Below are 55,106 nucleotides of genomic sequence, written 5' to 3'. Positions count from 1 at the left end.
GCATCGAGCTGCGGCAGGACGGCGCCTATCCCGTCTGCAACTCCGACAGCATCCGCCGCGGAGGCGAGCCGACCCTCGCCTACGGTTCGCGCACGCAGCCCTCGGGAACGACCGCGTGCGTCAGCGAGGAGTACGGCGTCACGTGCGTCGACACCGCCACCGGGCACGGCTTCTTCCTGGCGCGCGAGACCTTCGTGACGTTCTGAGCGGCCTGCCCCGGATCGACGGTGGCCGGGGGCAGGTTCGCCTCCACGTAGGATGAGTGCCACGAGCTGAACGACGTGGACCGACCGCACACCCGACGACCGAAGGGCCGCCGTGGCGCAACTGCTGCTCCTGCACCTGATCGCCGCCGCCGCCGCGCCCTGGCTCGCCAGTGTCCTGCGCACGAGGTCCTTCCTCGTCCTCGCGCTCGCCCCCGGCGTCTCGTTCGCCTGGCTCGTGTCGGTCTCGGGCGACGTGCGGGCGGGCAACCTTCCGACACAACGGATCTCGTGGGTCCCGGGCCTGGGCCTCGACCTCGACTTCCGGCTGACGACGCTGTCGTGGGTGCTCGGGCTGCTCGTCACCGGCGTGGGCGCGCTCGTGCTGCTCTACTGCGCGTGGTACTTCACCGACCGTGACCCGACGCTGTGGCGCTTCACCTCCGTGTTCACCGCCTTCGCCGGGGCGATGCTCGGCCTCGTCCTCACCGACAACCTGCTCGTCCTCTACGTCTTCTGGGAGCTGACGACCGTCTTCTCCTACCTGCTCATCGGCCACAACCCGGCGAGCTCGACGAACCGGCGCGCGGCCATGCAGGCGCTCCTCGTCACCACGTTCGGCGGGCTCGCGATGCTCGTCGGCATCATCGCCCTCGGCGTCCACCACACGTACTCGATCTCGGCGCTGCTCGCCGACCCCCCACCGCTCGACGCCGTGACGGTCGCCGCGGTCGTGCTCCTGCTCGTCGGAGCCCTGTCGAAGTCGGCGCTCGTGCCGTTCCACTTCTGGCTGCCGGGCGCCATGGCCGCCCCGACCCCGGTCAGCGCGTACCTCCACGCCGCCGCGATGGTCAAGGCCGGCATCTACCTCGTGGCCCTGCTCGCGCCGGTGTTCGCCGGGGCCCCGGCCTGGCACGTGCTGACGGTCGGCCTCGGCGTCCTCACCATGCTCGTCGGGGGGTGGCGCGCCCTGCGCCAGCACGACATCAAGCTGCTGCTCGCCTACGGCACCGTGAGCCAGCTCGGCTTCATCGTCGCGGTGGCAGGCCTCGGCACCAAGGCGTCGGCCCTGGCGGCGCTGGCCCTCGTCATCGCCCACGCCCTCTTCAAGTCGACGCTCTTCCTCGCCGTCGGGGTCATCGACAAGTGCACCGGCACCCGGGACCTCCGACAGCTGTCCGGGGTGGGCCGCCGGCTGCTCCCCGTCGCCGTGCCCGCGACCCTGGCAGGGCTCTCGATGGCGGGCATCGTGCCGCTCGCGGGCTTCGTGTCCAAGGAGAGCGCGCTCGAGGCGCTGTGGCAGGACGTCGAGACCTCGGCCCCGCTCCCGGCGCCGTGGAGCGGGCTGGTGCTGACCGGCGTCGTCGCCGGCTCCGCCCTCACCGTCGCCTACACCGGCCGCTTCCTCTGGGGCGCCTTCGCGACCAAGCCCGGCGTCCCGCCCACTCCGGTGAAAGCGACCCACCCCGGCTTCGTCCTCTCGCCCCTGCTGCTCGGCGTGGCCGGCCTCGCGCTCGGCCTCGTGGCTCCGCTCGAGTCCCCGTGGCTCATGCCGTATGCCGCCGAGTTCCCCGTCGGTGCCCAGCCGCAGTCGCTCGCGCTGTGGCACGGCATCACGGTGCCCCTCGTGCTGTCGCTCGTGTCCGTGGCGGTCGGGCTCGTGCTCTTCGCGCAGCGCTCCCTCGTCGCCCGGGTGCAGGCCGGCGTGCCGTCGCTCCTCGACGGCGAGCGCAGCTTCGCCCGCACCCTGCGCTGGGTCGACCGCGGCGCGGTGGAGACGACCGCCGTCACGCAGCGAGGGTCGCTGCCGATCTACCTCACCGGCATCCTCCTGGTGTTCGTGGCCCTGCCCGGGCTCGCCGCGGTGACCCGCGGCACCTTCCCGTCGGTCCGCCTCTGGGACAACGCCGGCCAGGCGGTGGTCGGCGTCGTCGTGGTCGCCGCGGCGGTGCTCGTCCTCGTCACCCGTCGCCGCCTGACCGCCGTCATGCTCGTCGGCGCCACGGGATACGGCGTCTCCCTGCTCTTCATCCTCCACGGGGCTCCCGATCTCGCGATCACCCAGATGCTCGTCGAGACCGTGTCGCTCGTGGTGTTCGTGCTGGCGCTGCGGCGACTCCCCACGAAATTCACCCGGCACCCGCACTCGCCGTCGCGCACCTGGCGCATCGCGCTCGGTGCCGCCGTCGGCCTCTCCGTCGGCGCCATCGCGCTCGTCGCGTCCGGCGGCCGCCGCGCCGAGCCCGTCTCCGTCGACTTCCCCACGGAGGCGTACGCGTTCGGCCACGGCAAGAACATCGTCAACGTCACGCTCGTCGACATCCGCGCCTGGGACACCCTCGGCGAGGTGTCGGTGCTGGTCGCCGCCGCGACGGGCATCGCGAGCCTCATCTTCGTGCGCACCCGCAACACCCGGCTCTCCCGGGCCACGGCCAAGGAGCTCCCGTCGAGCGACCCGGCCCGCGGCACGTGGCTGCACGGCGGACGGACCCTTCGCACCGAGAAGCGGTCGGTCATCTTCGAGGTCGTCACCCGCCTCGTCTTCCACGTCATGCTGGCCGCCTCGCTCTTCCTGCTCTTCGCCGGCCACAACCAGCCCGGAGGCGGCTTCGCCGGTGGCCTCGTGGCGGGCCTGGCGCTCGTCGTGCGCTACCTGGCCGGTGGGCGCTACGAGCTCGACGAGGCAGCCCCCTTCGACGCGGGCCTGCTCGTCGGCCTGGGGCTGCTCGTCGCGGTCGCCTCCGCGCTGGCGCCGCTGGCCCTCGGCGGGACCGTCCTCGAGACGACGGCCGTGGACCTCACCATCCCCCCGTGGGGCGAGGTGCACCTCGTGACCTCGCTCTTCTTCGACATCGGCGTCTACCTCATCGTCGTCGGGATGATGCTCGACATCGTGCGCAGCCTCGGCACCGGCATCGACCGCCAGATCGCCGAAGAGGAGGCGGCCGACGCGACGGACGCGGATGCGGACGCGGATGCGGACGCGGATGCGGATGCGGATGCGGATGCGGACGGTGTCACGGCCGGGGGGACGGGCGACGAGGCCGGCGGCCCCCGCTCCGACCCAGGCCGGGAGGTGGTCACGCCGTGACGGCTCTCGCCCCCACCCTCATCGAGGCCACCCTCGAGCCGAACATCACCCTCGTGCTGGTCACCGTCGCGCTCGTCGCGACCGGCACGGCGTTGGCGCTCGACCGCAGCCTCGTGCGCGTCCTGCTCGGGATGGTGCTCATCGGCAACGGCGTCGCCGTCCTCTACCTCGTGATCAGCGGCCGGGCCGGCCGGGCGCCCTTCGTCGGCGAGGACCCGGCCGCCATCAGCGACCCGCTGCCGCAGGCGATGGTGCTGACGGCCATCGTCATCTCGCTCGCGACGATCGGCTTCCTGCTGGCGCTGTCCTACCGGCTGTGGCAGATCTCCGGCACCGACGACGTGCCGGACGACACCGAGGACGCCCACATCCAGCGCCTCGCCCTCGAGGACCAGACCTCGTCCACCTACGACCCGTCCGAGGTGTCCACGACGACCTCGGACGAGCTGGCCGACGAGGACCCCAGCCCCGACCGGAGCCCGCAACGGAGCCCCGACCGGCAGCGCGACGGGAGCCCCGCCCCATGACCGGCGTCACCGTGCCCGACCTCGTGCCGCTGCCCGTCCTGCTGCCCCTGCTCGGGGCGGCGCTCACCCTCGCCTTCCGCCGGTCGCCGAGGCTCCAGCGCGGCGTCAGCATCTCCGTGCTGGCGGCCGTCGTCGCCGTCGCCGGCGTCCTCGTGTGGCAGACCGACGTGAACGGCCCGCAGGTGCTGTGGCTCGGCGCCTGGCAGGAGCCGCTCGGCATCTCGCTCGTCGCCGACCGCCTCAGCTCCCTCATGCTGCTCGTCTCGGGCATCGTGACCCTGCTCGTGCTGGTCTTCGCGATCGGGCAGGGCCAGGCCGAGAGCGAGGAGGAGGGCGAGAGCCAGACCCCGCTGACGATCTTCCACCCGACCTACCTCGTCCTGGCTGCGGGAGTGTCCAACGCGTTCCTCGCCGGGGACCTGTTCAACCTCTTCGTCGGCTTCGAGATCCTGCTCTTCAGCTCCTACGTCCTGCTCACCCTCGGCGGTTCGGCCGCCCGCATCCACGCCGGCACGACGTACGTCGTCGTGAGCCTCCTCAGCTCCGCGCTCTTCCTCGTCGGCATCGCCGCCGTCTACGCCGCCACCGGCACCGTCAACCTCGCGCAGCTCGCCATCCGCATCGGTGACCTCTCCCCCGCGGTGGCGCTGGTCCTGCAGCTCTCGCTGCTCACCGCATTCGGGATCAAGGCGGCGATCTTCCCGATGTCGGCGTGGCTGCCCGACAGCTACCCGACGGCCCCTGCCCCGGTCACCGCCGTCTTCGCCGGCCTGCTGACGAAGGTCGGCGTCTACGCGATCATCCGCGTCCAGACCCTGCTCTTCCCCGAGTCGCCCCTGCAGGGCCTGCTGATGTGGGCCGCCCTGCTCACGATGGTCGTCGGGATCCTCGGCGCCGTCTCGCAGTCGGGGCTCAAGAGGATCCTGTCGTTCACCCTGGTGAGCCACATCGGCTACATGGTCTTCGGCATCGCCCTGGCCACGGAGGCCGGCACCGCCGGGGCGATCTTCTACGTGGCGCACCACATCACCATCCAGACCGCGCTCTTCCTCATCACCGGGCTCGTCGAGCGCCTCGCCGGCACCACCTCGCTCGACCGGCTCGGGGGCCTGGCGGTGGCCTCACCCGTGCTGGCGACCCTCTTCTTCGTCTCGGCGATGAACCTCTCGGGCATCCCGCCGCTGTCCGGCTTCCTGGCCAAGGTCGGCCTGCTCGACGCCGGCATCGCGGTCGGCACGCCGCTCGCGTGGCTGCTCGTGGTCGGCGGCATCGTGACGAGCCTGCTGACCCTCTACGCCCTGGCCAAGGTGTGGAGCCAGGCCTTCTGGCGCAGCCCCGCCGACGCGCCCAGAGCCGGGGAGCCGCTCGCCGGCGTCGTCGCGCACCGCGCCGGCAGCGTCCTCGTCGCTGCTCCCCCGCGTACCCTGCCCCGCACGATGCTCGCCGCCACCGCGACCATGACGGCCGTCGGGCTGATGATCACCGTCGTCGCGGGCCCGCTGTACGCATTCACCCAGCGCGCCGCGGCCGACCTCACCTCGCGCGACCCCTACGTCACGAGCGTCCTCCCCGAGGGGGTTCGCCGATGAGCGACTCGTCCACCCGTGCGGGGAGCACGACGGCGTCCGACGTGCCTCGCCGGCCGCCGCGCCGTCGGCGGGTCCTCCAGCCGCGGGCGGTCGCCACCATCGCCCTGGCCTGGGTGCTGATGTGGGACCGCCTGAGCTGGGGCAACGTCGTCAACGGCATCCTCGTCGGCCTCCTCGTCACGTACGCGTTCCCGCTGCCCTCGATCGAGTACCACGGGCGGCTGCGGCCGCACCGGGTCGCGCTGCTCGTCGGGCGCTTCCTCGTCGACCTCGTCGAGTCCTCGTGGCAGGTGATGCGCCTGGCCCTCGGCCGCCGCCGACCCCGCAACGCCGTCATCGAGGTGCAGCTGCGCTCGCGCTCCGACCTCTACCTCACGCTCACGGCCGAGCTCGTCGCGCTCGTGCCCGGGTCGGTCGTCGTCGAGGCGAGGCGGTCGACCTCGGTGCTCTACCTGCACCTGCTCGACGTCGAGCACGAGGGCCGCATCGAGGCCCAGCGCGCCCACGCCCTCGCCGTGGAGCGGCGGGTCGTGCGGGCCCTCGGCTCACGCGAGGAGATCGCCGCCCTCGAGACGGGCACGCCGTGGCCGTCTCCCCGACGCGACCGGGACGCGGCGGACGAGAAGGAGGAGCCATGACCATCGTGCTGGCAGTCGCGCTGGCCATGCTGGGCGCAGCGGCGGCCCTCGTCCTCGTCCGGCTGTTCGCCGGACCGAGCAACCTCGACCGGATCGTGGCCGCCGAGGTCCTGCTCGTCGTCGTCATCGCGGGCGTCGCCCTCGAGTCGGCGAGACAGCGGACGACGACCTACCTGCCGTTGCTGATGATCCTCGGGCTCGTCGGCTTCGTCGGCGGGGTGGCCGTGACTCGGTTCATGTCGCGCGACTCCGACGACTCCGACGGCTCGGACGGCTCCGACGGGCCGGCGGAGCGGACCGAGGGACGTAAGCGCCCATGACGTGGTCGACCCTGCTCGACGGCGCCGGCGCGGTGTGCCTGCTGCTCGGAGCGTTCCTCTGCCTCGCCGGGGCGGTCGGGCTCGTCCGGTTCCCCGACACGCTCTCGCGCCTGCACGCCGCGACCAAGCCGCAGACCCTCGGCCTGATCCTCATCCTCGCCGGGCTGGCGCTGACCCTGCGCACGTGGGCTGCAGTGACGACGCTCGTCCTGCTCGGCGCGACGCAGTTCTTCACCTCGCCGGTCTCGGCCCACCTCGTCGGCCGCGCGGCCTACCGCAACCGGCGCGTCGACGCCGACACCCTCGAGGTGGACGAGCTCTCCGAGGCCCTGCAGCGTTCCCGCACCTACCCGCCCTCCTGAACGGGCATCGCGGCAGAAAACCACGTGAGACGCCCGTGCCGCCGAACCTAAACTGCGGCAAGTGATCTCGCTGCCCCACGCCGACCCAGGCACGCCCGACCTGACGAGCCCGACGGCATACCTGAAGTGGGTCGGCAAGGGCCAGTGGCGCACCCTGGTGGTGGCGATCGCGTTCGGCATCGTCTGGCTCGTGAGCCAGGCGCTCTTCCCCGCCGCCATGGGCAAGGCCATCGACGAGGGCATCATCGGCGGCGACGCCGCATCGCTCGTGCAGTGGTGCCTGATCCTCATCGGGCTGGTCGTGCTGAGCGCTGCCTCCGGCGCGATGCGCCACAAGTACGCCGTCATGAACTGGATGCAGGGCGCCTTCCGCTCCGCACAGCTCATCGGGCACCAGGCCGCCGACACCGGCGAGGCGCTGACCCGCACCGTGCCGACCGGCGACGTCGTCGCGACGGTCAGCTCGGACGCGATGCGCATCGGGGGGCTCTACGACGTCTCAGCCCGGTTCGCCGGGGCCGTCGTCTCCTACGTCGTCGTCGCGCTCATCCTGCTCGGCGCCTCCACGCCCCTCGGGCTCGTGGTCCTCATCGGCGTCCCGGTCCTCGTCGCGTGCCTGACCTTCATCGTCCGTCCGCTGCAGGCCCGCCAGCTCGCCCAGCGCGAGGAGTCCGGCACGCTCATCGGCCTCGGCGCCGACACCGTCGCGGGGCTGCGGGTGCTGCGCGGCATCGGCGGCGAGCAGACCTTCCTCAAGAGGTATGCCGTCCAGTCCCAGTCCGTGCGGCAGGTCGGCAACCGGGTGGCCGGCTACCAGGCAGCCCTGGACGCCGCGCAGGTGCTGCTGCCCGGCATCTTCGTGCTCGTCGTCGTGTGGCTCGGTGCCCGGTTCGCGATCGAGGGCGAGATCACGGCGGGACAGCTCGTCGCGTTCTACGGCTACACCGCCTTCCTCGTCATCCCGTTGCGCACCGCCACCGAGATGGTCGACCGGGCCACGCGCGCGCACATCGGCGCCGGCAAGCTGACGCGGATCCTGCGGGTCCGGCCCGACCAGACCGAGGCGACCGAGCCGCGGCCGCTGCCGCAGGGCCCGGCCCCGCTGCACGACCCCGACAGCGGGGTCACCATCGAGCCCGGCCGCTTCACCGTGGTCGTCTCGGCGCGGCCGGAGCTGTCGGCGGCCCTGGCCGACCGGCTCGGCCGGTTCGGGCCCGGCGAGACCGACGTGCGCCTCGACGGCACTCGTCTGGCCGACGCCTCCCTGGCCGACGTGCGGCGCCGGATCGTCGTGTCGGAGAGCGACCCGCGCCTCTTCACCGGCACCCTGCGCGAGGAGCTCGACCCGTGGGCTGAGCACGACGACGCCGAGATCCTGCGGGCCCTCGCGGTCGCCAGCGGCGACGACGTGCTCGAGGCCCTGCCCGCCGGCCTCGACAACGAGGTCGAGGAGCGCGGCCGGGCCTTCTCCGGCGGTCAGCGCCAGCGCCTGGCCCTGACCCGGGCGCTGCTCACGGGGGCCGAGACCCTCGTCCTCGTCGAGCCCACGAGCGCCGTCGACGCGCACACCGAGTCCCGCATCGCCGGCCGGCTCACCGCCGCCCGCGCGGGGCGCACGACCGTCGTGATGTCGGCCAGCCCGCTGCTGCTCGACCGGGCCGACCACGTCGTGTTCCTGCGCGACGGCCGGGTCGCCGCGGAGGGCACGCACGCCCGGCTGATGAACACGGTCCCGGACTACCGACGCACGGTCGTCCGAGGGGAGGACGACTGATGACGCAGGCAGCAGCGCCGGCCACGCCGGCCCCTTCCTCGGCACGCGCTCTCCCCGTGGCCGACATGGCCTCGGTCAAGGCGCACACCCGCGGCCTCGCCCAACGGCACCGGCGCAGCATCCTCGGGGTCGTGGGGCTGCACGCCGTGGCCGCCGTCGCCGCGCTCGTCGCACCGCGCGTCATCGGCCTGCTCGTCGACGAGATCAGCCACGGCCGGTCGCTCGCGGTGGTGAACCGGCTGGCCCTCTGGATCGCGGCAGCCGTCGTCGTGCAGACCGTGGCGACGTGGTTCGCCCGCCGGGCCTCGTTCGTCCTCGGCGAGACGATCTTCGCCGAGCTGCGCGAGCAGTTCATGGAGCGGGTCGTCGAGCTGCCGCTGTCCACGGTCGAGCGGGCCGGCACCGGCGACCTCGTCTCCCGCACGACCAACGACGTCGAGGCGCTCTCCCGGGTGATCCGTTTCGGCATCCCCGCGATCTTCGTCGGGTCCGTGACGACAGCCATCACCGTCGTGGCCGCCTTCGTCACCGGGTGGCTGGTCGCGGTCGGGGTCCTCGTCGGCGTACCCGTCCTGGTCCTCTCGACCCGCCGCTACCTGCGCCACGCCCCGGACGGCTACCTGCGCGAGCGCGCGACGTATGCCGCGCTCAACGGCGTCGTCACCGAGTCCGCCGACGGCGGGCGCACCATCGACGCCCTCGGGCTGCGTACCCGGCGCCGGCAGCGCATGGACGACGCCCTGCGCGACTGCTACCACGCCGAGCTCTACACGCTGGGGCTGCGCCTGCGGTGGTTCCCGTCGGTCGAGTTCGCCTTCTTCGCCCCGGTGGCGGTCACCCTGCTGTGGGGCGGCTTCCTCATCTCGCAGGACCTCGCGACGGCCGGCACCGTCACCGCGGTCGCCCTCTACGTGCAGCAGATGGCCGGTCCCCTCGACGAGCTGATCTCCTGGCTCGACGAGATCCAGATCGGCGCCACGTCGCTCGCCCGGGTCATCGGCATCGCCGACGTGCCGGCCGACCGCGCCGCGACGGGCGAGGAGCCGCGCGACGACCGGCTCGAGGCCTCCGACGTGCACTACTCCTACCGCGCAGGCCGCGACGTGCTGCGTGGCGTCTCCCTCGACCTGCGACCCGGCGAGCGCCTCGCGATCGTCGGACCGTCGGGTGCCGGGAAGTCGACGCTGGGCCGCCTGATGGCCGGGATCGACGGTCCGCGCGAAGGCCGGGTCGAGGTCGGGGGCGTACGCCTCGTCGACCTCGAGCTCGCCCAGCTGCGCGGGCAGGTCGCGCTCGTGACGCAGGAGCACCATGTCTTCGTCGGCTCGCTCGAGGACAACCTGCGCCTCGCGCGACCGGACGCCTCGCGCGAGGAGCTGCTCGAGGCTCTCGCCGCGGTCGACGCGCGCGACTGGGCGCATCGCCTGCCCCAGGGTCTCGACACCCGTGTGGGATCCGGCGGCCACCGGCTCACCGAGCCGCAGGCCCAGCAGCTCGCCCTCGCCCGGCTGGTCCTCGCCGACCCCCACACCCTGGTCCTCGACGAGGCGACCTCGCTGCTCGACCCCCGCGCCGCCCGGCACCTCGAGCGGTCACTCGCCGCGGTCGTCGAGGGCCGGACGGTGGTCGCCATCGCGCACCGGCTCATGACCGCGCACGACGCCGACCGCGTCTGCGTCGTCGAGGACGGCCGGATCAGCGAGATCGGCTCCCACGAGGAGCTGCTGCGGGCCGACGGGGCGTATGCCGCCCTCTGGCGCTCCTGGCGTGACGAGCCCCAGCCCGCCCGCTGACGCCTCGCGCCCGCCCTCCCCGCCGGCGCGGAGGTATTTCGCAAAGAATCGACAGGGGCCGTAACCCCTTCCCTCCTGCCTCGTTTCCAGCGCGGTGCCGGCTGTTTCTCGACCGGTTGTGGCCCGCACCGTCGGGTGGGGCCGTCTCTGAGGGGTGACGGCCTCACCCTCTTTCGTCCAAGGGCTCGGGGGGACGCCCGCGGTGCGCTCGCGCACCCGCGCCGTGCGCCGCCTCAGGCGTCGACGAGGCGGTAGGCCTCCCCCTGAGCCGGACGCCGGTCGGGTTCACCACGGGTCGGCCACAGCGACACGGCCCGCTCGGCCTGGGCGGTGATCGTCAGGCTGGGGTTGACCCCGAGGTTGGCCGAGACCGCGGAGCCGTCGAGCACGTGCAGGCCGGGGTAGCCCCACACGCGGTGGTAGGGGTCGATGACCCCGGTCTCCGGCGAGTCCGAGATGACCGCACCACCGAGGAAGTGCGCCGTCATCGGGATGTCGAGGATCTCCCCGACCGACGAGCCGGGCCAGGCGCGCTCCCCCGTGGTGCGCTCGAGCCGCTTGGCCATGGCGCGGACGGCGGTGTTGCCCTCGGGGATGTAGGTGGGGTTCGGCTCGCCGTGGCCCTGCTCCGACGTGAGCCGCCACCCGAGGAGGCCGCGCCGCCGCCCGACGGTGATCGAGTTGTCGCGGGTCTGCATGACGAGGGCGATGACGGTGCGCTCGCTCCAGCGCCGGGTCGACAGCGACCGCGCGAAGACCCACGGGTGCCGGGCCGCGCCACCGGCGAACCGCAGCCAACGAGGTACGCGTCCGCCGCCGTCGACCTGCATCACCGCGAGCGCTCCCATGAGGTTGGAGCCCTTGCCGTAGCGGCAGTTCTCGACGTGCGTCGTGTCGTCGACGTGGAAGCTCGAGGTGATGGCCACACCCCTGGTCAGGTCGACGTCCTTGGGCACCCGGGCGGTCATGGCGCCACCGAGCGCCTCGGAGTTGGTCCGGGTCAGCTCGCCCAGCCTGTCCGACAGCCTCGGCAGGCCGTGGCCCTCGGGCTCGGCCTTCATGGCCTGCAGCAGCTTCGCGGTGCCCCAGGCGCCCGCCGCGACGACGACCTGCCCCGCCGTGACGGTGCGCTCACCGGCCCAGCGCCTGCCCCACGACCCGCTGCGGACGGTCGTGACGGCATACCCCCGCTCCGGCGCAGCCGGGTCGAGCGGCCGGACCCGGGTGACGGTGCGCAGCGGCTCGACGACGACGCCGCGCCGCTCGGCGAGGGCGAGGTAGTTCTTGACGAGCGTGTTCTTGGCGCCGACGCGGCACCCGACCATGCAGTTCCCGCACTCGGTGCAGCCGGTCCGGTCGGGGCCCTCGCCGCCGAAGTAGGGGTCGGGCACCCGCTTGCCCGGCTCGCCGAAGAAGACGCCGACGGGCGTCTTGCGGAAGGAGCCGGCGACGCCGAGGTCGGCGGCAGTGTCGCGCATCAGCTGCTCGACCGGCCCCTCGCAGGGGTTGACGCGGACGCCGAGCATCCGCTGGGCCGTGGCGTAGTGCGGGGCGAGCTCGGCCTGCCAGTCGGTGATGTGCGCCCACTGGAGGTCGCGGAAGAACGGCGTCGGCGGGACGTACAGGGTGTTGGCGTAGTTGAGCGACCCGCCGCCCACGCCCGCGCCGCCGAGGATCAGGCAGTGCGGCAGCCGGTGGATGCGCTGCACGCCGAAGAGCCCGAGCTTCGGTGCCCACAGGTAGCGCCGGACGTCCCAGCTCGTCCTCGCGAAGTCGTCGTCCTCGAAGCGACGCCCCGCCTCGTAGACGTGGACGCGGTAGCCCTTCTCGGCGAGGCGCAGCGCAGCCACGGACCCGCCGAAGCCGGAACCGATGACGACGACGTCGTGGTCGAACTCCATGCGCTCACCCTAGGGAGCGGACCCGCCACAGGCTACCGGGAGTAACCCATGCCACAGCCCGCGTCGCGTCGCGGGCGTCGACTCAGTTCCCGAGGTAGGGCGAGACGACGACCTCGACCCGCTGGAACTCCTTGACGTCGGAGTAGCCGGTGGTCGCCATGGCCCGCCGCAGGGCGCCGATGACGTTCGTCGTGCCGTCGGCGTGGCGCCCCGGGCCGAAGAGGATCTCCTCGATAGAGGCCTGGGCGCCGATGGCGATCCGCTCGCCGCGCGGGAGCTGCTGGTGGTGGGCCTCGGGACCCCAGTGGTAGCCGCCGCCGGGGGCGTCGGTCGCGCGCGCCAGGGCCGCGCCGAGCATGACGGCGTCGGCACCGCACGCGACGGCCTTGACGATGTCGCCCGAGGTGCCGACACCGCCGTCGGCGATGACGTGGACGTAGCGGCCGCCCGACTCGTCGAGGTAGTCCCGACGGGCGGCCGCGACGTCGGCGACGGCCGAGGCCATCGGGGCGTGGATGCCGAGGGCGGTGCGCGTCGTGTGGGCCGCGCCGCCGCCGAAGCCGACGAGCACGCCCGCCGCGCCGGTGCGCATGAGGTGCAGGGCCGCCGTGTAGGTGGCCGCGCCGCCGACGATGACCGGCACGTCGAGCTCGTAGATGAAGCGCTTGAGGTTGAGCGGCTCGGCCCGGCCCGACACGTGCTCCGCCGAGACGGTGGTGCCGCGGATGACGAACAGGTCGACGCCCGCCTCGACGACGGTCTTCCAGTGCTGCTGGGTGCGCTGCGGCGACAGGGCGCCGGCGACCGTGACGCCGGCCTCACGCAGCTGGCGCAGCCGCTCGGTGATCAGCTCGGGCTTGATCGGCTCGGAGTAGATCTGCTGCATCCGCGCCGTGGCCGCGCCCGGCTCGATCTCGGCGATCTCACGCAGCTGGGCGGTCGGGTCCTCGTAGCGGGTCCACAGGCCCTCGAGGTCGAGCACCGGCAGCGCGCCGAGCTTGCCGAGGGTGATGGCGCTCTCGGGCGAGACGACCGAGTCCATCGGGGCGGCCATGACCGGGATGTCGAAGTGGTACGCGTCGATCTGCCACGACACCGAGACCTCCTCGGGGTCGCGCGTGCGCCGCGAGGGCACGACGGCGATGTCGTCGAAGGAGTAGGCGCGCCGTCCGCGCTTGCCTCGGCCAATCTCGATCTCGGTCACCGGCCCAGCCTATCGACCCGGCGACACGCGAACGTATGCCGTCCCGCGGGCCTCGCGGGACGGCATACGTCCTCGGGTGGTTCGGCTCGCCGGCCTCAGCCGACCGTGTAGTTGGGGGCCTCGACGATGCCCTGGACGTCGTGCGGGTGGCTCTCCTTGAGCGAGGCCGAGGTGATGCGCACGAACTGGCCCTTGTCCTGCAGCTCCGGGATGGAACGGGCGCCGACGTAGAACATCGACTGGCGCAGGCCGCCGAGCATCTGGTGGGCGACGGCCGACAGCGGCCCGCGGTAGGCGACCCGGCCCTCGATGCCCTCGGGGACGATCATGTCGTCGGACTCGACCTCGGCCTGGAAGTAGCGGTCCTTGGAGTAGGACTTCTTGCCGCGGCTGCTCATCGCTCCGAGCGAGCCCATGCCGCGGTAGGTCTTGAACTGCTTGCCGGCGACGAAGATGAGGTCACCGGGGCTCTCCTCGCAGCCGGCGAGCAGCGAGCCCACCATGACCGAGTCGGCGCCGGCGACGATGGCCTTGGCGATGTCGCCGGAGTACTGCAGGCCGCCGTCGGCGATGACCGGGACACCGGCAGGCTTGCACGCCTGCGCCGCGGCGTGGACGGCCGTGATCTGCGGGGCGCCGACACCGGTGACGATGCGCGTCGTGCAGATCGAGCCGGGACCGACCCCGACCTTGACGGCATCGGCGCCGGCATCGACGAACGCCTGCGCGCCCTCGCGGGTCGCGACGTTGCCGCCGATGACCTGGACGTGGCGGGTGGCGGGGTCGGACTTCAGGCGCTGGACCATCTCGATGAGCAGGCGCACGTGGCCGTGGGCGGTGTCGGCGACGAGGACGTCGACGCCGGCCTCGATGAGGGTGGTCGCCCGCTCCCAGGCGTCGCCGAAGTAGCCGATGGCCGCGCCGACCATGAGACGGCCGTCGGCGTCGTTGCTCGCGTCGGGGAACTGCTCGCCCTTGACGAAGTCCTTGACGGTGATCAGGCCGGCCAGGTGGCCCTCGGAGTCGACGATCGGCAGGCGCTCGCGCTTGTGCTGGCGCAGCAGCGCGGTGGCCTCCTCGCGGCTGATCCCGACCGGGCCGGTGATGAGCGGCATCGGCGTCATGACGTCGCGGACGAGGGTGGTGGCCCACTCGGCGACCGGCGTGAACCGCAGGTCGCGGTTGGTCACCATGCCGATGAGCTTCTTGTCCTCGCCGATGACCGGCAGGCCCGAGACGCGGTACTCGCCGCAGATGGCGTCGAGCTCCTCGAGGGTGCGGTCGGGGCCGATGGTGATCGGGTTGGAGATCATCCCGGTCTGCGTCCGCTTGACCAGGTCGACCTGGTACGCCTGGTCCTGGATCGAGAGGTTGCGGTGGAGCACGCCGAGGCCGCCCTGGCGGGCCATCGCGATCGCCATCCGGGCCTCGGTGACGGTGTCCATCGCCGCGGAGACGAGCGGGGAGCGGATCGACAGCTCGCGCGTCAGGCGCGTCGTGGTGTCGATGTCGCTGGGGGCGAGGTCGCTGTAGCCCGGCAGGAGCAGCACGTCGTCGTAGGTCAGGCCCATCGGGGCGAAAGCAGCGGGCACGTCAGACGATCCGAGGCTCATTGCGCGATTCTACGGGCTCGCCCGACCGCCCCCGAACGGCCCCGGACGGCCCCGGACGGGCCAGGGCTCAGCGTCTGGTGGTGAGGGTGGGCGTGGCCGCACTCGTCGGCGAGGTGCTGCCGGCACCGGGCAACGCGACGGAGCGCTGCTTGGGCGCGGACGTCGGGCCGACCACGGTCTGGGACAGGGGCGCCGTGAGGGCAACCGCAGGGTCGGAGCCGACCGTCGGCGTCAGCGTGGGCGCGACCGTAGGTGTGGAACCGGTCGTCGGTCGCTTGCCGCCCTTGCTCGCCTTGGTCGCCGCGGGACTGCCGGGGCCCTTCCCGCCGGCGGCACCGTCGGTCCCGGCGATGCCACTGCCACCGCCGGTGGCCGGCTTCTTCGTCGTGCTCCCGGGTGCCGCGGTCCCTGACGGGTCGCCGCCGGGTGCGGCGGAGGGTCGGCCCTCCCCGGCCTTGTCGCCGCCCGGCTCCTTGCCACCGTGCTCGTCGCCTGCTGACGCGATGCCGGCCGAGAGTGCGCCCGGTGCCGCCGCGGCCGCAGGCAGCGCGGCCAGGACGACTCCCGCGCCCTGCCCAGCGGTCGCCGCGGCAGGCACGAGCACGATCGCCCCGTCGCCGCGCCGGGCCAGGACGAGCCCACGGGCATCGGTGCTCGCGGTGGTGCGCGGCAGGCCGAGCCGCGAGAGCAGCGCACTCGAGGCGTCGCTGCGGGCCGCCGCGTCCATCTCCTTGACGACCCGGGCCCTCTGCCCCGGTTCGGCGGCGTGGTGCGGGATCGTGACGGCCGCGGCCACACCGGCCCCGGAGGCCGCCACGACGAGGGCTGCGAAGGGGCCGAGGTAGCGGTGCGTCCTGCTCCTCCTGCGGCGCCCCGCGCGTACGGTCAGGGGCGTGTCGGCGTGGTCGGCGAGGGCTGCGAGCAGGCCGGCGACCGGCTCGGAGCCGGCAGGCTCGCGAGCCGCCAGCCGGTCGAGCATCAGGTCGTCGGCGAGGAGATCGCTCATCGGGATGAGGCGGCTCATGCCACGTCCCCCCTCTCGGCCTGGCTGATCATGGTTCTCAGCTTGCCCAGGGCCCGGTGCTGGGCCACGCGTACGGCCCCCGTGGACATCCCCAGCGCTGCGGCGGTCTCCTCGGTCGACATGCCGACGGCGACCCGGAGCGTGAGGATCTCGCGCTGCTGCCCCGGAAGCCGCTGCATGAGGGCCAGAGCCGTGGCTGCGTCGTCGCGCATGACGGCAACGGTCTCGGGTGACGGGGCGTCGTCCGGCCCGTCGGGGACGTCGGGCACGGGCGCGGGCCCGCGCATGGCCGCCCGCTGCGCGTCGACGAGCTTGCGGGAGATGATCGTGTAGACGAAGGCCTCGAAGGGCAGGCCACGCTCCTGGTAGGTCGGCAGAGCCGCGATGACGGCCATGCACACCTCCTGCGCGACGTCCTGGGCAGTGTCCTCGGCGCCGAAGCGACCGAGCCGGACGCGGGAGTACCTCACGGCCATGTCCCTGACCTGAGCCAGGAGCAGGTCACGAGAGAGCGGATCGCGCCCCGAGAGCGCTACCAGCTCCTTCAGCGACGGAGCGTCCACCCGCTCCATCGCACCGACGGCACCCGGCGTTACGCCCGTGCGCGTCGACCACCCGAGACCCATGTGAGTCCTCGTCCCCCCGAACTTGTCGTCTGCCGGCGAGCCGTGCCTCGCCGCCCTCGCTGTCCACTCGGGCCGAAGCCGATCGGAGTGGAGCCATGCTACTGCCGGCGGAAGTGCCGGATCGCGCACATCATGCCCGAAACATCCTCGTCGGAGAGCATGCCATCGCGATGGCAATTCTTGAACAAGTCCTTAAGAATCCGCTCTTTATCCGTGATCACGAGCGCGGTTAGCGTCGGATCCGCGGCCCGCACCCCTCTTTTCTGCACCGAGCGAGCCGGTACGACACGCGGGCACCCCCGCCCCACGGAGAGACGAGTTCATGGCCGAGATCACCCGCCTTCCCGGACCAGTTGCCGACCTGTGGGACTGGCAGCTGGACGGGGCCTGCCGCGGCGTCAGCCCCGAGGTCTTCTTCCACCCGGAGGGCGAGCGCGGCCCGCGCCGCCGCAACCGTGATGCGCAGGCCAAGGCCGTCTGCGCCGCCTGCCCAGTGGTGGCCCAGTGCCGCTCCCACGCTCTCGAGGTCCGAGAGCCCTACGGCGTCTGGGGCGGTCTCACCGAGGGCGAGCGCGAGCTGCTCTACGACGGCATCCAGGAGGCCTCCTGAGCTCATGCCGCCGGCCCCGCTCCATGGGTGGCCGTCGGCGCCCGCCTGACCCGCACCGGTCGCAACACGCCGCGGCCGCGCAGGACAGGACGAACGAGGGCCGCTCCCCGGTGGGGAGCGCCCCTCGTCGTGTGTCAGGCGCGTGGCGCCCGGCGAGACCTGCCGAGTGGGTCAGTGACCGTGCCCGTGGCCGTGGCCACCGGCCTCGGCGTCCTCCTCCGGCTTGTCGACGACGAGCGTGTCGGTCGTGAGGATCATCGACGCGATCGACTCCGCGTTGCGCAGCGCGGAGCGCGTCACCTTGACGGGGTCGATGACGCCGGCGCCGATCAGGTCGCCGTACTCGCCCGTCGCGGCGTTGAGGCCCTGGCCGAGCTCGAGCTCGGCGACCTTCGAGGTCACGACGTAGCCCTGGAGGCCGGCGTTCTCGGCGATCCAGCGCAGCGGCTCGGCGACGGCCTTGCGCACGATGGACGCGCCGGTGGCCTCGTCACCCGACAGCTCGAGCGCGTCGATGGCGGTCGCGGCGTGGATGAGAGCGGTGCCGCCGCCGGCGACGATGCCCTCCTCGATCGCGGCACGCGTCGCGGAGATCGCGTCCTCGATGCGGTGCTTCTTCTCCTTGAGCTCGACCTCGGTGTGGGCACCGACCTTGATGACGCAGACGCCACCGGCGAGCTTGGCGAGGCGCTCCTGGAGCTTCTCGCGGTCCCAGTCGGAGTCGGTGCGCTCGATCTCGGCCTTGATCTGGTGCACGCGGCCGGCGACCTCGGACTCCTCGCCGGCGCCGTCGATGATCGTCGTGTTGTCCTTGGTCAGCACGACGCGGCGGGCCTGGCCGAGGACCGTCAGGTCGGCCTGGTCGAGGCTGAGCCCCACCTCGGGGGCGATGACCTGGCCACCGGTGAGGACGGCGATGTCCTGGAGCATGGCCTTGCGGCGGTCGCCGAAGCCGGGGGCCTTGACGGCGGCCACGTTGAAGGTGCCGCGGATCTTGTTGACGACGAGCGTGGAGAGGGCCTCGCCCTCGACGTCCTCGGCGATGATGAGCAGCGGCTTGCCGGACTGCACGACCTTCTCGAGGACCGGCAGCACCTCGGCGACCGAGGAGATCTTGCCCTGGTTGATCAGGACGTAGGCGTCCTCGAGGACGGTCTCCATGCGCTCGGTGTCGGTGACGAAGTAGGCCGAGAGGTAGCCCTTGTCGAACTGCATGCCCTCGGTGAACTCGAGCTCGGTGGCGGTCGTCGAGGACTCCTCGACGGTGATGACGCCGTCCTTGCCGACCTTGTCGAAGGCCTCGCCGATCAGGCCGCCGAGCGTGGCGTCCTGCGCGGACAGGGTCGCGACGGACGCGATCTCGTCCTTGCCGTCGACCTCGCGGGCGTTCTCGAGCAGGCGGTCGTTGACCGCGGTCACGGCCTTGTCCATGCCGCGCTTGAGGGCGGCGGGGGCGGCGCCGGCGGCGACGTTGCGCAGGCCCTCCTTGACCATGGCCTGCGCGAGCACGGTCGCGGTCGTCGTGCCGTCACCGGCGACGTCGTTGGTCTTGGTCGCGACCTCCTTGGCGAGCTGGGCGCCGAGGTTCTCGTAGGGGTCCTCGAGCTCGATCTCGCGGGCGATGGTGACGCCGTCGTTGGTGATCGTGGGGGCGCCCCACTTCTTGTCGATGACGACGTTGCGGCCCTTCGGGCCGAGCGTCACCTTGACGGCGTTGGCGAGCGCGTCAACGCCGCGCTCGAGCGACTTGCGGGCGGAGTCGTCGAACTCCAGCTGCTTGGCCATGGTGTTCCTTTGGCTCGGGTTGCTTTGCGGTTGCGGTGCTTGAGGGAGAACGAGACGCACCCCGGGGAGACCCCAGCGGGGCTCACCGGGGTGCGGTCACGGCATACGGCTGGGTCAGCCGACGATGGCGAGGACGTCGCGCGCGGAGAGGATCAGGAACTCCTCACCGCCGTGCTTGACCTCGGTGCCGCCGTACTTGCTGAAGATGACCTTGTCGCCGACCTTGACGTCGAGCGGGACGCGCTCGGTGCCGCTGTCGCTGAAGCGACCGGGGCCCACGGCGACGACCTCGCCCTCCTGGGGCTTCTCCTTGGCCGTGTCCGGGATGACGAGACCCGAGGCAGTGGTCTGCTCGGCCTCGAGGGACTTGACGACGATGCGGTCTTCGAGCGGCTTGATGGAAACCGACACGGTGGTGACCTTCCCTTCGGGACAGTCGGAAACTGACGACGGACTGTGGGCTCTTCGAGGCTGGCCGCCGTCGCGGGGGTCGGCCTCCCTCGAGGAGGGCGCTGGCACTTTCGGCTCGAGAGTGCCAACAAGATGAAATCTAGGTTTGCGGTTAGCACTCGGTCAAGTCGAGTGCCAACACTCGTGGCCGCGCTGGCAGGATGGGCCCATGGACGCCGCGATGGTCGACCGGCTCGCCGCGGGCGAGGGGTGGGCCCTGCTCCAGTCGCTGCCTCCCTACGACGAGGCCACCTCCCTCCAGCTGCAGGACCGGCTGCGCGAGGCGGGCTTCGACGCCGACCTCGTGGCCGCCGCGATGACGCAGTCGCGGCTGCGCGCGCGAGCGGCCCCGAAGTTCGGCGACTTCGCCGCCGGGATGCTCTTCACCCCGGACGGGCTCGAGCAGTCGACACGCCTCGCGATCGCCGCCCGGCACGCGCAGCGGTATGCCGCCGCGGACGTCCGCGAGGTCTACGACCTCGGCTGCGGGCTGGGCGCGGACGCGATGGCCTTCTGCGGGCTCGACCTCCGCGTCCAGGCCGTCGACGCCGACGACGCGACGGCACGCATCGCTGCCGTCAACCTGCGCCACTGGCCGACGGCACGCGTACGTCACGCCCTCGCCGAGGACGTACGCCTCCCGCGCGGTGAGGCGGCACGCGACGTCGGCGTGTGGCTCGACCCGGCCCGTCGGGTCAGCGGCGTGGCCGACGCCCGCGGGCGCACGAAGCGGGTCTTCTCCCTCGACGCCATCTCCCCGCCGTGGTCGCAGGTCCTGGCCTTCGCCGACGAGCTGCCGGCGACCGGCGCCAAGCTCTCCCCCGCGTTCCCCCACGGGTCGGTGCCGCGCGGCGCCGAGGCGCAGTGGACGTCCTGGCAGGGCGAGGTGCTCGAGTGCGCCGTGTGGTGGGGGCCGCTCGTCGCCACCCCCGGGCGGACGGCGGCCGTGTGCACCGGCTCCACGACGTCGGTCGTCACCGAGGACGACGCGGCGGAGGGCATGCTCGAACCGGCCCTGGGGTCGGTGGCAGACGTCGGCGAGTGGCTCTACGAGCCGGACCGGGCGGTCATCCGGGCGGGGCTCACGGGGGCCCTCGTCTCGGCGGTGGAGGGCGCCGAGCTCGCGTCCGGCGTCGGCTACGTGACGAGCGGCGTCGCCCGCGAGGTGCCGTGGGCACGCCGCTTCCGGGTGCTCGAGGCCATGCCGCTGTCCACCAAGCGCCTCGCGCGGTGGCTGCGCGACCAGGGACACGACCGGGTCACCATCAAGAAGCGCGGTGTCACCCTCGACGCCGACGTGCTGCGCCGCCAGCTGAAGATGACCGGCCGCGGGAAGGGCGGCTCGGAGGCGACCCTCGTGCTGACCCGCATCGGAGGCGGCCAGGTCGCCCTCGTGGTCACGCCCGCCTGACTTCTGTCTCCCCCGCCTCGGCCGGGCGACCGCGACGCCCGCCGACGCTCGCGGCGTGGAGCGTCGGCGGGCGGTCCCGAGCCACGTGCCGTCCCAGCGCACGCTGCCCGCCACCGATGCCGCTCGCGGCAACGGACGTCACGGTCCTCAGCATGACCGGCTCCGCTAGGCGGAGGTCCGGCTCAGCGGTCAGCGGCATACAGCTCGTGGAGAGCGCTCCAGGTGGCGTCCCAGTCGGGCAGGGGGTCACCGGCCACGTCGGCCGCGAGCCGGCGGACGTACGTGTCCCAGCCTGCGGCGTACCCGGCCGCCTGCGCCGCACCGAGTCGCTCGTGGCGCAGGACGAGCCTCGCTCCATCACCGTCGGACGAAACGTCGGCGGTGACGCGGGTCTCGACGGCGCCGATCGGCCATTCCCACACCAGCAGGTGCGGTGGTTCGCACGACACGACCCGGCACCGCGGGGTGTCCGCGTCGTCGAAGTGGACGGTGAAGGCGCCGCCCTCGCGCAGGTCGCCCGAGACGGGGGCGAACCAGCGGGCGAGGCGCTCGGGATCGGTGCAGGCCTGCCACAGGTCGTCCTGCGACGTCGAGTAGCGCCGGTCGAAGACGACGGCCACGCCCTTGCCCGCCTGCTCGATGCGTCCCAACACGTGCGTCAGCTCAGTCATCGCTGCTCCTTCGTCGGGCCCGCTGCCCGCGGGCGATCTCGGTGTCGAGGGCGTCGAGGCGCTGCCCCCAGAACGTGCGCACGTCCTGGCACCACTGCTCGATCTCGTCGAGGGCGCCGGGAGCCAGACGGTAGACGCGGCGCTGCCCCACGGCCTCGGCCGCGACGACTCCGGCCTCGCGCAGCACCCGCAGGTGCCTCGAGATCCCCGGCCGGGCGGTGTCGAACAGGGCGGCCACCTCGCCCACCGTCAGCTCCTCGCGGGCGAGGTGCTCGACGATGACGCGCCGCGTCGGGTCGGTCAGCGCCTCCCAGGTACCGGTCACCGGCCCAGCGTAACGCCCAGGTTACGTAACTGAGAAGGTACACATCGCCGCCACCCGGAGCTCGGCGGTCAGAGGGCGGCGTCGGGCTGGGCGCCCACCCAGCGGACGGCGGCGGCCCCGGCTCGGTTGGCCGCCTCGAGCGCAGCACGGTCGTCGGCCCCGTCGGCGAGCGCCGCCGCCAGCGCCCCGCAGAACGCGTCACCGGCGCCGACCGTGTCGCCGAGGTCGCGCTTCGCGACGGGTATGCCGTCGACGCCCTCCAGCCCCCAGCGCGCGCCGGCTGCCCCGAAGGTCACGAGCAACGACTGCGGGATGAGCCCGGAGTCCGCGAGGGCGCGCATCTCGGACTCGTTGACCACCACGGGGTCGGCCAGGGCGACGACGTCGGCCGGCAGGGCGGCATACGGAGCGAGGTTGAGCACGACCCGCGCTCCCGCTCGGTGGGCGGCGCGGGCGGCGTCGGCCACGGTCTCGAGGGGGACCTCGAGCGAGCACAGGAGCACGTCGCCGCGGCGCAGGCTGCTCGCGTGCTCGACGAGGGCCCGGTCGCGCTCACCGTTGGCGCCCGCCACGACGATGATCGAGTTCTCGCCCTGCTCGTCGACGGTGATGAAGGCGGTGCCGGTAGGAGCGGTGCTGCTCACGGACACGGCGTTCGTGTCGACGCCGAGCGTCACGAGGCGGTCGAGGTAGGCGCGGCCGGGTCCGTCGTCGCCCACGCGCGCGAGCACGGCCACGTCGGCGCCGGCGCGGGCCGCCGCGACCGCCTGGTTGCCGCCCTTTCCGCCGGCGAACGTGCCGCCCGCCTCGCCGAGCAGCGTCTCGCCGGGCAGGGGGTGGCGTTCCACGAGGGTGACGACGTCGACGTTGAGGGAGCCGAGCACGACGACGCGGCCCATCAGCGCTCCCCCAGGCGTCCGAGGAGCGTGTCGGCCCAGAGCCTCGCGTAGCGCGGGCCGTCGACCTCGAGGGCCACGTCGATGCGGACGGGAGCCTCGCCGTGCGGGTCGTGCGCCAGGTCGCCGCTCCAGTCGCGGCGGTCGACGATGGTGCGCCCGCGTGACCACGTGCCGGCGAGCTCGACCCGCAGCGGCAGCGTCTGCGTCTTCAGCCCCGCCCGGTCGACGACCGCGCACACGGCGCCGGCGTCACCGATGGTCGAGGCGTCCCGGCCGAAGCGCTGGTTCTGGAAGGCGAGCAGCCGGCCGCCGAGCTCGGCGGGGCCCCGGCCACCGACGGCGAGCAGCTCGTCGACGACCTCGGCGCCGACGACGGGCTCGTAGAAGACGTCGAGGCCGTACATCGTGACCGGGATGCCCAGGTCGGCCGCCGCGTCCAGGGTGACTGCCGCCGCCTCGGGGTCGTGGAAGACGTTGAACTCCGCAGAGGCGGTGGCGTTCCCGACGTTCGCCGCGCCACCCATGAAGACGATCTCCGAGATCCCCTGTGCCGCGTCGGGATAGGTGCGCAGCAGCAGCGCGATGTTCGTCAGCGGCGCGAGGGGCATGAGCGTCACGGGCCGGTCCGACTCGGCGGCCTCACGGCACACGTCCCTCAGCAGCTCCACGGCGTGCCGCCGGTCGGCGGCCATCGCGGCCGGGCCCCAGCCGAGGTCGGCCATGCCGTCCTCGCCGTGGACGTGGCGAGCGTCCACCGGCGCCTCGAGCAGCGGCCGCTCCGCGCCCCGGGCCACCGGCACGTCCGTTCGTCCGGCGGTCTCGAGGACGAGCAGCGTGTTGCGCACGACGTCGTCGACGGGAGCGTTGCCGCCGACGCACGAGACGGCCCGCAGGTCGAGTCCGGGGTGCAGGGCGGCGAGGAGCAGGGCGCACGCGTCGTCGACTCCGGTGTCGACGTCGAGCACGACCGGGATCGGTTGGGTCGTCACAGCGGCAACGTACCGGGTGGGCACGCCTGCCCGAGCGGCACCACGGGCCCGCGCACCCTGACGGGATAGGCTCGAACGATGCGCCAGAGCCCCAGCCGACGCGACCGCCTCACCCCCGTCGTGACGGCCGTCCTCGTGGCGGCCGCGACCTCGCTGGCCGCGGCCTGCACCTCCGGGCCCAACCCCCGCGCCTCCTCGACGACCGCGACGCCACGACCCTCGACGACGCAGCTGCCCACGAGCCCCCCGAGCTCCAGCACCACCTCGACGCCCTCCGCGTCGGCGTCCTCCGCCCGCTCCACACCGACCGCCGGCACGCCCGCCGCGCCGTCCTCGTGCGCGCCGGCCATCGTCTCGCGCATGAGCCCGAGCGAGCGGGCCGGACAGCTGCTCATGGTCGGGCTCGGGAGCGACACGAGCCGCACCAGCCTCGACGCCCTCGTGACCGGCCGCCACCTCGGCGGGGTCATCCTCCTGGGCGGCTGGACCGGCGGCAGCGACTCCGTGCGCACCACGACGCGCCACCTCGCCGGCCTGGCGTCCAAGGCCGACACGGCCGGCCTCGGGCTGCTCCTCGCGGCCGACCAGGAGGGAGGAGCGGTGCAACAGCTGCGCGGGCCCGGCTTCAGCCGTATGCCGTCCGCCCGCGTCCAGGACCAGGGCTCCCCCTCGAACCTGACCGCCGACGCGACGCGTTGGGGGGCCGAGCTGCGCCGGGCGGGCATCAACGTCAACCTCGCGCCCGTGGCCGACACGGTGCCCACCTCCGTCGGGCGCGCCAACGGGCCCATCGGGCAGTACGACCGGCAGTTCTCCAGCAATCCCGAGCGTGTGTCCACGATGGTCGGCGCCTTCCTCGCCGGCATGCGGGCCGGCGGCGTCGCCGCCACCGTCAAGCACTTCCCCGGGATCGGGCGGATCACCGGCAACACCGACGTCACCTCGAGCGGCATCACGGACGGCACGACGACGGTCGACGACCCCTACCTCGAGCCGTTCCGCACCGGCATCCAGGACGGTGTGGAGCTCGTCATGGTCGGCTCGGCGATCTACAGCCGCATCGACCCCGGCACCAACGCCGTCTTCTCCAGGCGCATCGTCACCGACCTGCTCCGCGACCGCCTCTCCTACGACGGCGTCGTCATCACCGACGACGTGGGCGCCGCCAGGTCCGTGGCCGCCGTGCCGGTCGGCGAGCGAGCCACCCGCTTCATCGAGGCCGGCGGCGACATCACCCTCACCGCCCGCCCCAGCACCGTCCCCGCCATGCACGACGCCATCACCACCAAGGCGAAGTCCAGCCCCGCCTTCGCCAAGCAGGTCCAGGCCGCCACCACGCGAGTCGTCGACCTCAAGCTCCGAAGGGGCCTGGCCACCTGCCCCTGAGCGACACGAGCAGCCGAAACCGCGCCACGGCGCACTTGAGTGCGTAGTCGGCCCCAGGTCGCGGCCGAAACCGCGCCAGGGCGCACTTCAGTGTGTCGCCGGCCCCAGATCGCGGCCGAAACCGCGCCACGGCGCACTTGCGTGTATCACCTGCCCCAGATCGCGGCCGAAACCGCGCCATGGCGCACATGCGCGTGTCGCCTGCCCCAGACCGCGGCCGAAACCGCGCCACGGCGCAATTTACGGGTTGCCGAGCAGCGGAGCGAGCGTGCAGGGCAGAGGAGGGCGCACGAGCGGGAGAGCGGCATCGGCAGCCGGCCCACGGCATACGCAGCCGAACAGCGCGCTGGTACGGCCGGCTGACGCTCCAGCCGCGAGGCCGTTCGGGCGCCCGACGGCCCCAGCCCAGCGGGCTCGAGACCTAAGCCTGGACCAGAGTCACCGGCATCGACGAGTCGGTGGGAAGACCGAGGTCGCTCGGCTCGCGCCCCTTCGCCACCATCTGTGCCCCCAGCGCCGCGACCATGGCCCCGTTGTCGGTGCACAGCCCGGGGCGCGGCACCCGCAGTGTCACGCCGGCCTTGTCGCACCGCTCCTGGGCGAGCGCGCGCAGGCGCGAGTTGGCGGCGACGCCGCCGCCGATCAGCAGGTGGTCGACGTCGTTCTCCCTGCAGGCGAGGAGCGCCTTGCGGGTGAGGACGTCGACGACCGCCTCCTGGAAGCTCGCGGCCACGTCGGCGACCGGGACGGTCTCGCCGGCGCGCTGCCGCGTCTCGACCCACCGTGAGACGGCCGTCTTGAGGCCTGAGAAGGAGAAGTCGAAGCGGTGTCGCTCGAGGTCGCGGCCTGTGGTGAGGCCGCGCGGGAAGTCGATGGCGACCCGGTTGCCCTCTCGCGCAGCTCGGTCCACGTGCGGGCCGCCGGGGAACGGCAGGCCGAGGACGCGGGCGACCTTGTCGAACGCCTCCCCGGCGGCGTCGTCCATCGTGGAGCCGAGCGAGCGTACGTCGTTGGTGACGTCGGGGACGAGGAGAAGGGAGGAGTGTCCCCCGGAGACGAGCATCGCCATGGTCGGCTCGGGCAGCGGGCCGTGCTCGACGATGTCGACGGCCACGTGCGAGGCCAGGTGGTTGACGCCGTAGATCGGCTTGCCGAGGGCCAGCGCCAGCGCCTTGGCAGAGGCGACCCCGACCAGGAGTGCGCCGGCGAGGCCGGGACCCGACGTGACGGAGATGGCGTCGAGGTCGCGCAGCGAGACTCCTGCCTCGCGGCAGGCGCGCTCGATCGTCGGCACCATGGCCTCGAGGTGGGCACGGCTCGCGACCTCCGGGACGACGCCACCGAAGCGGGCGTGCTCGTCGACGCTGCTGGCGACCGTGTCGACGAGCAGGGTCTGCCCGCGGACGATGCCGACGCCCGTCTCGTCGCAGGAGGTCTCGATGCCGAGGACGAGGGGCTCGTCGCTCATGCGTCTCCCTTCGTGAGGAGCAGGCGCATCACGAGCGCGTCCACGTCCCCGGGTTGGTAGTAGCGGCGGCGTACCGAGATGACCTCGAAGCCGGCACGGTCGTAGAGGCGGCGGGCAGCGTCGTTGTCGGCGCGCACCTCGAGGAGCACCGCGTCGGCGGCCCGGTCGGCCGCCCGGCGGAGCAGCTCGGTGAGCAGCACCCGGCCGACGCCGCGCCCCCGGTGGGCGGGTGCGACGGCGATGGTCATGACGTCGGCCACGTCGCCCGCGACGTCGAGACCGGCATACCCGGCGATGGTCCCGTCGGCGGCGGTGGCGACGACGTAGTCGCGACGCGGGCGGCCGGCGAGCTCGGCCCACCACGTCTGCTCGGACCACGCGTCGTGCGCGAAGAGGTGCTGCTCGAGCTCGGCGAGACTGGACAGGTCGGTCCACTCGAGGTCACGCAGCGCCACCCCGTCGGCGGTGTGCGCACGAGGCTCCACGACGGTCATCCGAGGGTCGACTTTGCCGCGGCCGGAGCGGGCGACACGTCGGGGCGGCGCAGGTAGAGCGGTTCGAGGCCGTCGAAGCCGTCACCGGGGTCGACGCGCTGCAGCGGGCCGTCCGCGGCGCCGGGCGTCTCGCGCAGGCGGCGGACCGCGAGGTCGGCGAGCGCTCCCCCGCTGACGTCGAGCGGTGGCAGCGAGTGCGGCAGCGCCTCACCGTAGAGCGAGGGACCGCGCCCCGCCGTGGGCAGGGACCGCAGCTCCTCGGGGAGGTCCGCGGCCCGGGAGACCAGCGGGTCGCCCACGCGCTCGGCCCGTTCGGCGCCGAGAACGTAGGCGGCGGCATACACCTCCTTGCGGCGGGCGTCGGTCGCGACGAGCAGGTGCCCGCGGTGGCCACCCAGCCAGGCCTCGTGCGCGATGGCGTCGAGGCTGGTGAGCCCCCGCACCGGCACTCCGAGGGCGAAGGCGAAGGTGCGGGCGCTGACGATGCCGACGCGCAGCCCGGTGAACGGCCCGGGGCCGATGCCGACGACGACGTCGGTGACGTCGGCGGGCTCGGCGCCCACGTGCGCCAGCGCCCCGCCGATGCCGGGGGCGAGGTGCTCGGCGTGCGCCCGCGCGTCGAGCGTGGTGACCTCCGCGACGACCGAGGTGCCGTCGTGCAGGCCGACGGTGATGGCGGTCGTGGAGGTGTCGATGGCGAGCAGGAGCACGACGGTCAGGCTATCCGAGCACGCGGCGGGGCCCCGAACCCGAGGGTCCAGGGGTATGCCGCGGGGCGAGAGCGGCGGATCGGCCGGCGGGCAGGTCAGCGGGCGGGTGCGACCGCGTCGAGGACGGCGTCCCACCGGTCGCCCACGCCGACGAGACGCGCGGTGCGGACGTCGTCGCCGACGATCGTCAGCTCGAGCCGCGACTCGGTCAGCTGCTCGGCGAGCCCTGCTCCCCACTCGACGACGGTGACGCTCTCGTCGAGGTCGGCGTCGAGGTCGAGGTCGTCGAGCTCGAGCGCCGAGCCGAGCCGGTACGCGTCGACGTGCACGAGCGACGGACCGTCGACGAGCGACGGGTGCACCCGCGCGATGACGAACGTCGGCGAGGTGATGGGGCCGCGCACCCCGAGGCCTTCGGCGATGCCCTGCGTGAGCGTCGTCTTGCCCGCGCCCAGGTCGCCCGTGAGCACGAGGACGTCACCGCCGCGCAGCAGGGCCCCGAGCCGACGGCCGAAGTCCTGGGTGTCGTCGGTCGTGGCCCACCGGACCTCACGCACCACCGGTCACGCTCCCTTGCGGCGGCTCGACCGCGGGCGGCCTCGCCTGCCGCGTCGCGCCCGGGCGAGCTCGGCGGCCTCCTTCTCGAGGCGCTTGAGGCGACGGTTCTTCGACACGTCGGTGACGACGCGGCGCACCCGCGGCTGCTTGGCCACGTCGACCTGCTGGGCACGGGCCCGGGCCGACTGGTCGACGAGCTGGACGAGGTGGGCGCCCAGCAGGTCGGGGTGCTCGAGCATGATCACGTGGCCGGCGTCGTTGACGACGATGTGCTCGGCGCCGGGGATGCCCTCGACGATGAGCTCGCTGTGCGCGGGCGGGGTGAGGATGTCCTCGCGGCCGTTGAAGACGAGCACGACGGCGTGCTGGAACTCCGAGAGCGCCGGCCGCTTGTCGAAGCCGTCGAAGGTGCGGAGGTAGTCGTTGACGACGTCCAGTGGGGTGCTCAGCAGGATGTCGGCGGTGTAGCGCACCACCGAGCGCGGCACCGGCGAGGCGAACGAGTTCTGCTCGACCATGAAGTGCTCGAGGTCGCGGGCGACCCGGCGGACCCTCGTGACGAGCTCGGGGCGCTGGGCGAGGGAGGCGAGGACACCGGGGCCCAGCCGCTCGAGCATCAGGCGGCCGAAGGTCGCGACCCGGCCGCCGTTGGCGAGCATGAGGCCGCCGGCGCTCGTGGCGATGAACCCTGCGCCGACGACACGGTCGACGACGAGCTGGCGGTGCTGCTCGCCCAGGGCGAGCATCGTCATGCCACCCATCGAGTGGCCGACGAGCACGATGTCGCCCTCTGGCACCAGCTGCGCGATCACCTGGTGCAGGTCCTCGCCGAGCCGCTCGATCGTGTAGCTGTCCTTCTCGCCGCGGCCGGAGCGTCCGTGGCCGCGCTGGTCCCAGCTGACGACTCGGTAGCCGGCGGCCTTGAGGGCGCGACGCTGGTAGACCCAGCAGCGCAGGCTCAGGCAGTAGCCGTGCGTCAGGACGACGGTCGGCAGCTCCTCCGCGCGGCCGTTGCGCGTGGCACCCTCGGCGGCCGCGCGCGCGGCGTCCGGCTCGGGCAGGTCGACCTCGACGTGGATGGTGACGCCGTCGTCGGTCACGACGACGTGCTCCTCGTCCGGGGTGATGTCGAGCAGCTCCGGGGTCTCGAGAGCCGCCATCGCGGCGCGGTGCTTGCCCGCGCGGTCGGCGGCGATGCCGGCAGCGACGCCGGCGGCAACGCCCAGTGAGGCAGCGGCGATGCCGAGGACCGGGTTGCGGCGCGGGCTCATGCCCCGCCCTCCGGCCCGCCGACGTAGAGCCTCGGCACCCGCGCCCCCAGCCGGGTGACGATCTCGTAGCTGATGGTGTCGGTGGCGTCGGCCCAGTCCTGCGCGGTGGGCTCGCCGGGCGCGCCGCCGAAGAGGGTCACGATGTCGCCGGCGCGGGCCCGGGACCCGGGGCCGAGGTCGAGGACGAACTGGTCCATGCAGACCCGGCCGGCGATGGTCGTGCGGCGACCCTCGGCGAGCACGGGGCCGACGTTGCTGGCGTTGCGGGGCACGCCGTCGGCGTACCCGGCGGGCACGAGGCCCACGACCGTGTCGACCGTCGGCGCGTACGCGTGGCCGTAGCTGATGCCCTGCCCCGCGGGCAGTGCCTTGACCAGGGCCAGCCGGGCCCGGAGCGTCATGGCCGGTCGCAGCCCGAAGTCGTCGTCGACCTGCGGGACCGGCGTCAGGCCGTAGATGGCGATGCCGGGCCGCACGAGGTCGGCATGGGCGGACGGGTGCACGAGCGTGGCCGCCGAGTTGGCGAGGTGGCGCACCTCGAGGCGCAGCCCGGCGCGCTCGGCCTCGGCGACGGCCTCGAAGAAGCGGTCCTGCTGGGCCAGCACGGTGGGGTGCTCGGGCGAGTCGGCGTGCGCGAAGTGCGTCCAGGCGCCGACGACGCGGACGACGCCCTCGGCCTCCAGGACACGGGCATGCTGGACGAGCACCGACCAGTCCGCGCCGTAGGCGCCGCCGCGGCCGAGCCCGGTGTCGACCTTGAGGTGCACCCGCGCGGTGCGGCCCACGGCAGCCGCGGCCGCGGCGATCTCGTCGAGGACCCACGGCGCCGAGGCGGACAGGTCGATGTCGCGGGAGACGGCACCGGCGAAGTCCGATCCGGGGACGCTGAGCCAGGTCAGCAGGCGCGTCGCGATGCCGGCGTCCCGCAGCGCGAACGCCTCGGCGAACTGTGCCGTCCCGAGCCAGGTGGCGCCGCCACGCAGCGCGGCGCGAGCCACCGGCAGCAGGCCGTGCCCGTAGGCGTCGGCCTTGACGACCGCCATGAGCTCCGACGAGGGGGCCAGCGCCCGCAGGGTGCGCACGTTGTGCTCGACCGCGGCCAGGTCGATCTCGGCCCACACGGTCAGGCCCCGGGTCTCCGGCTCGTCGCGGACCGTGGCGGGGGCGGTGGCAGGCGTGGCCGCCGGTCCGGCGTCGGGGACGTCGATCTGGCTCATGCGTGCAGTCTCGCAGTTCGTCGGGGTGGTCCGGGAACGGGGCTCGGCAGCCGAGAGGCCGCGGCCGGCTCAGCCCGGAGCGGACCGTCCCCTGGCCAGCAGGTCGCGCACCGTCGGGCGTAGGCCGTGGGCCACCGCGAGCGCCCGCAGCGGGCCCCCGCCCGAGGCGCGGTCAGCAGCGACCCCGTGCACGAGAGCCCCGAGCGACGCGGCGTCGTGCGGTGCGAGGCCCGAGGCGAGCAGCGCGCCGATCACGCCGGAGAGCACGTCGCCGGCGCCGGCGGTGGCGAGCCACGACGGGGCGTCGGCCTGCGAGCGGACGGGCTCGCCCTCGGTGACGACGAGGGTCGTGGCGCCCTTGAGCAGGACGGTGGCGCCGGTCAAGGCTGCGAGCCGGCGGGCGTGGCCCAGCGGGTCTGCCTTGACGTCGTCGGCGGTGGTTTCCGCACCGCGCGCGGGACCGGTGACGGGACGTTCGCCGCGGTCACGGTCTGCTGTGGCCCCGGAACCGCCCTGGGTCCCGTCGTCCGTCCCCGCGGACCGGCCCTCGAGGCGGGTCAGCAGCCGGGCCAGCTCGCCGGCGTGCGGGGTCAGGACCGTCGGCGCACCGCGCCGGCCCTCGACCAGCGCGAGGCCGCCGGCGTCCACGACGACCGGCAGGTCGCTGCCGAGGGCGGCACGCGCGGCGTCGAGCTGCTCGCGGGCGCGCTCGTCGTCGGCGTCGGTGTCGAGCCCGGGGCCGACGACCCAGGCCTGCACGCGACCCTCCCCCACGACCGCCTCGGGCACCGCCTGGTGGACCAGGCCCACGGGCGTCGGCGTGCCGACGTAGCGCAGCATCCCCACGCCGGCTTCGGCAGCGGCCGTCGTGCACAGCACGGCTGCGCCCGGGTAGGCCTCGCTGCCGGCGACGACGCCGAGAACGCCGCGGGAGTACTTGTCGTCGCCGCGGCCGGGCACGGGCCACAGCGTCGTGACGTCGTCCCACGTCAACCGCTCGACGGCAGCCGGGACGTCGTCGACCTCGATGCCGATGTCCACGACCGTGAGCCGGCCCGTGGCGGCCTCGCCGGCCGGCAGCAGGTGCACCGGCTTCGGGGTGCCGAAGGTGACGGTCTCGTCGGCCCAGACCGCGTCGTCCTCGCCGGACTCGCCGGCGGGGTCGAGACCGCTGGCCAGGTCGACGGCGATGACCCAGGCGTCGTCGTCGATCGCGTCGACGAGTCGGGCCGCCTCCGGGCGCAGCCCGGGTCGTCCGCCGATGCCGACGATGCCGTCGAGCACCAGGGCGGCCTCGGCAACCGCCTCCACCGCGTCCTCAGGGTCTTCCGCGGCCACGTGCACCAGCGCGCCTGCGGACTCGGCGGCGCGCAACCCGGCCGCGTGGACGCCCGAACGGCCCGCGGACGGGACGAGCACCGCCGCGGAGGCGAAGCCGGACTCGGCGAGCTGCGCGACGGCATACAGCGTGTCGCCGCCGTTGTCGCCCGCCCCGACGAGGCCGACGACCGTGGTGCCCTCCACGTCGGCGAGCCGGGCGGCGGCGACCTCGGCGAGTCCGTGCGCGGCCCGCGACATCAGCTCGCCCTCGGGGAGCCGGGCCATGGCAGCGGCCTCGGCGGCGCGTACGGCCTCGACGGAATGTGCCCGGATCATCAGCCCTCCGCGATGACGACGGCCGACGCCACACCGGCGTCGTGGGACAGGGACAGGTGCAGCGAGTCGACGCCCAGGTCGTTGGCCCGGGCCTGGACGGTCCCCCCGATCTCGAGGAAGGGCCGTCCGTCGTCGTTCGTCACGACGCGCGCATCGGTCCAGTGCAGGCCCACCGGGGCCCCGAGAGCCTTGGCGAGCGCCTCCTTGGCCGCGAACCGTGCGGCGAGCGAGGCGATACCGAGCGATCGCTCCTCGGGCGTGAAGAGTCGTTCGCGCAGCGCCGGGGTGCGCTCGAGGGTGCCCTCGAAGCGTGCGATGTCGACGACGTCGATCCCGACCCCGACGATCACGTCACTCGACCGTGACCGACTTGGCGAGGTTGCGCGGCTGGTCGACGTCGAGGCCCTTGGCCGTGGACAGCCACAGCGCGAACACCTGCAGCGGCACGACCGTGAGCAGCGGCGCGAGCAGGGGGGACGTCGCGGGCACCCGGATCACCTCGTCGGCGAACGGCTCGACCGCCTCGTCCCCCTCCTCGGCGATGACGAGCGTGCGGGCCCCGCGGGCACGGATCTCCTGGATGTTGGAGACGACCTTGCCGTGGAGGCCGTGCTCGCTCGTCGGCGACGGCACGACGACGAAGACGGGCTGCCCGGGCTCGATGAGCGCGATGGGGCCGTGCTTGAGCTCACCGGCCGCGAAGCCCTCGGCGTGGATGTAGGCGAGCTCCTTGAGCTTGAGGGCGCCCTCCATCGCGATCGGGTAGCCGACGTGCCGGCCGAGGAAGAGCACCGAGCGGGTGTCGGCCATGAACTTGGCGATCTCCTGGACGCGGCCCATCCGGCCCAGCAGCGTCTCGATCTTGGCCGGGACCTCGCTCAGCTCCTTCATGACCGACTGCGCGTCGTCGGCGAACGAGCCGCCGCGCAGCTGCGCCAGGTAGAGCCCCAGGACGTAGCAGGCGGTGATCTGGGCGAGGAAGGCCTTGGTCGAGGCGACGGCGATCTCGGGTCCGGCGTGCGTGTAGAGCACGGCGTCGGACTCGCGCGGGATCGTCGAGCCGTGGGTGTTGCACACCGACACCGTGATCGCGCCGAGCTCGCGGGCGTGCTTGACGGCCATGAGGGTGTCCATCGTCTCCCCCGACTGGCTGATCGAGACCACGAGGGTGCGCTCGTTGACGATGGGGTCGCAGTAGCGGAACTCGTGCGCCAGCGCGACCTCGACGGGGATCCGCGTCCAGTGCTCGATGGCGTACTTGGCGACCATGCCGGCGTACGCGGCCGTGCCGCAGGCGACGATCGTGATGCGGTCGACGGCCTTGAGCTGCTCCTCGGAGATGCTCATCTCGTCGAGGACGAGCCGGCCGTCGGCGTCGGTGCGGCCGAGCAGGGTGTCGGCCACCGCATGGGGCTGGTCGTGGATCTCCTTCTCCATGAAGGTCGCGTAGCCACCCTTCTCGGCTGCCGCGGCGTCCCACGTGACCTCGTACGCCTTGCCCTCGGCGGGCGTGCCGTCGAAGCCCACGACGGTGGCGCCGTCGGGCGTGATGGTGACGATCTGGTCCTGCGCGAGCTCGAGCGCGTGGCGGGTGTGGCCGATGAAGGCGGCGACGTCGGAGCCGAGGTAGTTCGCGTCGTCACCCAGGCCGACGACGAGCGGGCTGTTGCGACGCGCGCCCACGACGACGCCCGGCTGGTCGGCGTGGATGGCCAGGAGGGTGAAGGCGCCCTCGAGCTCGGCGACGACCGTGCGCATGGCGGCGGTCAGGTCGTGCTCGCGGTCGTACGCCGCGGCGACGAGGTGGGCCACGACCTCGGTGTCGGTCTCGCTGGCGAACTCGACCCCGTCGGCCAGCAGGCCCTGCTTGAGGGCGTGGAAGTTCTCGATGATGCCGTTGTGGATGAGCGCGAGCTTGCCGTCGCGACCGCCCCGGTGGGGGTGGGCGTTCTGGTCGGTGGGCCCGCCGTGCGTGGCCCAGCGGGTGTGCCCGATGCCGGTCGTCGACGGGGGCATCGGGTCGGCCTCGAGCTCCGCGACGAGGTTGGCGAGCTTGCCGGACTTCTTGCGGGTCTCGACGTGGTCGCCGTCGAGGAGCGCCACCCCCGCAGAGTCGTAGCCGCGGTACTCGAGACGGGCCAGGCCCTCCATGACGACGTCCAGCGCCGTGGCGTCACTCGAGCGTCCGACGTATCCAACGATTCCGCACATGGAGAGCAGCCTAAGGGAACGCGCGCGGGGTCAACGCCACGCACGGTGGCGCCGTCCGCAACAATGGCGCACGTGTCGGAGCCATCCACCGGAACCGGCGGGAGCGGCGTCGATGTCACCAACGGCAGCAACGGCACCGTCATCCCGTCCCCCTACATCGAGCTCGACCGGGCCGCGTGGTCCCGGTTGCGCGAGAACCACCCCCTCAACCTCGACGACGCCGACCTGACGCGCCTGCGCGGCCTCGGCGACCCGGTGGACCTGCAGGAGGTCGAGGAGGTCTACCTGCCGCTGTCGCGCCTGCTGAACTTCTACGTCGGCGCCACCCGCCAGCTGCACCAGGTGACGAGCGACTTCCTCGGTGAGCGCCCGGCCCGCACGCCGTTCGTCATCGGCGTGGCCGGCTCGGTGGCCGTCGGCAAGTCGACGACCGCGCGCGTGCTGCGCGAGATGCTGGCGCGCTGGCCCGACACGCCCCGGGTGGCCCTCGTGACGACCGACGGCTTCCTGCTGCCCAACGCCGAGCTCGAGGCCCGCGGGCTGCTGCACCGCAAGGGTTTCCCGGAGTCCTACGACCGCCGGGCGCTGCTGCGCTTCGTGGCCGAGATCAAGTCCGGTCGGGCCGAGGTGAGCGCACCCGTCTACTCGCACCTGTCCTACGACATCGTCCCGGGCGAGCGCATCGTCGTGCGCCAGCCCGACGTGCTGATCGTCGAGGGCCTCAACGTGCTCCAGGCGCCGGAGAACCACCCGGTGCGCGGCACCGGCCTCGCCGTGAGCGACTTCTTCGACTTCTCCGTCTACGTCGACGCGTGGGTCGACGACGTGCGCAAGTGGTACGTCGAGCGGTTCCTGCGCCTGCGCGAGACGGCGTTCTCGGACCCGGACTCGTACTTCCACCGGTATGCCGCCCTGTCCGACGAGGAGGCCGTCGCGACCGCCAACCGGATCTGGCGCGAGATCAACGGCCCCAACCTCGTCGAGAACATCCTGCCGACGCGCTCGCGCGCCACCCTGGTGCTCTCCAAGGGCGAGAACCACGCGGTCCGCCGCGTGCGCCTGCGCAAGATCTAGGACGTGCGTATGCCGTGTGGCCGGCTCCCAGCGGAGCCGGCCACACGGCATACGGCGTCGGTGTCGGCGTCGGTGTCGGCGTCGGTGTCGGTCAGTACCAGTGCGGCGAGCGCGCCTGCCACGTGGACCAGGCGTTGCACGGGTTGCCGTAGGACATCTCGATGTACCAGAGGCCCCACTTGATCTGGGTCAGCGGGTTGGTGCGGTAGTCGGCACCGAACTGGGCCATCTTGCTCGCCGGCAGGGACTGCGGGATGCCGTAGGCACCGGAGCTCGCGTTGGTGGCGGACCAGCGCCAGTCGCTCTCGCCGTTCCACAGGTTGACGAGGCAGTTGTACTGCGCGTCGCTCGACCAGCCGTGGTCGGCCATCAGGATCCGCGCGGCCGACTGCGGGTCGTTCTTGGCGTTGTCGATGACGCGCTGGCGGGCCTGGTCGCGGGCCGCCTTCTCGGCGGCCGCCCGGGCCTTCTCGGCCTGCTGCGCGGCCGCGAGCTTCTGCTTGGCCTCGAGCTCCTTGGCGGTGCGCGAACCCGTCGCGGCGATCGCGGTGCGGCGCTCGTTGCGGGAGACGGAGGCGGCGGCGCGATAGGTGGTGTCGACGGTGGACGCGCGGGCCAACTCGTCGGTCTGCGCGACGACGCCGTTGCCGACGACGAAGGCTGCCGTGTCGGCGCCGATCAGGTCGTTGGCCTTGGCGTAGGCGAAGCCGGAGGCGCCGAGGCCGAGGGCCAGAGCGCCGGCGAGGATCGGCCGTCCGAAGTGTCGCTTGCGGGGGGTCGACCGGCCGTGCCGGACGCTGCCTGCGCCGCTCGTCGCCTGTGCTGCCTGTCCGTGGCCCCTGCCGGATCGAGCCGCGGGGGTTGCGCGGTTGGAGCGGGGAGCGGTCGAGGGGACCGGTGCGCTGCGGTGCCGGCCTTCATACCGTGCCATGAACAGAGCTCACGCCTTCCTTGGGTCTAGGGGGTCCGGCGCGCGGGAGGACGCGGGCGGTGGCCCGTCGCCGGCCGCGCCGGACGTGTTTCGGGAGACCGTCGCGGTCGCGCTCGCACCCCAGTCGAGCGTTACCGTTCCGAGATCTCCCAGCGACACACGGTGCCATCGAATGCGGGAAGGGGCAAATCGGCGTCCACAGGTGCGCGTGGCGCAGAGCGGGCTGAGCCTACCTTCGGGTAACGGCAGCGGCGGCCCCCGGGCCGAGCCGGGGACCGCCGCCTGTCACGACCGGGGCGAGGTGCAGGTCACATCTCGATGCCCTCGAGCAGGTCGGTGACCAGGGCCGCGATGGGGCTGCGCTCGCTGCGGGTCAGGGTCACGTGCGCGAAGAGCGGGTGGCCCTTGAGCTTCTCGATGACGGCGGCCACCCCGTCGTGCCGCCCCACCCGCAGGTTGTCGCGCTGGGCGACGTCGTGGGTGAGGACCACCTTGCTGTTCTGGCCGATGCGGCTCAGGACGGTCAGGAGCACGTTGCGCTCGAGCGACTGCGCCTCGTCGACGATGACGAAGGCGTCGTGCAGGGACCGGCCGCGGATGTGGGTCAGCGGCAGCACCTCGAGCAGGCCCCGGTCCATGACCTCCTCGACGACCTCGGTGGAGACCAGCGCGCTGAGGGTGTCGAAGACCGCCTGTCCCCACGGGTTCATCTTCTCCTGCTCGGTGCCGGGCAGGTAGCCGAGCTCCTGGCCGCCGACGGCGAAGAGGGGTCGGAAGACGAGGACCTTGCGCTGGATGCGCCGCTCCATCACCGACTCGAGGCCGGCGCACAGGGCGAGGGCCGACTTGCCGGTGCCCGCACGACCTCCGAGGCTGACGATGCCCACGTCGGGGTCGAGGAGCAGGTCGAGGGCGATGCGCTGCTCGGCGCTGCGGCCGTGCAGGCCGAAGGCGTCACGGTCGCCGCGCACCAGCCGGATCTGCTTGTCGGCGCCGACCCGCCCCAGACCGCTTCCCCGCGGCGAGAGCAGGACGAGACCGGTGTGGCACGGCAGCTCGGCCGCGCCGGCGTGCTCGATGCGCCCTCGGTCGTAGAGCTGGTCCAGCTCCTCGGCCGCCAGCTCGAGCTCGGCCAGGCCGGTCCAGCCGGTGTCGACGCCCTGCTCGTGGCGGTACTCCTCCGCCTCGAGACCGCAGGCCGAGGCCTTGACGCGCATCGGCAGGTCCTTGGAGACGATCGTGACGTCCGCGCCCTCGTTGGCGAGGTTGCGGGCCACGGCCAGGATGCGGGTGTCGTTGTCGCCGAGACGGAAACCGGCCGGCAGCGAGGAGGGATCGGTGTGGTTCAGCTCGACCCGCAGCGTGCCGCCGTCGGTCCCGACGGGGACGGGCTGGTCGAGCCGGCCCTCGCTGACCCGCAGGTCGTCGAGCAGCCGCAGCGCCTGCCGGGCGAAGTAGCCGAGCTCCGGGTGGTGGCGCTTTCCCTCCAGCTCGGTGACGACGACGACCGGGAGCACGACCTCGTGCTCGGCGAAACGCAGCATCGCGCGCGGGTCGGAGAGGAGGACGGAGGTGTCGAGGACGTACGTCTTGTGCTCGGGCTCACGCGCGCGTGCCGTCGTGCGCGTGGCGGGCGTCGTGCTGTCTGCGGTGGCGCGTGTGGAGGCCGCGGCCGGCTTGGTGGTCGTGCTGGCGGGGTCCGACGTGACCTGACGGGTCGTACGTGCCATGTGCCACTCCCTACGCGGCGCGCGCTGCGCGCCTAGTCGCTCCCGAGGTGCCGGGCGGCCACCAGAGGGTGGCGTGGTGCCCGGCCCTCCGTCCTGAGCGATAGCTCCATGGGTGGGCCTCCTGGCAGCGAGGGACGGGTGTCCTTCGCTGAGACGACGGTACGACTCACCACCGACGGTGCGCAGGATTGACGCGTGTCCGGTCCACGTGTCGCACCGGCGTCCAGCCGCTGCAGCTCAGCGACCCGGTCGACGGGTGCGGCCGGCGGCCATGGCCCCGACGACGGCGGCGAAGAGGCCCAGCAGCGCGATCACGACCACACCACCGGCGCTCGTGGGCGTCTCACCCGTGACGGCGCGCCGGAGGGCCAGCACCATGACGACGGTCACGAGCGCGCACACGGCCACGAGGAGCCAGCGGCCGAAGCGGGCCGCGGCCGAGCCGTTCCCGAACGCGCTGCCGACGTTGGCGCCGGAGCCCACCGCCGCCGCCAGCGGGTCGATGCCGGGGTGGCGCCGCCGCCACGCGCGGCGCGCCAGTCCCATGCGCACGACGACGGCACCGATCAGCACGAACGCGATGCCGACGCCCAGCCGGGCCGCCCGCGCCTGGTCACCCCCGAACAGGCCGTAGGCCAGGCCGAAGAGGCCGATCCCCCCGAGGAGCGAGCCGAGCACGACGGTCGTGCCGATGCCGACGGGACCGAGGGGCCGGGCCGGGTCGTCGAGCCACGCGTACGGCGGCGGGTCGGTCTGGTCCGGCCCCAGGGTCGTCGGACGTCCGGCGGGCGGCGTGGGAACGCTCATGCGGGCGCCCCCGGCAGCAGCTGCTCGAGCTCGCGGGCCAGGGTCTCGCCGGCGACCGGGCGCTGCTCCCCGTCGATCGTGTCCGAGACCGTCCAGCCGGCACCGTCGGCCCGGAAGTAGCGGGCTCCGACGCTTCCCTCGAGCGTGCGGGTCTCGATGGCGAACCGGCCGGTGCCGTGCGCGCTGCGGAGCTGCTCGAGCGCGCGAGCCAGCACCTCGGCAGGCCGGTCGACGGCGTTGCTGAGACCCACGAACCAGGTGCCGAGGCTGCGGGGCTGTAGCAGCGCGACGATGTCGCCGTCCTCGATGACGACGATGAGGTCGCCGGTGTCGCCGTCGCGCACGCTGATACCGCTCCAGCGCCTCCCCCGGGCGAAGACCGTCTCCAGCACGGCCGCCTCGCCGCGGCTCACGGCCCGGTCGCCCTGCGGGTGCGCGAGGCCACGGGCCAGGAGGGAGGCCACCGCCGCCGCGCCCACAACCTCGTCGGTGGGCGCGGCGTCGAACCCGAGCGACGCGACCGACATCCGTGAGCTGTCGGTGGCGTGCCGGCCCAGCAGGTAACGGATCTCGGCCCAGCCGAAGCCGTAGACGTCGTCGGGCAGCGGCACGCGAGCCAGGTCGGAACCGGCCAGCGGATCAGTGGAGATGGACATCGAGGTGCTCCTTCGTCGGTCCCTGTGGCACGTGGCCCATCCTGTCGTGTCGGGGCGGAGGTCGCTCACCGGGCGGTCGTGCGCCGGCGCGCAGCGGGGCGGGGCGGGGGCGGGGCGGGGCAGCCTCGCCTCGCCGTCAGAAGATGCTCGTCACCGAGTCCCACGCGTCCGAGGCCGCGTCGCCGATCCCCTCGGCGACGTCGGCGACGCCCTCGCCGACGGCGTTCACCGCATCGTGCACCGCGGGGATGTTCTGGTAGGCGGCGAGCCCCAGCCCTGCGACACCGCAGGCGATGTCGATCGGCGGGGGCGCGAAGACCGCGCCTGCGGCCAGGCCGGTACCGAGACCGTTCTCGATGATGCCCGCGGTGTCGCCCTTGGCGATGGACACCCCGAGCTGGGCAGCGCTCAGCCCGATGCCGACCGGTCCGAGCACGCCGTACTCGCCGACGGCCGAGCCGGCCCTGCTGCCCTGCGCGAAGAGCCCCGACAGGCCCTTCATGTCCCAGGCGCCTGCGAACAGGTTGGCGCCCGCCGCGAAGCGTGAGGCGCCGGGGAAGAGGTCGAGCATGCTGTCGCCTGCTCGCGCCATCTCGGTGACGTTCGCGAGGTAGCGCCCGCTGAGGAGCGCTCCCTGGGTCCGCGAGTAGATCGAGCCGTAGGCCGCCGTCTGCGCGAGCAGGCTCGGCAGGCCGAAGATCGTCAGGGCGTTGGCGACACCGTCCAGCGGCGAGAGACCGTCCGGACCCCCCGCTCCGCCCGAGCCGTTCGCGGTGCCGTTCGGGGTGCCGTCGGCACCGGGGCCGAACGGGCTCCAGGGGGCACCGGGCAGTCCCGGGGCGCCGAGCGGGCCCGTCGCACCGCCCTGACCGCTCGCGGAGTCCTGGGCGCCGGCGTTGCGGCGCAAGGCCTCGGCCAGCGCTTCGAGGTCGGACCCGAACTGGGTCAGCTGTGCCTCCACCGGCGGCCACCGCTCCATCAGGTGGTCGAGGTCCGCGCCGCCCCACTGCCCGCGCAGGGCCTGCACGGCCCGGCCGGCCTCGGCCTTGACGCCCTCGCAGTCGCGGGCGTGGCCGCTCAGCCGCTCGGCAGATGCGCGCAGGGCCACGGGATCCGCGCCCTTCTTGTAGATCGCCATGCTCTCTCCCCTGTGGTGGACCGACGTCCGAAACCTACGCAACGGGCGCGAGCGGGACAATGGGGAGCACTCCCCACCGCCCGCCCGAGCCTCGACCGACCGCCCGCTCAGCCCCCGAAGCGACGGTGGCGACCGGCATACGCCCGCAGTGCGCGCAGGAAGTCCACGTGACGGAAGTCCGGCCAGTACGCCTCGCAGAAGTAGAACTCGGAGGTGGCGCTCTGCCAGAGCAGGAAGCCGCCGAGCCGCTGCTCGCCCGAGGTGCGGATGACGAGGTCGGGGTCGGGCTGGCCCTTGGTGTAGAGGTGCTCGGCGATGTCGTCGACCGTGAGCTCGGCGGCGATCTGCTCGATCGACTCGCCCGCGGAGGCCCGGGCCAGGAGCAGGTCACGTACGGCGTCGGCGATCTCGCGCCGCCCGCCGTAGCCGACCGCGACGTTGACGGTCATCCCCACGACGTCCTTGCTCCGCTCGGCCGAGGCGCGCAGGCTCTCGGCGGTGTCGGGCGGCAGCAGGTCGAGGGCCCCGACGATCCGCAGGTGCCAGTGGCCTGACTCGGCGAGGTCGGCGACGGCCGACTCGATGATCTTGAGCAGGGGCGCGAGCTCCTCCTCGGGGCGGCGCAGGTTGTCGGTCGAGAGCAGCCAGAGGGTGACGTACTCGACCCCCGCCTCGCGGCACCACTCGAGCAGGTCCTCGATCTTGTCGGCGCCGGCCTGGTGCCCGCTCGCCGTGCCGGCGCCACGAGCACGGGCCCAGCGCCGGTTGCCGTCGAGCATGACGGCGACGTGGCGAGGGAGCGCCTCCTTGGGGAGGTCCTTGAGGACTCGACGCTCGTATGCGCCGTAGACCACATCGCGCCACCCCACGGGGCCTCCTCGTCGACTCGACCCGCCGGTTCCGCACTGGCCGTGTGGGTCGGTGCCGGACCGTGCAGGTCAGCGGTTGCACACCCCCCGAGCGGGGCGCCGTCCCACCGTACCCCCCGGGCGCGGGGGGCCCGTCGAGGCGGGCTGGAGGTGTCGAGCAGGTTGTGTGAATGCCCCGTGAAGTCCTGGACGAGGACAACTTACGCATCCGTAACTTACGGTCCCGTAGGTTACACTCGCGGCATGAGCCAAGCACCCGAGCCCACTGCCGAGGAGTCCTCGACTGGGGCGGTCGCCGACCTCGTCGCGATCGTCAAGCCACGGCTGCGCGGCTGGCTGCACCTGGGCATGTTCCCGATCGCCCTGCTCGGCGGCCTCGCCCTCGTCCTCGTCGCCCGGCCCGGCGCCGTGCGCACCGCCACCCTCGTCTTCATGACCAGCGCGGCGCTGCTCTTCGGCGTCTCCGCCGTCTACCACCGCGGCACGTGGGGCCCGAGGATGTCGGGGCTGCTCAAGCGCTTCGACCACTCGAACATCTACCTCATCATCGCCGGCACCTACACGCCCTTCGCCGTCACCCTGCTCCCGACCGACCAGGCCCGGCTGCTCCTCACCCTGATCTGGGGCGGCGCGCTCGCCGGTGTGCTCTTCCGCATCTTCTGGGTCGGGGCGCCGCGCTGGCTCTACACCGCCCTATACCTCGTGCTGGGCTGGACGGCCGTCTTCTACGTCGTGCCGTTCTGGCGTGAGGGCGGCCCGGTCATCGGCTCCCTCATCGGGCTCGGCGGCCTGCTCTACACAGCCGGCGGCATCGTCTACGGCACGAAGAGGCCCAACCCGTGGCCGCGCTGGTTCGGCTTCCACGAGGTCTTCCACGCCTTCACGCTCGGCGGCTTCCTCACGCACTTCACGGCCGTGGCGCTGGCCGTTCTCGGGACCCGCGCCATCGCCTGACCGTCGAGGACCGCGGTCCCGGAGACGCCCGAACGGCCCCGGCAGCTGCCGGGGCGTTCGTCATGCGCCGTCACACGTCGTCCGGTCGGGGTATGCCGTCAGGCCGGGTTCAGGACCGCGGCGCGGCGCCGCCGGGGCCGCCCTCGCCGGGGCGGTCGTTCGCGTGGGTGCCGGGTGTGTGGGTGCCCGTTGCGCCGTCGCCGATCCCGGGGCCGTCGGTGCCGTCGGTGCCGTCGGTGCCGTCGGAGCCGTCCACCGAGCGCTCGTCGGAGCCCTCGTCGGTGTGCAGCTGGTCTGCCTCGTCGCGGTCGCGGTAGGCCATGCGACGCAGCCGGCTGTTCATGTTGCGCACGAGGAACCACAGGGCGACCGCGAGGACGAAGAAGGCGATGAAGCCCCAGATGCCGGGGCCGACCGGGAGGTTGCCGCTGCCGCCCATCAGAGCTCGGCCTTCTCGGTCTCGGTCTCGGTCTCCGTCTTGGTCTCGGCGTCGGTCCGGGCCTCGGCTTCCGGCACGGCTCCCGGCGCGCCGTCGGCCGCAGCCTCCGGCTCGTCGACGTGGGTGTCGGAGCTGTCGCCGTGCAGGTGGCGGGCCCGTCGCTCGGACTCCTCCTCGGCCTGCTCGCGGGCCTCCTGCTCGGCCTCCTCGGTGATGCGGCCGTCGTGGACGACCTCGAGGCCGGGCCGCGTCGCCAGGGCGTCGGCCTCCTCGGGGGTGCCGAGGCCGGCGAAGAGGTCGTCCTCACCCTCGGCGATCGGGACGTACGACAGGGCCGCCTCGAACTCCTCGACGCCCCACACCCGCTTCTGGATCTCGAGGGGCACCTGGAACCAGAACCCGTCGGGGTCGACCTGCGTCGCGTGCGCGATGAGGGCGCGGTCACGGGTCTCGAAGTAGTCGGCGCACGCGATCATCGTGGTGGGACGGCCGGATCGGCGCGGCTTCCAGTTGGCCAGCCACTCGGCATACGGGCTCTCGAGCCCCTCGGCGAGCATGGCCTCGTGGATCGCCTCGAGGCGCGGCTTGGACCATCCGCCGTTGTAGTAGATCTTCAGCGGCTGCCACGGCTCGCCGGCGTGGGGGTAGCGGCTCGGGTCACCGGCCGCCTCGAACGCAGCCATCGCGACCCGGTGGCACATGATGTGGTCCGGGTGCGGGTAGCCACCCTTCTCGTCGTAGGTCGTCATGACGTGCGGGCGCCACGTGCGGATGACGCGGACGAGCGCCTCGGTGGTCACCTCGAGGTCCTCCAGCGCGAAGCAGCCCTCCGGCAGCGGCGGCAGCGGGTCCCCCTCGGGCAGGCCCGAGTCGACGAAGCCCAGCCACGTGTGCTCGCAGCCGAGCACCTCCTGCGCCGCCTTCATCTCGTCGCGCCGCACCTGCGCGATGTCGCGCAGGATGTGCGGGTCGTCCTTGAGCTTCTCGTTGAGGATGTCGCCGCGCTCGCCACCCGTGCACGAGACGACCATCACGGACGCTCCCTCGGCGACGTACTTGGCCGTCGTCGCGGCCCCCTTGCTCGACTCGTCGTCGGGGTGCGCGTGCACCGCCATCAAACGCATGCCCTCGGCCACGTGGCTCCCTGCTTGTCCTCAAGTCGTCTGGTGGGTGGGGCGCGGGCGGCTCGTCGTTCGCCGATGCCGCACGACGCCCGGGCCGCTGCTCACCATGGCGCCGCCATGGGAGAGACTTGACCCGTCAGCCATCCTCTCACTCCCCCGCGCCCGTTTCCGCGCGGGCTCGAACCGCCAGGACCTACGTATGCCGTCCCGCCCGACCCTGCCCCGCCCCGCTCCCGGCCAGCTCAAGTGGTGGGTCATCGGCACGGTGGGCATCCTCGCCGGCGTCGCGCTGGTGGTCTGGCTGGGCCTGTCGGCCACGCTCGGGCAGCCGTCCTGGCAGACGCTCGGCTACAAGGTGGTCAGCGACCAGCAGGTTCGGGTCGACTTCCAGGTCTACCGCCCGGGCGGCACGGCGCTGACCTGCACGATCGAGGCGCTGGCCATCGACTTCTCGCCGGTCGGCACCACCACCGTCAAGGTCCCGGCGAGCGCCGACGAGACCACCACGCAGTCGGCGATGCTCCGCACGACCTCGCGCGCCGTCACGGGCCAGGTCAAGCGCTGCTCCTGAGCCGGCCAGGCACCCGCCGGGGAGCGCGTGCTCCCTCGCGGCACGGCATACGCGATCCGTCTTCACCTGCGCACCGAGCCCTCACTTTGTTATCCTGAGTTCTTCATCCAGGGTCCGGACCCGTCGCCGACCGGCATTCGCAGTTGTCGACACCGCCGTTCGGGCCCTTCTTTTTGTGCAGGCGCCCACGCGGAGCACCGCGTGGGCGCTGTTCATCCGAGGAGTGACAACCGTGACCGAGACTGCCGCTGGCTTCCTGACCCAGGAGGCCCATGACCGCCTCAAGGCGGAACTCGACCAGCTGACGGGCGAAGGTCGCCTCGAGATCGCGCGCAAGATCGAGGAAGCCCGTGAGGAGGGCGACCTCAAGGAGAACGGCGGCTACCACGCCGCCCGCGAGGAGCAGGGCAAGATGGAGGCCCGCATCCGCCAGCTGACCGAGCTGCTCCAGAACGCGACGATCGGTGAGACGCCTGCCGACGACGGAGTCGTCGAGCCGGGCATGCTCGTGACGGTCGAGATGTTCGGCGACGAGGAGACCTTCCTGCTCGGCAACCGCGAGATCGCCGACGGCTCCGACCTGCAGGTCTTCTCCGAGAAGTCCGCCATGGGCGCTGCCATCAACGGCAAGAGCGTCGGCGACAAGACGAGCTACGAGGCTCCCAACGGCAAGACGGTCGAGGTCAAGATCCTCGCCGCCAAGCCGTACACCGGCTGACCGCAGCCCGGGCCTCACGAACGGGCCGGCTCCCCCGCGACAGAGCGGGCGGAGCCGGCCCGTCCCGCATCGTCCCCCGCCCCCTCCCTCAACCGTCGAAAGGCCACGACTGGCCGGGTGGAAGCCGTCGAAAGGCCACGACTGGCCGGGTGGAAACGGTCGAGTGGCCACGCGTTGTGCATTACGCCCTCCGGCGCCGCGGCCGCGCGAACTGGGCCGGCGCCAGGAACTGCGGGTCGGCCGCCAGCACGTCGAGCAGATGCGCGCTGACGCCGAGATGTCCGGCGAGCTCACGCAGCTTCGCGGCCCGGCACTGGCGGTCGAACACGTCAGCAGCGACGATCTCGACCACGGTCCAGTCACCACGCTCGATGCCATCGCGCCGGACTCCGTCTCGGGCACGGTCCTTGAGCCGGGTGTGGAACTCGGCGCCCTGGTACTCGCCGACCACCCGCTGCTCCTCCCACACCAGATCCCCACAGCCGAGCCAACGACCCGCGTGGCTGACGACGTCGATGTTGTGCTGCGGTTCGGGCAGGCCCGCTCGCACGACCATCAGCCGGCTACGAGTCTCCATGGCCGACCAGGCACCGAGCCTGATCCGTGGGATGGCGTAGGTGAGCGTCACCTTCCCCCGGGGTCTGACGCGCCGCTCCACAGCGCGTCGCAGCGGCCAGGTCCCACCGACGAGGTTGGCCACCGCGTCCCCTGCAGCGATCAGGTCGTCGAGACCCACCGGTCGGCCCGGTCCGACGAACTCGCCGAGGTCAGCCCAGGTGTCGGCCGGCGACACGACCGGCAGGCCGTCCACCTCGACGACCTCCCTGCCCTCGAGACCTCGGTGCCCGCGGACCTCCGGTCGCCGCATCCGGTTGGCTGCCGTGGGCGAGACGATGTGCACCAGGCAGTCGTCCTCCACGGCATACGGCAGCGGAATGCCGAGCAGCTGTGCCGCGGTGACGTGGGAGAACGCGAACTCGGTCGGAGCCACCGCGGCGAAGGCGCGCGCGCGTTCGAGGACGGTGGTCGGCAGCTCGACGGTCCGGACACCGCGCGTCGGGGTCCAGAGGTCTTGGGCGCGCAGACGCCTTCGGGTGACACCTCGGGCGAGGGCCGCTGCAGCGGTGAATGGGCGGGTTGCCAGATCTTCGGGCAAGGGTGCTGGGTCCATGAACGGACGATCGGGTGATCTCGCGGGCGGCGACAGGTGCCCCGGCATACCTGTGGACGCGGGGCCGCCCACTCGGCAGGGTGTGGACGAGCCGGCACATCGTGGCCTTTCGACGGGTCCCACCCGGCCATACGTGGCCTTTCGACAGGTCCCACCCGGCCACACGTGGCCTTTCGACGGGTCCCACCCGGCCAGTCGTGGCCTTTCGACGGTTTAGAGCAGGTGGGTGGCGAGGGTGGGGGCGATGCCGGCGGTCTCGGGGTCGGCGGCGAGCAGACCCACCGCGAAGAGCAGGTATGCCGTGTCGACCCTCGCGTGGGCAGCGCGCGGCACCTTCCACCCTCCCGCGTGGTCTGCGAGGACCGCCCCGAGCACGTGGTCGCGACCGGCCGCGTCGGCGTGGCGCAGCACTCCCCCGGACCCGACGAGGGCCGTCACGTTGGCCAGCGGTCGGGGCGACTCGGACGGCTGGGACGGGCGGGCGTGGCGGCGCACCGCGACGAGGGCCGCGAGCCGGGCCAGCTCGAGGTCCAGGCCCCGCTCCCTGTCGTCGGCCGGGAGCGAGCCGGGCTGCTCGTGGACGCGGGCGGCATACGCGGTGACGGCGGCGCGGTCTGCCACGGTGTCGAGGAGGTGCTCGGCCGCGGCCGCCTCGACGACGTGCTGGGCGTTCCAGCGCATCCCGAGGTCGCCCTCGACCGTGCGGGCGTGCCAGAGCGGGGCGACGACGTCCTTGCGCAGCGAGGCGTCCTCGCCCTCCGGAGTCAGGCACGAGTAGACGTCGGTCGTCGCGCCGCCGATGTCGACGACGAGCACGTCACCACCGCCGGCGACCGAGGCGAGCACCTCGACGCCTCGCAGCACCGCGTCGGGGGTCGCGGCCTCGACCATGGCGGCGAACGCCGGGTCCTGGGAGAGCCCCTTGCCGCCGATGACGTGGTGCAGGAACGCCTCGCGGATCGCGGCTCGCGCGGAATCGGGCGCGATGACGCCGATCTGCGGCAGCACGTTGTCGGCCAGCACGGTGGGTCGCCCGGTCGTCGCCAGGAGTGCAGCAGCCTCCTGCCGGGCCTCGACGTTGCCGGCGACGACGACCGGCACGGCGTGCGCGCCACTGCCGCCGATCTCGGCCCGGGCCAAACGCCCGGCGTTGTGCAGCAGGACGTCGCGGTTGCCGCCGTCGGTGCCGCCGACGAGCAGGACGATGTCGGGACGGGCTCCCCGCACGGCCGCGGCGTCGCCCGCCGTGAGCTCGCCCGCCGCGACGTGCACCACCTTCGCGCCGGCCGAGAGACCGACCCGGTGGCCGGCCTCGGCCGTCACGGTGCGCTCGTAGCCGACGACTGCCAGGCGCAGGCCACCGCCCGCGCTCGAGCAGGCCCGCACCGTCGCGTCGTCCGGGACGGCCAGCTGCGCGCGGAGCGAGCGGTAGCCGTCGAGGATGTCCCCGACCGCCGCACGGCGCCCCGCGCCGCTGCGGGGCCCGGTGCCGGTGGTCGGCGTGGAGCCGGTGGCGAGCACCGTGCCGTCGTCGCCGAGCAGGGCGCCCTTGGTGAAGGTCGACCCGAAGTCGACGGTGAGGATCGTCATGCGCGGCGGGTGCCCGGTCGTCCTCGGACTCAGCCGTGGATGTCGAGCGCCTCGCGCAGGTCGGCGATGAGGTCGTCGGCGTCCTCGATGCCCACCGAGAGGCGGATCAGGTCGGACGGGACCTCGAGCTCGGTGCCGGCGACGCTCGCGTGCGTCATCCGGCCGGGGTGCTCGATGAGCGACTCGACGCCGCCGAGGGACTCCCCGAGCGTCCAGAGGCTCACGGCCGCGCACGCCTTGACGGCGGCGTCCTCGCCGCGGCGCATCCGGAAGCTCACCATGCCCCCGAAGCGCTTCATCTGGCGCGCGGCGACGTCGTGGTTGTGGTGCGTCGGCAGCCCCGGGTAGAGCACGTGCGAGACCGCGTCGTGGCCCTGGAGGAACTCGACGACCTTCTCCGCGTTGTCGCAGTGGCGCTCCATGCGGATGGCCAGGGTCTTGAGCCCCCGCAGCGTCAGCCAGGAGTCGAAGGGCCCGGCGACGCCGCCGATGCTGTTCTGGGAGAAAGCGATCCGGTCCTCCGCATCCTCGTAGCCCTTGACCCGGATCTCCCGCGCGGTGACGACGGCGCCGCCGACGACGTCGCTGTGCCCGCCGGAGTACTTCGTCGTCGACTGCGTCACGATGTCGGCGCCGAGCGCCAGCGGGCTCTGCAGGTAGGAGGTCGCGAAGGTGTTGTCGACGACGAGGAGGGCACCGGCCTCGTGCGCCAGCGTGGCGAGCGCCGCGATGTCGGCGATGCCGAGCAGCGGGTTGGTCGGCGTCTCGACCCAGACCATCTTCGTCTGCCCGGGCCGGACGACCGCGCGGACCGCCTCGACGTCGCCCATGTCGGCGATGGAGTGCTCGATGCCCTGCGGCTTGGCGACCTTGTTGAAGTAGCGGTACGTGCCGCCGTAGGCGTCGTTGGGGACGACCACGTGGTCGCCGGGGACGAGCAGCGCCCGGGCCACCGTGTCCTGGCCGGCGAGGCCGGAGGCGAAGGCGAAGCCGCGGCTGCCGCCCTCGAGGGAGGCGATGCACTCCTCCAGCGCGGTGCGCGTGGGGTTGGCCGAGCGGCTGTACTCGTAGCCGCCCCGGAACCCGCCGATGCCGTCCTGCTTGTAGGTCGACACCTGGTAGATCGGCGTGACGACCGCACCGGTCGACGCGTCGGCCTCTTGGCCGGCGTGGATGGCGCGCGTGGAGAAACCGTGCTCTTCAGACATGACCACGACCCTATTCCCTGGGGTCGAGCACGTCCCACCCCAGGCGACTCCGGCCAGGCTCTCAGACGCTGCCCTCGCGCCTCCCGGCTTCGACTGCGGCGACCACAGCGAGCACCCTCGCGGACGGGGGCTGTCGGCCCTGTCCGCGGCCTTCCCCGGCGTCCGCGCGGTGCAGGAGCAGCTCGAGCCGTCTGCCGTGTGGTGGGAGTCTCGCAACCGGGCAGCCCTCGTGGGCCGTGGGCCGCTCTGGCCGGCCCTCGGTGGCTCGGCCCGCCCTCGTCACCGTGGTCGTGGGCTCCAACGACGTCGTGGTGAGACGTCACCCCGAGGCGTCGCATAGTGCAGACCGGCTCGGGCCCGGCTCAGTCCAGTGGGTCGAGGATGCGGTGGAGGAACTGGCGGGCGCGCTCGGTGCCGGGCCTGGTCAGGACCTGCTCCGGCGTCCCGCGCTCGACGACGACGCCGCCGTCCATGAACAGCACCTGGTCGGCGACCTGCTGCGCGAAGCGGATCTCGTGCGTCACGACGACCATCGTCCAGCCCTGCGCGGCAAGGTCCTTCATGACCGTGAGGACCTCGCCGACGAGCTCGGGGTCGAGGGCCGAGGTGGGCTCGTCGAAGAGCATCAGCTTCGGCCGGACCGCCAGCGCCCGGGCGATGCCGACGCGCTGCTGCTGGCCCCCGGAGAGCTGGTACGGGTACGCGTCGGCCCGGTCCCCGAGCCCGACGACCCGCAGGAGCTCGCGCCCCTCGGCGTCGGCCTCGGCCCGGCTCCGCCGCTGGGCCAGCACCGGCCCGGACGTGACGTTCTCGAGGACGGTCAGGTGCGGGAACAGGTGGTGCGCCTGGAACACCATGCCGCTCTGGGCCCGCAGCGTCGCGATCTGCTTCTTCGTGACGGGACCGTCGGAGAAGTCGACCTCGACGTCACCGATGCGGACCCTGCCGGCGTCCGCGACGTCGAGGGCGTTGAGCGACCGGAGCACGGTGGTCTTGCCGGAGCCGGAGGGGCCGATGAGGACCGTCACGCTGCCCGGTGCCACGTCGAAGTCGATCGAGCGCAGCACCGTGTGGTCCCCGAACGACTTCGCGAGACCGGACACGGAGACGAGCGGGCTCGCCTTCGGCTCGGGCGACGGCTCAGGGGAGATCGAGAGCTGGCTCATGCGGCGACATACCTGTTCTGTCGGTGCTCGATGCGGGACTGGCCGAAGGAGAGGGCGAGGCAGACGACCCAGTAGTAGACGGCGGCCACGCCGTAGAGGGCGAAGAACTGGTACGTGGGCGCCGCGGCCTCCTGGGCCACGCGCAGCAGCTCGGTGACCTGGATCGTCGACGCCAGCGAGGTGTCCTTCACGAGCGAGATGAGGGTGTTGGACAGCGGTGGGACGGCCGTGCGCGCAGCCTGCGGCAGGACGACCCGGCGCAGCGTCGTGGCGTAGCCCATCCCGACGGTGGACGCTGCCTCCCACTGGCCCTTCGGCACGGAGAGGATCGCCGAGCGGATGACCTCGGCGGCGTACCCGCCGACGTTGAGCGTGAAGGCGAGCACCGCAGCCGGGAAGGGGTCGAACTGCACTCCCAGGGCCGGCAGCCCGTAGAAGATGATGAACAGCTGCAGCAGCAGCGGCGTGCCGCGGATCACCGAGATGTAGAAGCGCGCGATGCCCGACACGACGCGCACCTTGGACAGCCGCATGAGCGCGACGGCGAGCGCCACGACGAGCCCGAGGACGAAGCTGATGATCGTCAGCGGGATCGTCATCGTCACCGTGGCCCGCAGCAGCGGCCCCAGCGAGTCGAGGATGAGCTGGGTCGTCTGCTCGTTCACGACGCCCACCTGAGGCCGTATGCCGTCCGGTGCGCCGTCCGGTACGTCCGCCCGCTCACGCGGTCGGCTTCACGGAGACGTCGCTGCCGAAGTACTTCTCGGACAGCTTCTTCAGGGTGCCGTCGGCCTTGAGCTCGCCGAGCGCCTTGTCGATCGCCGCGACGAGGTCGGAACCCTTGCGGGTCGCGACGACCTGCTCGGAGATGTCGCCCGTCTTCCCGGCGATCTTCACGGTCTGGTCGCCGGTGGACTTCTGGTAGTCGAGGACGGCGAGGCTGTCGTTGACCGTGGCGTCGACGCGCGACTGCTTGAGCAGGGTGATGGCCTGGGTGAAGCCCTCCACCGACTCGACCTGGGCGCCGGCGTCCTTGGCGACCTTGGCCCAGTTGCTCGTGAGGCTCTGCGCGGACTTCTTGCCCTTGAGTGCAGCGAGCGAGGTGATCGAGGAGTCGTCGGCGCGGGTCGCGATGACGCCCTCGGAGTAGTTGTAGGTGGAGCTGAGCCCGTAGAGCCCGGCACGCTCAGGGTTCTTGGTCACCTGGTTGACCACGGCGTCGAAGCGCTTGCTCGTCAGGCCGGCGAAGATCGCGTCCCAGGGGGTCTCGACGTACTCGACCTTGACGCCGAGCTTGTCGGCGACGGCCTTGGCGACCTCGACGTCGTAGCCGGTCAGGGCGTTCGTCTTGGGGTCGTGGTACGAGAACGGCGCGTACGTGCCCTCGGTCCCGACGCGCAGCACACCGGCGCTCTTGACGGCCTGGAGGTCGGAGCCGCCGCTCGACCCACCGCTCGTGGTGCTGCACGCGGCGAGGACCGCAGTGAGGAGGGCGGCGAACAGGACGGTGAGGACGGACCTCGAACGCATGGCTGTACTTCCTGGTTTGGGGGATCGGTCGAGCGGGCGCATAACACCACGTTGTGGTGGCCATAACCAAATGGCTGCAGACCCACCCGGTGCCAACCGCAGGGCACCCCGGCTCATTCCCCGGCGTGTCGCCCGGCGTCAGTCCTCGATCGAACGCACGTAGCCTGCGAGCGCCTGCCGGTCCGTGCCGAGCGTCTTGACGTCGTGGCCGAGCGTGGCCGTCGCCTCCCCGGCCGTGAGGGTGTACGTCTTCCCCTGAGAGGTGACGTGAACCACGTCGAGGTTGCGCACCGTCCCGAGCAGGAGCGTGGCCGCCGCGCTGAAGTCGGTCTGCTCGAACGGCTTGGCCGGGTGGGGCAGGTCGATGGTGACGGCATACGGCGGGCGGGTGGTCCAGAGGCTCAGGCTGTAGGTGCCGCGCGGGCCGAAGCCGGCTGCGTCGACGAGGGCGATGACCTTCGAGTTGTCGCCGACGTATGCCGTCCGGCCGGCCCACAGCGCCTCCGTGCGCGCCTCCGGCCGTCCCGTCGCAGACGCAGTCGTGGACGGGTCGTCCGAGCCGGTGCACCCGGTGAGCGCCGACGCGCCGAGAGCCAGGCCCAAAGCCGTGGACGCGATGACCTTCTTCAGCCTTGGCTTCGACATGGGATCCCCTTACGGCGCAACGACGATCGGTGCGGCGCGGTGAGGACGTCGGTCAGGCCTCCCCGGTTCCGTCCGGCCCGCCACGCAGGCGCTTCTGCCACTCGCGGCTCCAGCCGTCGGTGGTGTAGCCCAGGCGCCGGTTGACGGCGAGCATGTGCTCGTTGGAGGCGGCGTTCCAGGTGCGGACGGCAGTGACACCGGGCAGCGCGTCCATGACCGCGAGGGCGTTGGCGGCCTTGAGCCGCAGGCCCAGGCCGTGGCCGCGGTGCTCCCTCAGCACCAGCGTGTCCTGCTGGTAGCCGAGCGCCGGCTCGCTCGCCGACACCGACACCTGGGTGAAGCCGACGATGCGGCCCGTGGGCTCGTGCCGGGCCACGGTCTCGACGATGCGCCGGCCCGCCGAGAGCAGCCGCTCCTGCTGCTCCCTGAGCCGGTCCGCGTCCCATGCCTCCTCCTCCAGGGCCAGCCCGTCGGTCGGGGCGTCCGTGCTCATGCGCTGCTGCAGCACCGCACGGTCGGCCAGCCAGGCCTGCGGCATGTGGTCGACGTAGCCGTCGAACACGTAGTCCCCGGCACCCGGGGCAGAGACCAGCGACCCGAGCGTGACGCGGTCCGCCGGCAGCGCCATCTCGCTGCGCACCACGGTCATCCCGACGACGAAGCCGTGCGCCGTCGCGAACGACTCCGAGGCGTCGTGCCCGCCCTCGGCCCACTCGGTCTCGGCGAAAAAGAGGGACCGACCGTGGTCGACGCCGATCCGCTCTGCCTGCGCGAGCAGCGCGGCCCCGATGCCACGGCCTCGCGCCTCCGCCCGCACCGAGAGCCACAGCATGGCGGCGTCGGTGTTGTCGAGAAGCGGCAACTGGACCTCCAGGGCCCCGACGACGCGGCCGCACGACCACGCCGCGAGGTCGACGCGCTTCTTGGTGCCGGTCCGGTGCAGCGCCTGCAGCTCCTCGAGCGGCCACGCGCTCCCCCGCTCGGCGAAGAGCTCGCGCTGCACCGAGGCGTGCACGTCGATCCACTGCCTGGCAGCGTCGTCCTGCTCGGGGTCGAGTACGTCGATCGGCCGGATCGTGAAGTCGTCGGTCACGGGGCAGAGTCTGTCGAGCCGGCCCTTGGCGATGCCAGCGGTTTGTCCGCGACCGCGCGACACGGCATACGCCCCGTCGGCCGACCCAGGCATACCCGGGAGGGCGCGTGCGTTGAAGGGACGTCAGCCCGCCCAGCACGAAGGATGTGACACTGGCATGGTGTTCGGATTCGGTAGGAAGTCGCAGATGCCCAGCCGCGAGGAGGCCCTCCCCGGCCGCGCGGAACGCCCGTATGCCGTGAACCCCACGCACGTCGTCCTCGGCACCCCGCTCGAGGGCCCGTGGCCCGCCGGCTCCGAGGTGCTCTACGTCGCGATGGGCTGCTTCTGGGGCGTCGAGCGGATCTTCTGGCGGCAGGACGGCGTCATCGCCACGGCCGCCGGCTACATGGGCGGCTACACGCCCAACCCCACGTACGAGGAGACGTGCACCGGCCTGACCGGGCACGCCGAGACCGTGCGCGTCGTCTACGACCCGGCGAAGACCTCGCCGGAGCTGCTGCTCAAGGCGTTCTGGGAGAACCACGACCCGACGACGGCCAACCGGCAGGGCAACGACATCGGCACCGCGTACCGCTCGGCCATCTTCTGGACCACCGAGGGCCAGCGGCTCGCGGCCGAGGCCACGCGCGAGGCGTTCCAGAAGGTGCTCGACGACAACGGCTACGGGCAGATCACCACTGAAATCCGCTCGGCCGACGACGCCGGACCGTTCTACCTCGCCGAGGACTACCACCAGGGATACCTGCACAAGAACCCCGGCGGCTACTGCAACCACGGCCCCAACGGCATGACGTGCCCCGTCGGGATCGTCCGCCAGGACCAGCTGCCCGCCCAGCAGGACATCGCCCCGCCCGCCTGACAGGCGCCTCGGCAGGAGCGCCGAGCGCCAGAGCCGTCACGCACGAGCGCCCGC

General features: G+C 72.8%; 54 protein-coding genes (1 of these 54 cut by a window edge). 17 read left to right on the top strand and 37 right to left on the bottom strand.

All coding sequences use genetic code 11. The annotated features are described in order from the left end of the window. The 9 genes from ABD241_RS00770 to ABD241_RS00730 all read left to right on the top strand — a co-directional run. On the top strand, positions 1-206 hold the 3' portion of the coding sequence (locus tag ABD241_RS00770) for a hypothetical protein (RefSeq protein WP_344057429.1). It extends 463 nt beyond the left edge of the window; the window shows 206 of its 669 coding nt (coding positions 464-669); the start codon falls outside the window, past its left edge; its stop codon occupies positions 204-206. Between the two features lie 112 nt (positions 207-318). Then, on the top strand, positions 319-3,294 hold the full coding sequence (locus tag ABD241_RS00765) for a Na+/H+ antiporter subunit A (protein ID WP_344057427.1): 2,976 nt from the start codon (positions 319-321) through the stop codon (positions 3,292-3,294). Next, positions 3,291-3,821: a Na(+)/H(+) antiporter subunit C gene (locus tag ABD241_RS00760; RefSeq protein WP_344057425.1), complete on the top strand. Its 531-nt coding sequence runs from the start codon at positions 3,291-3,293 to the stop codon at positions 3,819-3,821. The genes ABD241_RS00765 and ABD241_RS00760 overlap by 4 nt, the downstream gene beginning before the upstream one ends. Further along, complete coding sequence (locus tag ABD241_RS00755; RefSeq protein ID WP_344057423.1) at positions 3,818-5,410, top strand: Na+/H+ antiporter subunit D; 1,593 nt, start codon at positions 3,818-3,820, stop codon at positions 5,408-5,410. Before ABD241_RS00760 ends, ABD241_RS00755 begins: the two co-directional genes overlap by 4 nt. Next, the gene (locus ABD241_RS00750; RefSeq protein ID WP_344057421.1) at positions 5,407-6,048 is read left to right on the top strand and encodes a Na+/H+ antiporter subunit E; all 642 of its coding nucleotides are present in this window, start codon (positions 5,407-5,409) and stop codon (positions 6,046-6,048) included. The genes ABD241_RS00755 and ABD241_RS00750 overlap by 4 nt, the downstream gene beginning before the upstream one ends. After that, a complete protein-coding gene (locus ABD241_RS00745; protein ID WP_344057419.1) occupies positions 6,045-6,368 on the top strand; it encodes an MrpF/PhaF family protein in 324 nt (107 codons plus the stop codon). Before ABD241_RS00750 ends, ABD241_RS00745 begins: the two co-directional genes overlap by 4 nt. Continuing rightward, entirely contained in the window at positions 6,365-6,730 is a 366-nt protein-coding gene (gene mnhG / locus ABD241_RS00740) for a monovalent cation/H(+) antiporter subunit G (protein WP_344057417.1), read from the top strand. Before ABD241_RS00745 ends, mnhG begins: the two co-directional genes overlap by 4 nt. A 61-nt stretch (positions 6,731-6,791) precedes the next feature. Further along, on the top strand, positions 6,792-8,504 hold the full coding sequence (locus tag ABD241_RS00735; protein WP_344057415.1) for an ABC transporter ATP-binding protein: 1,713 nt from the start codon (positions 6,792-6,794) through the stop codon (positions 8,502-8,504). Then, complete coding sequence (locus ABD241_RS00730; protein ID WP_344057413.1) at positions 8,504-10,297, top strand: ABC transporter ATP-binding protein; 1,794 nt, start codon at positions 8,504-8,506, stop codon at positions 10,295-10,297. Before ABD241_RS00735 ends, ABD241_RS00730 begins: the two co-directional genes overlap by 1 nt. A gap of 233 nt (positions 10,298-10,530) precedes the next feature. On the opposite strand, the gene ABD241_RS00725 is transcribed toward ABD241_RS00730, so the two are convergent. The 5 genes from ABD241_RS00725 to ABD241_RS00705 all read right to left on the bottom strand — a co-directional run bounded on the left by ABD241_RS00725 (position 10,531) and on the right by ABD241_RS00705 (position 16,611). Next, complete coding sequence (locus tag ABD241_RS00725) at positions 10,531-12,198, bottom strand: GMC oxidoreductase (RefSeq protein ID WP_344057411.1); 1,668 nt, start codon at positions 12,196-12,198, stop codon at positions 10,531-10,533. 82 nt (positions 12,199-12,280) lie between these two features. Then, the gene (locus ABD241_RS00720; protein WP_142183113.1) at positions 12,281-13,402 is read right to left on the bottom strand and encodes a GuaB3 family IMP dehydrogenase-related protein; all 1,122 of its coding nucleotides are present in this window, start codon (positions 13,400-13,402) and stop codon (positions 12,281-12,283) included. A gap of 95 nt (positions 13,403-13,497) precedes the next feature. Next, positions 13,498-15,015: an IMP dehydrogenase gene (gene guaB, locus ABD241_RS00715; protein WP_344057408.1), complete on the bottom strand. Its 1,518-nt coding sequence runs from the start codon at positions 15,013-15,015 to the stop codon at positions 13,498-13,500. 67 nt (positions 15,016-15,082) lie between these two features. Beyond that, on the bottom strand, positions 15,083-16,039 hold the full coding sequence (locus ABD241_RS00710; protein ID WP_344057406.1) for a hypothetical protein: 957 nt from the start codon (positions 16,037-16,039) through the stop codon (positions 15,083-15,085). Next, positions 16,036-16,611: a sigma-70 family RNA polymerase sigma factor gene (locus tag ABD241_RS00705; RefSeq protein WP_344057650.1), complete on the bottom strand. Its 576-nt coding sequence runs from the start codon at positions 16,609-16,611 to the stop codon at positions 16,036-16,038. Before ABD241_RS00705 ends, ABD241_RS00710 begins: the two co-directional genes overlap by 4 nt. A 376-nt stretch (positions 16,612-16,987) precedes the next feature. On the opposite strand from ABD241_RS00705, the gene ABD241_RS00700 reads away from it, so the two are divergent. After that, on the top strand, positions 16,988-17,275 hold the full coding sequence (locus tag ABD241_RS00700; RefSeq protein WP_142183104.1) for a WhiB family transcriptional regulator: 288 nt from the start codon (positions 16,988-16,990) through the stop codon (positions 17,273-17,275). Between the two features lie 171 nt (positions 17,276-17,446). Here the strand turns inward: ABD241_RS00700 and groL are convergent, their stop codons facing one another. Both groL and groES read right to left on the bottom strand, forming a co-directional pair. Next, a complete protein-coding gene (gene groL / locus ABD241_RS00695) occupies positions 17,447-19,060 on the bottom strand; it encodes a chaperonin GroEL (RefSeq protein WP_344057403.1) in 1,614 nt (537 codons plus the stop codon). A gap of 114 nt (positions 19,061-19,174) precedes the next feature. After that, positions 19,175-19,471, bottom strand: coding sequence for a co-chaperone GroES (gene groES / locus ABD241_RS00690; RefSeq protein WP_344057401.1), 297 nt, complete (start codon positions 19,469-19,471; stop codon positions 19,175-19,177). A 208-nt stretch (positions 19,472-19,679) separates the two neighbouring features. Between groES and ABD241_RS00685 the strand changes: the two genes are divergently transcribed. After that, positions 19,680-20,921 (top strand): class I SAM-dependent methyltransferase, encoded by a 1,242-nt coding sequence (locus tag ABD241_RS00685; protein WP_344057399.1) that lies wholly within the window; start codon positions 19,680-19,682, stop codon positions 20,919-20,921. Positions 20,922-21,103: 182 nt separating this feature from the next. On the opposite strand, the gene ABD241_RS00680 is transcribed toward ABD241_RS00685, so the two are convergent. The 5 genes from ABD241_RS00680 to ABD241_RS00660 form a co-directional block, all read right to left on the bottom strand. After that, positions 21,104-21,592, bottom strand: a complete 489-nt coding sequence (locus ABD241_RS00680; RefSeq protein WP_344057397.1) for an SRPBCC family protein — start codon at positions 21,590-21,592, stop codon at positions 21,104-21,106. Continuing rightward, positions 21,585-21,917, bottom strand: a complete 333-nt coding sequence (locus ABD241_RS00675) for an ArsR/SmtB family transcription factor (protein WP_344057395.1) — start codon at positions 21,915-21,917, stop codon at positions 21,585-21,587. The genes ABD241_RS00680 and ABD241_RS00675 overlap by 8 nt, the downstream gene beginning before the upstream one ends. A gap of 68 nt (positions 21,918-21,985) precedes the next feature. Next, a complete protein-coding gene (locus ABD241_RS00670; RefSeq protein ID WP_344057393.1) occupies positions 21,986-22,816 on the bottom strand; it encodes a PfkB family carbohydrate kinase in 831 nt (276 codons plus the stop codon). Next, positions 22,816-23,805, bottom strand: a complete 990-nt coding sequence (locus tag ABD241_RS00665; RefSeq protein WP_344057391.1) for a nucleoside hydrolase — start codon at positions 23,803-23,805, stop codon at positions 22,816-22,818. The genes ABD241_RS00670 and ABD241_RS00665 overlap by 1 nt, the downstream gene beginning before the upstream one ends. Next, positions 23,802-24,167 (bottom strand): hypothetical protein, encoded by a 366-nt coding sequence (locus ABD241_RS00660; RefSeq protein WP_344057389.1) that lies wholly within the window; start codon positions 24,165-24,167, stop codon positions 23,802-23,804. The genes ABD241_RS00665 and ABD241_RS00660 overlap by 4 nt, the downstream gene beginning before the upstream one ends. Here ABD241_RS00660 and ABD241_RS00655 point away from each other — a divergent pair. Further along, positions 24,166-25,191 carry a glycoside hydrolase family 3 N-terminal domain-containing protein gene (locus ABD241_RS00655; protein ID WP_344057387.1) on the top strand — a complete coding sequence of 342 codons (1,026 nt, stop codon included), beginning with the start codon at positions 24,166-24,168 and terminating at the stop codon, positions 25,189-25,191. The two genes, ABD241_RS00660 and ABD241_RS00655, sit on opposite strands and share 2 nt — an antisense overlap. Positions 25,192-25,612: 421 nt before the next feature. Here the strand turns inward: ABD241_RS00655 and tsaD are convergent, their stop codons facing one another. The 9 genes from tsaD to glmS form a co-directional block, all read right to left on the bottom strand. Beyond that, positions 25,613-26,659, bottom strand: coding sequence for a tRNA (adenosine(37)-N6)-threonylcarbamoyltransferase complex transferase subunit TsaD (tsaD, locus tag ABD241_RS00650; RefSeq protein WP_344057385.1), 1,047 nt, complete (start codon positions 26,657-26,659; stop codon positions 25,613-25,615). Beyond that, on the bottom strand, positions 26,656-27,153 hold the full coding sequence (gene rimI, locus ABD241_RS00645) for a ribosomal protein S18-alanine N-acetyltransferase (protein ID WP_344057383.1): 498 nt from the start codon (positions 27,151-27,153) through the stop codon (positions 26,656-26,658). The genes tsaD and rimI overlap by 4 nt, the downstream gene beginning before the upstream one ends. Next, positions 27,150-27,863 carry a tRNA (adenosine(37)-N6)-threonylcarbamoyltransferase complex dimerization subunit type 1 TsaB gene (gene tsaB / locus ABD241_RS00640; protein WP_344057381.1) on the bottom strand — a complete coding sequence of 238 codons (714 nt, stop codon included), beginning with the start codon at positions 27,861-27,863 and terminating at the stop codon, positions 27,150-27,152. Before tsaB ends, rimI begins: the two co-directional genes overlap by 4 nt. Positions 27,864-27,958: 95 nt before the next feature. Further along, the gene (gene tsaE, locus ABD241_RS00635) at positions 27,959-28,423 is read right to left on the bottom strand and encodes a tRNA (adenosine(37)-N6)-threonylcarbamoyltransferase complex ATPase subunit type 1 TsaE (RefSeq protein WP_344057379.1); all 465 of its coding nucleotides are present in this window, start codon (positions 28,421-28,423) and stop codon (positions 27,959-27,961) included. Between the two features lie 3 nt (positions 28,424-28,426). Then, the gene (locus ABD241_RS00630) at positions 28,427-29,692 is read right to left on the bottom strand and encodes an alpha/beta fold hydrolase (RefSeq protein ID WP_344057377.1); all 1,266 of its coding nucleotides are present in this window, start codon (positions 29,690-29,692) and stop codon (positions 28,427-28,429) included. Next, positions 29,689-30,909 (bottom strand): alanine racemase, encoded by a 1,221-nt coding sequence (gene alr, locus ABD241_RS00625; protein ID WP_344057375.1) that lies wholly within the window; start codon positions 30,907-30,909, stop codon positions 29,689-29,691. Before alr ends, ABD241_RS00630 begins: the two co-directional genes overlap by 4 nt. A gap of 69 nt (positions 30,910-30,978) precedes the next feature. After that, positions 30,979-32,565: a bifunctional ADP-dependent NAD(P)H-hydrate dehydratase/NAD(P)H-hydrate epimerase gene (locus ABD241_RS00620; protein WP_344057373.1), complete on the bottom strand. Its 1,587-nt coding sequence runs from the start codon at positions 32,563-32,565 to the stop codon at positions 30,979-30,981. Then, positions 32,565-32,915: a holo-ACP synthase gene (locus tag ABD241_RS00615; protein ID WP_142183075.1), complete on the bottom strand. Its 351-nt coding sequence runs from the start codon at positions 32,913-32,915 to the stop codon at positions 32,565-32,567. Before ABD241_RS00615 ends, ABD241_RS00620 begins: the two co-directional genes overlap by 1 nt. Position 32,916: 1 nt before the next feature. Beyond that, a complete protein-coding gene (gene glmS / locus ABD241_RS00610) occupies positions 32,917-34,776 on the bottom strand; it encodes a glutamine--fructose-6-phosphate transaminase (isomerizing) (protein WP_344057369.1) in 1,860 nt (619 codons plus the stop codon). A 63-nt stretch (positions 34,777-34,839) separates the two neighbouring features. Between glmS and coaA the strand changes: the two genes are divergently transcribed. After that, the gene (gene coaA / locus ABD241_RS00605; RefSeq protein ID WP_344057367.1) at positions 34,840-35,850 is read left to right on the top strand and encodes a type I pantothenate kinase; all 1,011 of its coding nucleotides are present in this window, start codon (positions 34,840-34,842) and stop codon (positions 35,848-35,850) included. Positions 35,851-35,941: 91 nt separating this feature from the next. Here the strand turns inward: coaA and ABD241_RS00600 are convergent, their stop codons facing one another. The 6 genes from ABD241_RS00600 to ABD241_RS00575 form a co-directional block, all read right to left on the bottom strand. Beyond that, entirely contained in the window at positions 35,942-36,781 is an 840-nt protein-coding gene (locus tag ABD241_RS00600) for an aggregation-promoting factor C-terminal-like domain-containing protein (protein ID WP_344057366.1), read from the bottom strand. A 308-nt stretch (positions 36,782-37,089) separates the two neighbouring features. Continuing rightward, the gene (phoH2, locus tag ABD241_RS00595; protein WP_425580643.1) at positions 37,090-38,325 is read right to left on the bottom strand and encodes an RNA 5'-3' helicase PhoH2; all 1,236 of its coding nucleotides are present in this window, start codon (positions 38,323-38,325) and stop codon (positions 37,090-37,092) included. A gap of 423 nt (positions 38,326-38,748) precedes the next feature. Continuing rightward, positions 38,749-39,318 carry a hypothetical protein gene (locus ABD241_RS00590; RefSeq protein WP_344057362.1) on the bottom strand — a complete coding sequence of 190 codons (570 nt, stop codon included), beginning with the start codon at positions 39,316-39,318 and terminating at the stop codon, positions 38,749-38,751. Then, a complete protein-coding gene (locus ABD241_RS00585) occupies positions 39,315-39,974 on the bottom strand; it encodes a hypothetical protein (RefSeq protein WP_344057360.1) in 660 nt (219 codons plus the stop codon). The genes ABD241_RS00590 and ABD241_RS00585 overlap by 4 nt, the downstream gene beginning before the upstream one ends. A gap of 136 nt (positions 39,975-40,110) precedes the next feature. Next, a complete protein-coding gene (locus ABD241_RS00580; RefSeq protein WP_344057357.1) occupies positions 40,111-41,112 on the bottom strand; it encodes a WXG100 family type VII secretion target in 1,002 nt (333 codons plus the stop codon). 107 nt (positions 41,113-41,219) lie between these two features. Next, positions 41,220-41,981 (bottom strand): isoprenyl transferase, encoded by a 762-nt coding sequence (locus tag ABD241_RS00575; RefSeq protein WP_344057355.1) that lies wholly within the window; start codon positions 41,979-41,981, stop codon positions 41,220-41,222. Between the two features lie 243 nt (positions 41,982-42,224). Between ABD241_RS00575 and trhA the strand changes: the two genes are divergently transcribed. Beyond that, the gene (gene trhA / locus ABD241_RS00570) at positions 42,225-42,935 is read left to right on the top strand and encodes a PAQR family membrane homeostasis protein TrhA (protein WP_344057353.1); all 711 of its coding nucleotides are present in this window, start codon (positions 42,225-42,227) and stop codon (positions 42,933-42,935) included. A 109-nt stretch (positions 42,936-43,044) separates the two neighbouring features. On the opposite strand, the gene ABD241_RS00565 is transcribed toward trhA, so the two are convergent. Together ABD241_RS00565 and mca are read right to left on the bottom strand one after the other, a co-directional pair. Then, on the bottom strand, positions 43,045-43,374 hold the full coding sequence (locus ABD241_RS00565; protein WP_344057351.1) for a hypothetical protein: 330 nt from the start codon (positions 43,372-43,374) through the stop codon (positions 43,045-43,047). Next, on the bottom strand, positions 43,374-44,510 hold the full coding sequence (gene mca, locus ABD241_RS00560) for a mycothiol conjugate amidase Mca (RefSeq protein WP_344057349.1): 1,137 nt from the start codon (positions 44,508-44,510) through the stop codon (positions 43,374-43,376). The genes ABD241_RS00565 and mca overlap by 1 nt, the downstream gene beginning before the upstream one ends. 187 nt (positions 44,511-44,697) lie before the next feature. On the opposite strand from mca, the gene ABD241_RS00555 reads away from it, so the two are divergent. Then, a complete protein-coding gene (locus tag ABD241_RS00555; RefSeq protein WP_142183052.1) occupies positions 44,698-45,069 on the top strand; it encodes a DUF4307 domain-containing protein in 372 nt (123 codons plus the stop codon). 232 nt (positions 45,070-45,301) lie between these two features. Beyond that, on the top strand, positions 45,302-45,787 hold the full coding sequence (gene greA / locus ABD241_RS00550; protein ID WP_344057344.1) for a transcription elongation factor GreA: 486 nt from the start codon (positions 45,302-45,304) through the stop codon (positions 45,785-45,787). 181 nt (positions 45,788-45,968) lie between these two features. Here greA and ABD241_RS00545 read toward each other — a convergent pair whose 3' ends face one another. The 8 genes from ABD241_RS00545 to ABD241_RS00510 all read right to left on the bottom strand — a co-directional run bounded on the left by ABD241_RS00545 (position 45,969) and on the right by ABD241_RS00510 (position 54,190). Then, positions 45,969-46,958: a hypothetical protein gene (locus ABD241_RS00545; protein WP_344057342.1), complete on the bottom strand. Its 990-nt coding sequence runs from the start codon at positions 46,956-46,958 to the stop codon at positions 45,969-45,971. Positions 46,959-47,171: 213 nt separating this feature from the next. Then, positions 47,172-48,548, bottom strand: a complete 1,377-nt coding sequence (locus tag ABD241_RS00540; RefSeq protein ID WP_344057340.1) for a glutamate mutase L — start codon at positions 48,546-48,548, stop codon at positions 47,172-47,174. Between the two features lie 29 nt (positions 48,549-48,577). Then, on the bottom strand, positions 48,578-49,756 hold the full coding sequence (locus ABD241_RS00535) for a cystathionine gamma-synthase (protein ID WP_344057338.1): 1,179 nt from the start codon (positions 49,754-49,756) through the stop codon (positions 48,578-48,580). Positions 49,757-50,118: 362 nt separating this feature from the next. Continuing rightward, positions 50,119-50,922 carry an amino acid ABC transporter ATP-binding protein gene (locus tag ABD241_RS00530; protein ID WP_344057336.1) on the bottom strand — a complete coding sequence of 268 codons (804 nt, stop codon included), beginning with the start codon at positions 50,920-50,922 and terminating at the stop codon, positions 50,119-50,121. Further along, a complete protein-coding gene (locus tag ABD241_RS00525; RefSeq protein ID WP_142220388.1) occupies positions 50,919-51,587 on the bottom strand; it encodes an ABC transporter permease subunit in 669 nt (222 codons plus the stop codon). Before ABD241_RS00525 ends, ABD241_RS00530 begins: the two co-directional genes overlap by 4 nt. Before the next feature lie 55 nt (positions 51,588-51,642). After that, positions 51,643-52,452 (bottom strand): amino acid ABC transporter substrate-binding protein, encoded by an 810-nt coding sequence (locus ABD241_RS00520; protein WP_344057332.1) that lies wholly within the window; start codon positions 52,450-52,452, stop codon positions 51,643-51,645. A gap of 138 nt (positions 52,453-52,590) precedes the next feature. After that, positions 52,591-53,097 carry a DUF4825 domain-containing protein gene (locus ABD241_RS00515; RefSeq protein WP_344057330.1) on the bottom strand — a complete coding sequence of 169 codons (507 nt, stop codon included), beginning with the start codon at positions 53,095-53,097 and terminating at the stop codon, positions 52,591-52,593. Positions 53,098-53,149: 52 nt separating this feature from the next. After that, positions 53,150-54,190, bottom strand: coding sequence for a GNAT family N-acetyltransferase (locus ABD241_RS00510; protein ID WP_344057328.1), 1,041 nt, complete (start codon positions 54,188-54,190; stop codon positions 53,150-53,152). 187 nt (positions 54,191-54,377) lie between these two features. Here ABD241_RS00510 and msrA point away from each other — a divergent pair, with 187 nt between their 5' ends. Next, positions 54,378-55,052 (top strand): peptide-methionine (S)-S-oxide reductase MsrA, encoded by a 675-nt coding sequence (gene msrA / locus ABD241_RS00505; protein WP_344057326.1) that lies wholly within the window; start codon positions 54,378-54,380, stop codon positions 55,050-55,052. Positions 55,053-55,106 lie beyond the last annotated feature (54 nt).

The organism is Terrabacter lapilli, from assembly GCF_039531305.1.
In the GTDB taxonomy this organism is placed as follows: Bacteria; Actinomycetota; Actinomycetes; order Actinomycetales; family Dermatophilaceae; genus Terrabacter; species Terrabacter lapilli.
This window is presented reverse-complemented; position numbering and strand designations above follow the sequence as displayed.

Excerpts from the sequence above, each read along its gene's own strand:
- ABD241_RS00755 (WP_344057423.1), top strand. The coding sequence starts at position 3,818 with ATGACCGGCGTCACCGTGCCCGACCTCGTGCCGCTGCCCGTCCTGCTG.
- ABD241_RS00750 (WP_344057421.1), top strand. The coding sequence starts at position 5,407 with ATGAGCGACTCGTCCACCCGTGCGGGGAGCACGACGGCGTCCGACGTG.
- ABD241_RS00745 (WP_344057419.1), top strand. The coding sequence starts at position 6,045 with ATGACCATCGTGCTGGCAGTCGCGCTGGCCATGCTGGGCGCAGCGGCG.
- mnhG (WP_344057417.1), top strand. The coding sequence starts at position 6,365 with ATGACGTGGTCGACCCTGCTCGACGGCGCCGGCGCGGTGTGCCTGCTG.
- ABD241_RS00730 (WP_344057413.1), top strand. The coding sequence starts at position 8,504 with ATGACGCAGGCAGCAGCGCCGGCCACGCCGGCCCCTTCCTCGGCACGC.
- ABD241_RS00725 (WP_344057411.1), bottom strand. The coding sequence starts at position 12,198 with ATGGAGTTCGACCACGACGTCGTCGTCATCGGTTCCGGCTTCGGCGGG.
- guaB (WP_344057408.1), bottom strand. The coding sequence starts at position 15,015 with ATGAGCCTCGGATCGTCTGACGTGCCCGCTGCTTTCGCCCCGATGGGC.
- ABD241_RS00710 (WP_344057406.1), bottom strand. The coding sequence starts at position 16,039 with ATGAGCCGCCTCATCCCGATGAGCGATCTCCTCGCCGACGACCTGATG.
- ABD241_RS00705 (WP_344057650.1), bottom strand. The coding sequence starts at position 16,611 with ATGGAGCGGGTGGACGCTCCGTCGCTGAAGGAGCTGGTAGCGCTCTCG.
- ABD241_RS00700 (WP_142183104.1), top strand. The coding sequence starts at position 16,988 with ATGGCCGAGATCACCCGCCTTCCCGGACCAGTTGCCGACCTGTGGGAC.
- groL (WP_344057403.1), bottom strand. The coding sequence starts at position 19,060 with ATGGCCAAGCAGCTGGAGTTCGACGACTCCGCCCGCAAGTCGCTCGAG.
- ABD241_RS00685 (WP_344057399.1), top strand. The coding sequence starts at position 19,680 with ATGGACGCCGCGATGGTCGACCGGCTCGCCGCGGGCGAGGGGTGGGCC.
- ABD241_RS00680 (WP_344057397.1), bottom strand. The coding sequence starts at position 21,592 with ATGACTGAGCTGACGCACGTGTTGGGACGCATCGAGCAGGCGGGCAAG.
- ABD241_RS00670 (WP_344057393.1), bottom strand. The coding sequence starts at position 22,816 with ATGGGCCGCGTCGTCGTGCTCGGCTCCCTCAACGTCGACGTCGTCACC.
- ABD241_RS00655 (WP_344057387.1), top strand. The coding sequence starts at position 24,166 with ATGAGCCCGAGCGAGCGGGCCGGACAGCTGCTCATGGTCGGGCTCGGG.
- ABD241_RS00660 (WP_344057389.1), bottom strand. The coding sequence starts at position 24,167 with ATGCGCGAGACGATGGCCGGCGCGCACGAGGACGGCGCGGCGGGCGTG.
- tsaD (WP_344057385.1), bottom strand. The coding sequence starts at position 26,659 with ATGAGCGACGAGCCCCTCGTCCTCGGCATCGAGACCTCCTGCGACGAG.
- rimI (WP_344057383.1), bottom strand. The coding sequence starts at position 27,153 with ATGACCGTCGTGGAGCCTCGTGCGCACACCGCCGACGGGGTGGCGCTG.
- ABD241_RS00630 (WP_344057377.1), bottom strand. The coding sequence starts at position 29,692 with ATGAGCCCGCGCCGCAACCCGGTCCTCGGCATCGCCGCTGCCTCACTG.
- alr (WP_344057375.1), bottom strand. The coding sequence starts at position 30,909 with ATGAGCCAGATCGACGTCCCCGACGCCGGACCGGCGGCCACGCCTGCC.
- ABD241_RS00620 (WP_344057373.1), bottom strand. The coding sequence starts at position 32,565 with ATGATCCGGGCACATTCCGTCGAGGCCGTACGCGCCGCCGAGGCCGCT.
- glmS (WP_344057369.1), bottom strand. The coding sequence starts at position 34,776 with ATGTGCGGAATCGTTGGATACGTCGGACGCTCGAGTGACGCCACGGCG.
- coaA (WP_344057367.1), top strand. The coding sequence starts at position 34,840 with ATGGCGCACGTGTCGGAGCCATCCACCGGAACCGGCGGGAGCGGCGTC.
- ABD241_RS00600 (WP_344057366.1), bottom strand. The coding sequence starts at position 36,781 with ATGGCACGGTATGAAGGCCGGCACCGCAGCGCACCGGTCCCCTCGACC.
- phoH2 (WP_425580643.1), bottom strand. The coding sequence starts at position 38,325 with ATGCTGCGTTTCGCCGAGCACGAGGTCGTGCTCCCGGTCGTCGTCGTC.
- ABD241_RS00590 (WP_344057362.1), bottom strand. The coding sequence starts at position 39,318 with ATGAGCGTTCCCACGCCGCCCGCCGGACGTCCGACGACCCTGGGGCCG.
- ABD241_RS00585 (WP_344057360.1), bottom strand. The coding sequence starts at position 39,974 with ATGTCCATCTCCACTGATCCGCTGGCCGGTTCCGACCTGGCTCGCGTG.
- ABD241_RS00580 (WP_344057357.1), bottom strand. The coding sequence starts at position 41,112 with ATGGCGATCTACAAGAAGGGCGCGGATCCCGTGGCCCTGCGCGCATCT.
- trhA (WP_344057353.1), top strand. The coding sequence starts at position 42,225 with ATGAGCCAAGCACCCGAGCCCACTGCCGAGGAGTCCTCGACTGGGGCG.
- ABD241_RS00565 (WP_344057351.1), bottom strand. The coding sequence starts at position 43,374 with ATGGGCGGCAGCGGCAACCTCCCGGTCGGCCCCGGCATCTGGGGCTTC.
- ABD241_RS00555 (WP_142183052.1), top strand. The coding sequence starts at position 44,698 with ATGCCGTCCCGCCCGACCCTGCCCCGCCCCGCTCCCGGCCAGCTCAAG.
- ABD241_RS00545 (WP_344057342.1), bottom strand. The coding sequence starts at position 46,958 with ATGGACCCAGCACCCTTGCCCGAAGATCTGGCAACCCGCCCATTCACC.
- ABD241_RS00540 (WP_344057340.1), bottom strand. The coding sequence starts at position 48,548 with ATGACGATCCTCACCGTCGACTTCGGGTCGACCTTCACCAAGGGCGCC.
- ABD241_RS00535 (WP_344057338.1), bottom strand. The coding sequence starts at position 49,756 with ATGTCTGAAGAGCACGGTTTCTCCACGCGCGCCATCCACGCCGGCCAA.
- ABD241_RS00530 (WP_344057336.1), bottom strand. The coding sequence starts at position 50,922 with ATGAGCCAGCTCTCGATCTCCCCTGAGCCGTCGCCCGAGCCGAAGGCG.
- ABD241_RS00520 (WP_344057332.1), bottom strand. The coding sequence starts at position 52,452 with ATGCGTTCGAGGTCCGTCCTCACCGTCCTGTTCGCCGCCCTCCTCACT.
- ABD241_RS00515 (WP_344057330.1), bottom strand. The coding sequence starts at position 53,097 with ATGTCGAAGCCAAGGCTGAAGAAGGTCATCGCGTCCACGGCTTTGGGC.
- msrA (WP_344057326.1), top strand. The coding sequence starts at position 54,378 with ATGCCCAGCCGCGAGGAGGCCCTCCCCGGCCGCGCGGAACGCCCGTAT.